General features: G+C 48.4%; 33 protein-coding genes. 16 read left to right on the top strand and 17 right to left on the bottom strand.

Going from position 1 to position 42,749, the window contains the following annotated elements; translation table 11 throughout:
• Positions 1-3,102, bottom strand: a 3,102-nt coding sequence (locus ACTHMC_RS27600) for a hypothetical protein (protein ID WP_440418306.1), incomplete at its 3' end; no start/stop codon positions are given.
• Positions 3,103-4,124: 1,022 nt separating this feature from the next.
• Between ACTHMC_RS27600 and ACTHMC_RS27595 the strand changes: the two genes are divergently transcribed.
• The 11 genes from ACTHMC_RS27595 to ACTHMC_RS27545 all read left to right on the top strand — a co-directional run bounded on the left by ACTHMC_RS27595 (position 4,125) and on the right by ACTHMC_RS27545 (position 14,349).
• Positions 4,125-5,396 (top strand): dihydroorotase, encoded by a 1,272-nt coding sequence (locus tag ACTHMC_RS27595; RefSeq protein ID WP_440418305.1) that lies wholly within the window; start codon positions 4,125-4,127, stop codon positions 5,394-5,396.
• 13 nt (positions 5,397-5,409) lie between these two features.
• On the top strand, positions 5,410-5,964 hold the full coding sequence (locus tag ACTHMC_RS27590; protein ID WP_440418304.1) for a DUF4199 domain-containing protein: 555 nt from the start codon (positions 5,410-5,412) through the stop codon (positions 5,962-5,964).
• Positions 5,965-5,971: 7 nt separating this feature from the next.
• Positions 5,972-6,916 carry a glycosyltransferase family 2 protein gene (locus tag ACTHMC_RS27585; RefSeq protein ID WP_440418303.1) on the top strand — a complete coding sequence of 315 codons (945 nt, stop codon included), beginning with the start codon at positions 5,972-5,974 and terminating at the stop codon, positions 6,914-6,916.
• Positions 6,916-8,055 carry a glycosyltransferase gene (locus tag ACTHMC_RS27580; RefSeq protein ID WP_440418302.1) on the top strand — a complete coding sequence of 380 codons (1,140 nt, stop codon included), beginning with the start codon at positions 6,916-6,918 and terminating at the stop codon, positions 8,053-8,055. The genes ACTHMC_RS27585 and ACTHMC_RS27580 overlap by 1 nt, the downstream gene beginning before the upstream one ends.
• Positions 8,056-8,067: 12 nt before the next feature.
• Positions 8,068-9,090 carry a GHMP family kinase ATP-binding protein gene (locus ACTHMC_RS27575; protein WP_440418301.1) on the top strand — a complete coding sequence of 341 codons (1,023 nt, stop codon included), beginning with the start codon at positions 8,068-8,070 and terminating at the stop codon, positions 9,088-9,090.
• Between the two features lie 26 nt (positions 9,091-9,116).
• The gene (locus tag ACTHMC_RS27570) at positions 9,117-9,692 is read left to right on the top strand and encodes a D-sedoheptulose-7-phosphate isomerase (RefSeq protein WP_440418300.1); all 576 of its coding nucleotides are present in this window, start codon (positions 9,117-9,119) and stop codon (positions 9,690-9,692) included.
• 1 nt (position 9,693) lies between these two features.
• Positions 9,694-10,398 carry a nucleotidyltransferase family protein gene (locus ACTHMC_RS27565; RefSeq protein WP_440418299.1) on the top strand — a complete coding sequence of 235 codons (705 nt, stop codon included), beginning with the start codon at positions 9,694-9,696 and terminating at the stop codon, positions 10,396-10,398.
• A gap of 4 nt (positions 10,399-10,402) precedes the next feature.
• The gene (locus tag ACTHMC_RS27560) at positions 10,403-10,957 is read left to right on the top strand and encodes a D-glycero-alpha-D-manno-heptose-1,7-bisphosphate 7-phosphatase (RefSeq protein ID WP_440418297.1); all 555 of its coding nucleotides are present in this window, start codon (positions 10,403-10,405) and stop codon (positions 10,955-10,957) included.
• Between the two features lie 76 nt (positions 10,958-11,033).
• The gene (locus ACTHMC_RS27555; RefSeq protein WP_440418296.1) at positions 11,034-12,056 is read left to right on the top strand and encodes a hypothetical protein; all 1,023 of its coding nucleotides are present in this window, start codon (positions 11,034-11,036) and stop codon (positions 12,054-12,056) included.
• Between the two features lie 176 nt (positions 12,057-12,232).
• The gene (locus tag ACTHMC_RS27550; RefSeq protein WP_440418294.1) at positions 12,233-13,537 is read left to right on the top strand and encodes a hypothetical protein; all 1,305 of its coding nucleotides are present in this window, start codon (positions 12,233-12,235) and stop codon (positions 13,535-13,537) included.
• Between the two features lie 158 nt (positions 13,538-13,695).
• Positions 13,696-14,349 (top strand): hypothetical protein, encoded by a 654-nt coding sequence (locus tag ACTHMC_RS27545; RefSeq protein ID WP_440418292.1) that lies wholly within the window; start codon positions 13,696-13,698, stop codon positions 14,347-14,349.
• Positions 14,350-14,414: 65 nt separating this feature from the next.
• Here ACTHMC_RS27545 and ACTHMC_RS27540 read toward each other — a convergent pair whose 3' ends face one another.
• The 4 genes from ACTHMC_RS27540 to lepA all read right to left on the bottom strand — a co-directional run bounded on the left by ACTHMC_RS27540 (position 14,415) and on the right by lepA (position 20,286).
• Complete coding sequence (locus ACTHMC_RS27540; RefSeq protein WP_440418290.1) at positions 14,415-16,214, bottom strand: cytochrome-c peroxidase; 1,800 nt, start codon at positions 16,212-16,214, stop codon at positions 14,415-14,417.
• Positions 16,215-16,290: 76 nt separating this feature from the next.
• Positions 16,291-17,766, bottom strand: coding sequence for a hypothetical protein (locus ACTHMC_RS27535; protein ID WP_440418288.1), 1,476 nt, complete (start codon positions 17,764-17,766; stop codon positions 16,291-16,293).
• Positions 17,767-17,908: 142 nt separating this feature from the next.
• The gene (locus tag ACTHMC_RS27530; RefSeq protein WP_440418286.1) at positions 17,909-18,415 is read right to left on the bottom strand and encodes a LemA family protein; all 507 of its coding nucleotides are present in this window, start codon (positions 18,413-18,415) and stop codon (positions 17,909-17,911) included.
• A 77-nt stretch (positions 18,416-18,492) separates the two neighbouring features.
• A complete protein-coding gene (gene lepA, locus ACTHMC_RS27525) occupies positions 18,493-20,286 on the bottom strand; it encodes a translation elongation factor 4 (protein WP_440418284.1) in 1,794 nt (597 codons plus the stop codon).
• Between the two features lie 167 nt (positions 20,287-20,453).
• Between lepA and ACTHMC_RS27520 the strand changes: the two genes are divergently transcribed.
• Positions 20,454-21,281, top strand: coding sequence for a glycosyltransferase family 2 protein (locus ACTHMC_RS27520; RefSeq protein WP_440418282.1), 828 nt, complete (start codon positions 20,454-20,456; stop codon positions 21,279-21,281).
• 4 nt (positions 21,282-21,285) lie between these two features.
• The gene (locus tag ACTHMC_RS27515; protein ID WP_440418280.1) at positions 21,286-22,077 is read left to right on the top strand and encodes a polysaccharide deacetylase family protein; all 792 of its coding nucleotides are present in this window, start codon (positions 21,286-21,288) and stop codon (positions 22,075-22,077) included.
• Positions 22,078-22,092: 15 nt separating this feature from the next.
• Here the strand turns inward: ACTHMC_RS27515 and trxA are convergent, their stop codons facing one another.
• From trxA to ACTHMC_RS27480, 7 genes are all read right to left on the bottom strand, one after another.
• Positions 22,093-22,389 carry a thioredoxin gene (trxA, locus tag ACTHMC_RS27510; RefSeq protein WP_440418278.1) on the bottom strand — a complete coding sequence of 99 codons (297 nt, stop codon included), beginning with the start codon at positions 22,387-22,389 and terminating at the stop codon, positions 22,093-22,095.
• Positions 22,390-22,398: 9 nt separating this feature from the next.
• A complete protein-coding gene (locus ACTHMC_RS27505) occupies positions 22,399-22,776 on the bottom strand; it encodes a hypothetical protein (protein ID WP_440418277.1) in 378 nt (125 codons plus the stop codon).
• Positions 22,777-22,812: 36 nt separating this feature from the next.
• Positions 22,813-23,730, bottom strand: coding sequence for a DnaJ C-terminal domain-containing protein (locus ACTHMC_RS27500; protein WP_440418275.1), 918 nt, complete (start codon positions 23,728-23,730; stop codon positions 22,813-22,815).
• Positions 23,731-23,873: 143 nt separating this feature from the next.
• On the bottom strand, positions 23,874-25,262 hold the full coding sequence (locus tag ACTHMC_RS27495; RefSeq protein ID WP_440418274.1) for a Gfo/Idh/MocA family protein: 1,389 nt from the start codon (positions 25,260-25,262) through the stop codon (positions 23,874-23,876).
• Positions 25,263-25,447: 185 nt separating this feature from the next.
• Complete coding sequence (locus tag ACTHMC_RS27490; protein WP_440418272.1) at positions 25,448-25,951, bottom strand: hypothetical protein; 504 nt, start codon at positions 25,949-25,951, stop codon at positions 25,448-25,450.
• A gap of 29 nt (positions 25,952-25,980) precedes the next feature.
• A complete protein-coding gene (locus ACTHMC_RS27485; RefSeq protein WP_440418270.1) occupies positions 25,981-27,456 on the bottom strand; it encodes a SusD/RagB family nutrient-binding outer membrane lipoprotein in 1,476 nt (491 codons plus the stop codon).
• Positions 27,457-27,479: 23 nt separating this feature from the next.
• Positions 27,480-30,632: a SusC/RagA family TonB-linked outer membrane protein gene (locus ACTHMC_RS27480; RefSeq protein WP_440418269.1), complete on the bottom strand. Its 3,153-nt coding sequence runs from the start codon at positions 30,630-30,632 to the stop codon at positions 27,480-27,482.
• 339 nt (positions 30,633-30,971) lie between these two features.
• Between ACTHMC_RS27480 and ACTHMC_RS27475 the strand changes: the two genes are divergently transcribed.
• Both ACTHMC_RS27475 and ACTHMC_RS27470 read left to right on the top strand, forming a co-directional pair.
• Positions 30,972-31,859, top strand: a complete 888-nt coding sequence (locus ACTHMC_RS27475) for a LytTR family DNA-binding domain-containing protein (protein ID WP_440418267.1) — start codon at positions 30,972-30,974, stop codon at positions 31,857-31,859.
• Positions 31,860-32,045: 186 nt separating this feature from the next.
• Entirely contained in the window at positions 32,046-34,265 is a 2,220-nt protein-coding gene (locus ACTHMC_RS27470) for a DUF5723 family protein (RefSeq protein WP_440418266.1), read from the top strand.
• 61 nt (positions 34,266-34,326) lie between these two features.
• Here the strand turns inward: ACTHMC_RS27470 and ACTHMC_RS27465 are convergent, their stop codons facing one another.
• Positions 34,327-34,767 carry a hypothetical protein gene (locus ACTHMC_RS27465; protein ID WP_440418264.1) on the bottom strand — a complete coding sequence of 147 codons (441 nt, stop codon included), beginning with the start codon at positions 34,765-34,767 and terminating at the stop codon, positions 34,327-34,329.
• Between the two features lie 149 nt (positions 34,768-34,916).
• Here ACTHMC_RS27465 and ACTHMC_RS27460 point away from each other — a divergent pair, with 149 nt between their 5' ends.
• The gene (locus tag ACTHMC_RS27460) at positions 34,917-37,901 is read left to right on the top strand and encodes an endopygalactorunase (RefSeq protein ID WP_440418263.1); all 2,985 of its coding nucleotides are present in this window, start codon (positions 34,917-34,919) and stop codon (positions 37,899-37,901) included.
• Between the two features lies 1 nt (position 37,902).
• On the opposite strand, the gene ACTHMC_RS27455 is transcribed toward ACTHMC_RS27460, so the two are convergent.
• From ACTHMC_RS27455 to ACTHMC_RS27440, 4 genes are all read right to left on the bottom strand, one after another.
• On the bottom strand, positions 37,903-39,102 hold the full coding sequence (locus ACTHMC_RS27455; RefSeq protein ID WP_440418262.1) for a copper amine oxidase: 1,200 nt from the start codon (positions 39,100-39,102) through the stop codon (positions 37,903-37,905).
• A 126-nt stretch (positions 39,103-39,228) separates the two neighbouring features.
• Positions 39,229-40,176, bottom strand: a complete 948-nt coding sequence (locus ACTHMC_RS27450) for a DUF4434 domain-containing protein (RefSeq protein ID WP_440418260.1) — start codon at positions 40,174-40,176, stop codon at positions 39,229-39,231.
• 21 nt (positions 40,177-40,197) lie between these two features.
• The gene (locus ACTHMC_RS27445) at positions 40,198-40,872 is read right to left on the bottom strand and encodes a GDSL-type esterase/lipase family protein (protein WP_440418258.1); all 675 of its coding nucleotides are present in this window, start codon (positions 40,870-40,872) and stop codon (positions 40,198-40,200) included.
• Positions 40,873-41,006: 134 nt separating this feature from the next.
• Positions 41,007-42,749 (bottom strand): sodium:solute symporter family protein (locus ACTHMC_RS27440; RefSeq protein WP_440418256.1); only part of this gene is annotated, 1,743 nt, incomplete at its 5' end.

Genomic DNA, 42,749 nt, shown 5'->3' with positions numbered 1-42,749 from the left:
CATACCTGGCTTCAGTCCGGTCCTGGTGACGGAACCGGTACCTTGCTGGTAACTTTTCTTACCGGTGAAGAATTGCAATGAATCCACCAACCCACCAGCAACCATCCAGTTGCCATGATTTCCCGTCTCAAAACTGGTGAAGGCTATATCGGCCCAGGCCCCGCCGGATACTTCACAGACCGGAAGCTCCTGCTGATAGTCCCGGAGCAGGGACCTGACAGGTTGTTGCGGTGATTGAAGCTGCAGGATATTCAATGCCTGGTTGTACAGATCAAAACTGGCTGAGAGGGCATAACGACTGTCTTTAAGGAACCGGCCACCAGCGAAAGAGCAGGATGTAAAACTGCTGAATGGCAGCGGCTCTGTCAGCATCAGTTCAAAGACCTTATCGGGCATAGGCAGGTCGGGTTTGTAGGTGAAAAGAATTGCAGCTGTAAGCTGATCTTTTCCATCGATGGTTTTCAGAAAAAGTTTTTCTACCGGCACCAGCATATTCTTCCGCTGCAAAAGCCGGATGCCCTTTGCTTCATCGGTATTGCACTGGCTGGTATCGAAATCAAAAGAATAACGGATCAGTTCTTTCTGCCAGTTCCCATCGCTCCCCTGCGTAAGGGTACTGGTAAGCTGGTTGTGACGATCAGCTGAATAGTTACTGGAAATAGTGGAACTGATAGTTCCACTGCTATCGATATATAGCTGCGACTGGCTTTTGAGCTGCAGTTTTTCTGTAAAATAAACAGGCAGTTGATAATTGAAAGTACGGAAGCCGGTACCGGTCAGCGGGCAATATTGCGCGTATTCCACTTTAATTCCCCTGGTAGCGCCTTTGTTTACCGGGGTACTTTCATAGTGATTGGAATCGATCCTTATCAGTTCCATTGTACCGTTATTGTTCCGGTATTCTTTCCTGTACCTGAGCAGCCCGGCCTTCCAGTTATATTTGAAGGGAGGCAAATATGGTGAGCCGGCAGCTCCGTTATGATCTGCATTGGGGGTATAGGCCCATGAAATACAGCCATTCTCCCCGTTTTTATCATCGTATTCCGTGATATAGAGATATTCTACCGGCTGGCCGCTGAGCGGGGCCATGCTTTCTTCTGTAATGGTAGTGCGGGTGCCGCAGGTCCTGCACCCCGCAAGATATTCCGCCGAGATGCCGGTGCGCGCTATATATTGCGGGTAATTGATGTACCCGACACTATCAAATCGGTCATTGTACTGGTACCTTTTCAGAGTGCTGCCACCCGTTCCATCAAAATGTTCTATGGTCAGGATCCTGCAACCTCCTGCTTCATACCGGGTAGGTGATGAGTAAGTGGAAGGCATTTTGCGGGAGATTGTAAGCTGCGCCCTGCCATCAGACCAGTTACCAGAGTCATCCATGTATTTTTTCAGCGTATAATAATAGGTACCGGGATAAAGATCGAGCGAGGCGGCATTGATGCCGCAGCCGTAAGAGGAGCATTCAAACCTGAGCGGAGCAGTGGTGAGCAGATTGCCGGTGGAGCTATTCCGGGTAAGGCTCACATAAGAATTGATCAGTGCTTTCGGCTGCCAGGCACGGTACGCGGAAATCTGAACAGGAGTAACCGTATCGATGGTAAATGAACCGTAGACCTCATCCGCTTCACCTGTTGAGGTATCCAGCAGGGGGGCCAGTTGATGACCGGTTACATTTTGCAGAAAGTACTGTCCCTGTAACTGGCCAGGCGCAGTTAGCCGGATGGAATTGGGCTCATAGGTAAAAATGGTATGGCCCCCTGTTGGGTAAACTATCTTTTGTAACATACCGGTTCTGCAGAACTTGAAATTACTCTCCTTGCTGACTGTAATGGCATTGTTCTTCCAACCAGGTACCAGCCGCTGGTAGTCTGCATGCGGAAGGCCTCTTGCCTGACCGTTGTAAAAGCCCCAGTGATCTTTCCCGCTGGAAAAGGGAGGCGGGATATCAGTGCTGTCGTAATAACTGAACTGCCATCGTTCCGGATTGCCTTCCTGGGTTGTTTTAATGACTGCCTTCAATTGCAATCGGTTGCTATCGGCATAATGAAAGCTGTATTCGCAGACCAGCCTGCCGTTTTCGTTCAACACCTTCATTTTTTTCAGGCAGGGTACAAACGCAAAGGGATCGAGTAAACTGATATCACGGCGAGTTGCTGTGCTCATTTCAAACAGTATTTTTCCGCCGGTGAAATTGATCTGCGTCAACAGGTGATTAGCGAGATTATACCGGGTATGACTGATACTGGTTTTACTGAGCGGGCATCCCGGATAAGCAGTTTCCGACATGATGTATGCAAAATGCTGTTTACCTGTATAGCTGAATGGGAATGGCGTATAGGCATAACTGATATACTGGTTCCCCGGAGTGATGATCCGGCTGAGGTAGTAAGTGGCATTGCCACTGAAATTCTGCTGGAGGGGAAATTCTGTGATTTCTGTGGCCTCATTGTAATCGGTGACACCAAAGGTGAAAATATTCCCTTTTATATCGGTGATGGTGAAAACATCACTACCCTGCCTGCTGATGCGCAGGTCTGTTACAGGCACCTGGATGATCTGTTGACCGGTATCATGAAAAAAGCTGCCTGAATAACCGGGAAGGGTGTAATTATAGAAATCGAATTCTCCATCCACTTCTCCATCTGCAAGTTGTTGCAGGTATTTGTAAGCGTTATAACTATTCATTTTGTTATGCAGGAACCTGTTCAGTGAATCCGGTGGGCTGTAACCCGCACGGGAACTGAACATACCGCGACTATTGCCTGTAATGAAGTCTGGCAATCCTCTCTGCTCATAATTGATCAGGCCACCTGCCTGAATAGTCCAGCCCAGTCCTGCGGAGCCGGGGATCTCATCCATTTTCAGGCCGTTGTTCTGGTAAGAAAGTACGACCGGGATTTCCAGTGTACCGGCTTTGATGGTGTACAGGGGAATATTCACCTGTGCCATTCCGCTGGTAAGCGATACAGGAATGGTTCCATATTTTTCAAAGGCTGCTGCGTCTGGTGATCTGGGTGAGACCTGTGGTAGTACATAGGATGATTGTGCCTGTATCAGCAGCGGGATGCAGGAGTAAAACAGCAATATAAACTTGTTCATACCTGAAATTTGAAGTGATGCAGGATGGCCCAGGTATGATAGTACTATAAGTAAACGGGAGAACTGTGCAATTGTCCTACGAATATCAGGAAAATATTTTTCGGTCATGGGTTTGCGTTATTGAGTATGCATATGCACGTAATTTCACAAGGTGTTTGGGGAATCTGCGTAAGCTGGCACTGGTGCTGCATTTCAGGTTTGCAGAAAGAAACTGGGCGCAACAGGGCGGGTATGATTCAACAGCACAAAAAAACTTTTCAAAAACCTACCAAAATGTTAAAATATATTTGGAATGCATATGAAAGTATCCGTATATTTGGTTAAGCATCGAACGCAATTATTCCCAATCTTCTTTAAGCCCTTATTCTAGTAATTATTCCGATTACAATACCCGTAGGTTACGTCATTCTGATTACGTTAGTCTTTAAATCTGTTTTTCAATTTTAGTTTACTTATTCCTGTTTGCAGGTAATAGTGATTTCCGTAGATCGCTTTTCATCCTGTGCCTGGTTATCACTACTTCAGCAATTTTCTCAGAACATTGCGCAGTTGATCTATGCAGTGACTGATCTGATAAATATATTTTTCGCTAGGACTTCAGGGCTAAATCGGGCCGGTAGTTTTTACTACCGGTCATTTTTTCCAACTCCCAGGCCCTCCTGCGATCTAAACTAGTTTCGTTAAGGTTTCAGAGCTAAAACAGGCCAGTGGTTTTTACTACCGGCCATTTTTTTGCCCGGAATTATCAGGGTCTGTTCAGTAGCCCGCGTCCCCGCGAATTACTTATAATCCGTCGCCTCTGGCGACACCGTGTTCGCCAGAGGCGAACTAATAGCACTAACCCGCCGGGAGGCGGGCGAGTGGGCACACCTCGCTTAACCCGGTACACTCCGCTTATGTCTGACCCCTCATTTACTCACATACCTACCGCTTAACCGGGCATCCACTGATTATCAGCGATTTTTTCCCCCGCTCCCGCCAATTCCCCCCAAAAACCTTAACTTCGCGCAACTTTTTCTGCAATGAAGTTTCTTATACAACAAGCCAAGATCATCAATCCAGGATCGCCTCTGGAAAGCAAGAAACAGGATATCCTCATCGAATCCGGTATTATCAGGGACATTCAGCCCTCTATCCAGGCCAGTGCTGACCGAATCATATCGGGTCATGACCTTCATATTTCCCCGGGCTGGGTGGATATTTTCGCTGAATTCGGCGATCCCGGCTACGAATACAAAGAGACCCTGGAAACAGGCGCAGCAGCAGCAGCAGCCGGTGGCTTCACGGATGTGTTCGTTGTTCCCAATACCAAACCCGTTATCGATAACAAAACCCAGGTCAGTTATATCACTGGCAGGAGCACTTCGCTTCCATCCAATATCCATCCCATCGGCGCCATTTCAAGAGGAGCCGAAGGCAAGGAACTGGCCGAAATGTATGATATGCGCAGCGCAGGCGCCCAGGCATTTTCCGATGGGCTCTATCCTGTTCAGTCTGCCGGCGTACTCCTCAAAGCCCTCCAGTATGTGAAGGCCTTTGACGGTATCGTGATCCAGATCCCTGACGACCGCAGCGTAGGCTCCAACGGCCTGGTGCACGAAGGCGTTGTCAGTACCCGACTCGGTCTGCCCGGTAAACCCATGATGGCCGAGGAACTGCTGGTGGCCCGCGATATCAAACTCGCCCGTTATGCAGAATCAAAACTGCACTTCACCGGTGTAACTTCTCCCCGCTCGCTGGATTATATCCGCCGCGCCAAAGACGCCGGACTGTCCGTTACCTGCTCCGTTACCCCCTATCACCTGCTCTTCACCGATGAAGACCTGATGAAAGGCTATGATACTAACCTGAAAGTGTATCCGCACCTTCGCCCCGAAAAAGAGCGTAACCTGCTGCGTGCCGCCGTAGCCGATGGAACCGTGGATTGCGTTACCTCCCACCACAGGCCGCACGAGAAAGACAGTAAGGTGCTGGAATTCGAATATGCCAAATACGGCATGTCAGGCCTTGAAACCTGTTATTCCGCCCTCAGACTGGCCATGCCTGAGATCCCCGAGGCTCGTTGGGTTGAACTGCTCAGCACCAACCCCAGGAAGATCTTCGGTTTGGGCGGCGCCGTTATTGAAAAAGAAGCGCAGGCCCATGTAACAATTTGGGATGCCGCAGCACATATTACTGTCAATGATGCCTTTTTCCGCTCCCGCTCCCACAACTCAGCTTATACCGGACTTACATTGCCTGGTAAAGTGCTGGGAGTGATCAACGGAACCAGGGCATCTCTCCATTCACTTTAAAACCTTCAGTGATATGACATCACCAAACCAGACTGGTTCCAAAGTAGGACTGACCTACGGCCTTATCGGCGGCATCGCCATGATCATTTATACGCTCTGCCTTTATATGGCAGGCATAGAAACCTTCATGAACTTTGCGCTGGCATTCCTCGTGTACGCCATTATCATTGCCATTGCTGTGATGGCCGGAATCAAGCAGAAAAAACTCAACGGCGGCTACCTCAGTTTTGGTGAAGCCCTCAAGACCGTATTCCTCACTTTTGTACTGGCCTTCCTGCTGTCCACCCTTTTTAATTATGTGTTATTGAACTATATTGACACCGGTTTCAGGGATGAGATGTCAAGGCTGACCCTCGAAAAAGTGGAATCTTTCATGAGAAAGCTGGGCGCCCCCGAAAGTGATATTGAAAAAGCCATGGAAAATGCCGGCAGCGCAGACAACTACAGCTTCAGCAAAACACTGCTTGGCTATGGTATGATGTGTATCATTTTCTGTATCATTTCCCTGATCATTGCGGCTATCATCAAAAAGAACAAGCCGCCATTCGATAATGCATTTAAAGAATAACCACCATATGGATGTTTCCATCGTAGTTCCCCTGTATAATGAAGAAGAGTCCCTGCCTGAATTATGTGCATGGATAGAACGGGTGGTGAACACCAATAACCTCACTTACGAGATCATTTTAATAGACGATGGCAGCACGGACGAATCCTGGTCTGTGATCGAGCAGCTCCGTGCCGCCAATCTCAATATCAAAGGCATCCGCTTCCAACGCAACTACGGCAAATCCGCCGCCCTCAATGAAGGCTTCAAGGCCGCACAGGGCGATGTGGTAATCACCATGGATGCCGACATGCAGGACAGTCCGGACGAAATTCCCGAGCTCCGCCGCATGATCGTGGAAGATGGGTTTGACATGGTAAGCGGATGGAAGCAGAAACGCTTCGACAACACCCTTACCAAGAATATCCCCTCCAAATTCTTCAACTGGGCTACCCGCAAGGCCAGCAAGATCAACCTGCACGATTTCAACTGCGGTCTCAAATCCTACAAACGCAAAGTGATCAAGAGCGTGGAAGTGTATGGAGAGATGCACCGCTATATTCCTGTACTGGCCAAATGGTCTGGCTTCCGCAAGATCGGGGAGAAAGTGGTGGAGCACCGCGCCCGCAAATACGGCACCACCAAATTCGGTTGGGAAAGGTTCGTGAACGGCTTCCTGGACCTCGCCAGTATCATGTTCGTAAGCAAGTACGGCAAACGCCCCATGCACTTCTTCGGACTGATCGGCTCCCTGTTCTTCTTTGCCGGTTTCCTGATCTCCATCTACCTGCTGGTAGCCAAGATCATCGACCCCGTGAACAGCCTTACCAACCGCGTATTTTTCTATGTAGGCCTCACTGCCATGATCATCGGAACCCAGCTTTTCATGGCCGGCTTCCTCGGTGAACTGATCGCCCGCAATGCACCCGGCCGGAACTCTTATCTGATTGAAAAGAAACTGGGGGTTGAATAATGGCAAAGCAAGTAGTGATCATCGGTCCAGCGCACCCGCTCCGTGGCGGCCTGAGTACATTTGACCATCGCCTTTGCAGACAATTCAAAGAAGAAGGATACGATTGCTGTATCTACTCCTTCTCTTTACAATACCCTTCATTCCTGTTCCCCGGCACCTCCCAATACACCACGGAACCGGCGCCTGAAGGCATCGAGATCTATTCAGTGATCAATTCCATCCATCCCTTCAACTGGATCCAGGTGGGCAATACACTGAAAAATCTCAAACCCGATCTGATCATTGTCCGTTTCTGGCTTCCTTTCATGGGACCTGCACTCGGTACCATCCTCAGAAGGGTAAGAAAGAACAAACATACCCGCATCATAGCGATCACAGACAATGTGATCCCGCATGAAAAAAGACCCGGCGATACGCCCTTCACCCGCTACTTCCTCAAAGCCTGCGACGGTTTTGTAACAATGAGTGAAAAAGTGATGGCTGACCTCCGGACCTTTGAAGCCAGTAAGCCCGCAAAACAGGCCGCACATCCCCTTTACGATAATTTCGGTGAACCCATCAGCAAAGCTGCTGCAAGGGCACATCTCGGCCTGAAACCTGATGAGAAGATCGCATTGTTCTTCGGTTTTATCCGTAAATACAAGGGGCTCGACCTCCTGCTGGAAGCCATGCAGGAAATCAAAAAGGATCCCCGCAATATCAAACTGATGGTGGCCGGCGAGTATTATGAAGATGAGAAGGAATACAATGACCTGATCGCCCGCCTGAACATCGGCGATTCACTGATCATGCGCACGCAGTTCATCCCTGATAGTGAAGTGAAATTCTATCTTTGCGCAGCGGATCTGGTGGTGCAGCCTTACAGGAATGCCACGCAGAGCGGCGTTACCCCCCTCGCCTATCATTTTGAAGTGCCGATGGTGGTGACCAATGTAGGAGGACTGCCATCGCTGGTGCCGCATGATAAAGTGGGACTGGTCTGCGAGCCCACCCCCGCCGCCATCGCCACTGCCGTGAAAGAATATTTCGATAAAGGCGAACAATATTTTCTGCCGGCCCTGCGTATGGAAAAGCAGAAATACAGCTGGCATACGCTGGTGAATACGATCGAAACCATTGCTACCAATATAAAAAGGTAATCCAGTAAACTCATGATCTACAGAAGTAAAGCACCACTTCGTATAGGCCTTGCCGGTGGCGGCACAGATGTAAGCCCGTATTGCGACCTGTACAATGGCGCTATTCTCAATGCCACTGTATCACTGTACGCTTACGCCAATATCGAGCCGCTGACCGAAAAGAAACTTGTATTCGAAGCGCTCGACCGTAAAGAATCCATCAGCTTCGACTATGCGAAGCAGTTACCCCTGCAAGGCAAGTTGGACCTGCTCACCGGTGTATACAACCGTATACAACGTGATTTCGGGATCCCAGAATGTGGCTTCCGCCTCAGTACCTATGTAGACGCACCTGCCGGTTCCGGACTGGGCACTTCTTCTACCCTTGTGGTGGCCATCATCGGCGCTTTTGCCGAATTCCTCAGATTGCCCCTGGGGGAATATGATATCGCGCACCTGGCTTATGAAATAGAGCGTAAGGATCTCAACATGGCCGGTGGCCGCCAGGATCAGTACGCAGCCACTTTCGGAGGTGTGAACTACATGGAATTCTATGCAGAAGAGAAAGTGATCGTGAACCCGCTTCGCATCAAACAGCAATACCTCTTTGAACTGGAGAACAATCTCCTCCTGTACTATACCAGCACCAGCCGCGAATCAGCCAGGATCATCGAAAAGCAGAGCCAGAACGTGGTGAATAAACAAGAGAAATCCATCGAAGCCATGCACCAGCTCAAGGCGCAGGCCCAGATGATGAAGGAAGCCCTGCTGAAAGGCAAAGTGCATGAGGTGGGCAATATCCTGGACTTCGGTTTCCAGCAAAAAAAACAAATGGCCGAGGGCATCAGCAACAGCCTGATGGACGATATTTACAGCACCGCAAAGAACGCAGGCGCTACGGGAGGCAAGATCTCCGGCGCAGGTGGCGGCGGTTTCATGACCTTCTATTGCCCCGGCACCACCAAATACGCTGTGGAAGCGGCATTGTCGCAGTTCGGCGGCTACGTGAAAAATTACCAGTTTGTTAAGCACGGATTGACAACCTGGACCATTTAAAGAACATCTATTCTAAAAACCAAGATATGCAAGACCAGATTAAGAATATCATTTCAGCATCCATCGAAGTAAAGAACAAAGTACTGCAGGATCAGGCGATACTGAAAGCCATTGAAGACATCACCACTATCACCGTTGAAGCACTGAAGAACGGCAATCGCGTGTATTTCTGCGGCAATGGCGGAAGCGCTGCCGATGCACAGCACCTGGCTGCTGAATTCTCCGGCCGTTTCTATAAAGACCGTGACGCTCTCCCCGCTGAGGCGCTGCACGTGAACACCAGCTACATGACCGCTGTAGCCAATGATTACAGCTATGATGTGGTGTATTCCCGCCTGGTAAAAGGCATCTGTAACAAAGGCGACGTGCTGATCGGCCTCTCTACCTCCGGCAATTCCGGCAATATTGTGAAAGCCTTTGAAACAGCCCGCGAAAGAGGTGTGATCACTGTTGGCTTCACTGGCGAGACCGGTGGAAAAATGAAAGAACTCAGCGACTACCTGGTGAATGTGCCTTCCAAAGACACACCACGCATCCAGGAAAGTCATATCCTCCTCGGACATATCTACTGCCAGCTGGTGGAAGAAAAATATTTCGCTTAGTATGATCCGCGAATGCATCATACTGGCAGGCGGATTGGGCACGAGGCTTCGCAGCGCCGTGCCCGATCTTCCCAAATGCATGGCCCCGGTGGCCGGCAAGCCCTTCCTGGGCTGGGTGATCGATTATTACCGGGTTCAGGGCATCGAGCGCATCGTACTGGCGTTGGGCTATATGCATGAAGCCATCGAAACCTATGTGGCGGAACAGTATCCCGACCTGGAAGTGGCCATCAGCGTGGAAAAAGAACCGCTCGGTACCGGCGGCGCTATCAAAATGGCCTGCTCGCTGGCGAAAAGCAATGACGTACTGGTGCTCAACGGTGATACCATTTTCACGGTGAAACTGGAAGACCTCTCCGCCTTCCACCAGATCAATGAATCGGATTGCACACTGGCTTTGAAGCCGATGAAGGATTTCGACCGCTACGGTGTGGTAAGCCTGCATCCCGATCATCGCATTGAAAGCTTCAAAGAGAAACAACATTATACAGAAGGGCTGATCAATGGCGGCGTATATGCCTTGCATGTGCCGGCCTTCATGCAGCTGCCCTTCCCGGAAAAGTTCTCCTTCGAGATCGATTACCTGCAGCAGTACTACAACCAGCAAAGGATGTATGGAATGGTGCAGGATGAATATTTCATCGATATCGGGATTCCATCAGACTACGAACTCGCCAACCGCGAATTCATCAACAAGGTATTTTAAGATTATGCTGGACCTGCAACGCATCGACAAAACATGGACACTGTTCCTGGACCGTGACGGAGTGATCAATCACGAGAAGAAAGAAGATTATATCTACAACTGGGAGGAGTTCAGGTTTTACGATGGTGTGCTGGAAGCAATGAAAATGCTCAATGACCGTTTCGGAAGAATTGTGATGGTGACCAACCAGCGTGGCATCGGCCGCGGTCTGATGACCGATGCTGATCTTAAGCATATACACGACAATATGCTGGCAGCCATGCAGCAGGCTGGTGGCCGCATAGATAAGATCTATTACTGTCCTGCCAAAGACAAAGAAGATCCCTGCCGCAAGCCCAATCCGGGTATGGCCTTCAGCGCCAAACGCGATTATCCTGAGATCGATTTCAACCGCTCCCTCATTGTAGGCAATAAGCTCAGCGATATGAACTTCGGCAGGAATGCCGGCATGCACACTGTATATGTGCGCTGCACCCATCCTGAACAGGGCCCAGATCCCGCGATCGACCTGGCTTTCAATGACCTCGCGGATTTTGCAAAAACTTTGCAATTGGCATAAAATTTTCCCAAAGGTTTGCCGTTTGCATGCTTTGGTAAAGGGATCGTACCTTTGCCCTCACCGGAAAAGTATAATTATGAATCGAGCCCTTTGTTACAGGTTGTTTACGGCCGTTTTGCTGACCGTTGCCCTGCCTGCTTCACAGCTGCATGCGCAGAAATTAACTGCCGCAGGTAAAGCCACGCTGAAGCTGAAGGAAGACAGTCTGAAAGAATTCAGCAGGCAGATGGTGATGGCCCAGGAAGCAGCTGCCCGCCTGCGCTTCGATAGTCTTTTTGTACGCAGCTTTGTGCGTTCACTGCAAGTTCCCAACTCCTTCTACTACCCTTTCGATTCTGTGAATATTTCCAAAGTATATGCACCTGACAGTGCTTTCAGGATCTTCACCTGGCAATGGAAGAAAGATGAGTATGTGATCATGCAGAAAGGCGCTATCCAGATGCGCACACCTGATGGCAAACTGAAACTGATCCCGCTGTATGATCGCAGCATGTTCACCAAAAATCCGATGGATTCTGTGCGCAACAACGAAAACTGGATCGGCGCTATTTACTATAAGATCATCCTGAAAGAATACAAAGGCAGGAAATATTATACCCTACTTGGCTTTGATGAATACAGTGTGGCCAGTTCCAAAAAATGGATGGAAGTTTTGTCGTTTGACAATGGAAATCCTGTTTTTGGCGGCAACCTGATCTCTTTTGAAGAAGACTCGGCCAAACGCGCTCCACAGCATCGTTTCAGCATCGAGTATAAAAAAGAAGCGAAAGCATTTTTCAATTATGATCCGGAGTTAGATTTGATCGTGGTGGATCACCTGATCTCGGAAACAGATGAACCGGACAGGAAAGCCACCTATGTGCCTGATGGCGATTACGAGGCGTTTAAATGGAAGAACGGAAAGTGGGTGCATATTACCAAGTTCTTCAATCAGAAATTGAAAGACGGACAATTCCCGATGGATGCGAAGATGCTGGATGATGCAGGAAACAGGGATGAGCAGAAGCTGGAAGAGCAAAGCCGGAAGAATTATGAGAAAGAAAGGAAGAAAAATGGAAGCAGCGGTGCTCCGCCAAGTCCGATAAAAAGAAAACCCTGATATAAGAATAGCGTCCTCCGGGACGCTTTTTTTATGCGTTCATCTTCGTAAAACGTCCTTTTAGCAGATCAGGCATCACGGTTTTCATGCGAATCAGCAGGCTTACTATGCACTTGAGCAGGCACAGGTCAACGGCTTTGCGGCAGCGGACTATTTTCGCAGGCAAACGACAATATATGAGCGTGAAGCAACTGATGACGGTAATTAGCACTTTGGCCTGCCTGTTATCCGTGGCCTGTAAGAAATCAGCAAGTAACGGACCGGAAATACCCGCTGAGCCAATTGTTACAGCCAAAGGAATTGCCAGGGGTGCTTCCGTATCAAAGCAGATCGGAATAATTGGCGGCGAGCTGGAGAGCGGTGATGGGAAGATAAGGATAGTGGTGCCGCAGGGTTCAGTACAGCAGAATACAACCTTTACTATCCAACCCATTACCAACACACTTCATGAAGGCGATGATAAGCGCAGTGCTTACAGATTGCTGCCCGAAGGCACAACGTTTGCCAAACCGGTGCAGCTGGTATTCAATTACGATGAAGATGATCTTAACGGCACAGCAGAGGATCTGATGACCGTTGCCTGGCAGACACCAGAAGGCAGTTGGAAAGTTGAACCCTGCCGCCTTGACAAACAAAACCAGACCCTCACGGTGGAAACCACACATTTCAGCGACTGGGTCAAAACCGGTGGCTTTGAGATAACTACTCCCAAAACCCTTCTCCGGACCAAAGAGAAGATCCTGCTTACCGTTCTGGCAGTTACAGAAGACGAAATGCTGGCTCCATTACCGTTAACGGATGCAGAGCTGTCGAAACTAACGTCAATGGGCAACTGGGAAAAACTGAAAGGCCCAGGTACGCTGATAGCAATCAAGGGTGGCAGAGGTTTTGAAACCAGTGCCGAGTATACAGCACCGGAAACGGTAACCACGGTTGAATTCGTTGAAATAGCAATGGAGGTGGAAGGCTTCAATCATATCAAAGATCCATCTGCGCCGGGTGGTATAAGACGGACGGGGAAGATGATATTGTTCATCAACCTGGTAGTATCGGATAATATGCTCACAGGTACATTTGATGGTATTCCTTTCGGGTTCTTTGGAGAAAAAGTGGTGATTACCGGTATCAATGGCAATATTGGCATCAGGGCCAGTGATGCCAGTGGCGAGATCACGCTGGTGATTTCAGCCAATGCCAAAGGAGCTTATCCCTGTGGACAGATCTTTTTTCCCAATAAAGCTTCGGTAAATGTACTGGCCCCTCCGGGTGAGGATGGCCCTAATTATTCCACCTCTTACTTTGAATGCGGCCAGGCAGGAGAATTGAAATTTTCTCCTTCCAATGTATATCTTGACGTATGGCCGGCCATTGGGGAGGTGGCGGAAGGCACCTATTCAGGTAATGTGTATCTGTCAGACGGAGAATGTGGAGCGAGGGCAAAGGATCTGACCTTGACGTTTAAGGTGGTGAGATCAATGTAAGAGGTGCAATCTGCCTATAGGTTTATTGTAACATATTTCCAATGGCTCATGGACCTGGTTATATTCAAGGCATATCTTTGCAACATTCACTTCATTGGCCGCTGACAAGGTGCTGAGAACAGTTTTTTAATGATATTTGAGGATAAACTACCGTTTCAATGCGCCTAATCAGATTTATGCTGCCCGTACTTATCTTGCTCTGCTGCACCTCCGTTTCTGCCCAGTTCGGCAAGCCACCAAAGGATACCACCAAAAGCACGCTGAGAAAAATACTGGACTTCCAGGTATTACCGGTTAACCTGCAACGTGAGATCAGGAACGCAAAGCATAACTATCATGTATTATTCATTGACAGCACCCGGCTGGAAGTTAACTCAAAGATCCATCTGGATACCACAGTTAACAAAACATATCTGCTGTATACTGATAAAAGCAGATCCAAATCAGATCCGGCCCGCGAGCAGCGGATCTATGCAGACTCTACGCTTTCGCTTATGCGCAAAGGACCGGATATCGGCGTGATCTCAGGGTTTTCTCATGGCGGCTACTGGTTCTTCAAAATTATAGATGGGCGGATAAAACTGTACTCTCCTTTCTCCGAAAAAGACCAGGCAACCAATGATGCTACCATTATAGCCATCCTGGCCATGCAGGTGGAAGACGGGCCATTGGAAGCCTGGGACCCGAAGAAATTATTCCCGTTATTTAAGAATATTGAGAAATGCCATGTGATGTATCTGGAGAAGAGATATGTGGCAGCGGTAAAGAGATATAATAAGGTGGATGGGAAGGAGACGAGGAGGAGTTTTTAAGCCCAGGTCTGGCAGTTCCTGGAAACAGGATAAATACATTGCCTAAACTAAGAAAACAGTCGCACTTACTGATCCGACAAAGTCTCCATGAACTGAATGATCAGTTCCATCTCCCTTTTCGTCAGGTTCAGCTTATCTGCCGGCAGCGTTTGATTGGACACCCTGAACCCCAGTCCTGCCCCGCCTCCTTCGTTATAAAACTCCATGACCTGTTGAAGTGTCGTGTAACCGCCGTTATGCATATACGGAGCTGTCTTTGAAATATTTCGTAATGTGGGCGTTTTGAATGCATATTGCAACTGCTCAACAGTTCCATGAAACCTGCCACGGCCGGGATCTGTATCTGGCTGTTGATTGCGGAAGTCTTTAGCAATGCCAAGCACTTCAGATTCCGTTTTGGTAAACTCCGGAGGCACCGTTCCGTTGAACAAAGGAATAAAATGACAGGTGGCACATTTCCCTTTTCCAACAAATACATTGAAACCAGCTTGCTGGTCTGCATTCATGGCTGAAGCATCACCACGCATGTATCTGTCGAAGTTTGATTGAAAGCCCGAAAGTGATCGGATATACGCTGCCAGTACATTCTGTACCTGCCAGTTTGCAATGGAATCTGTATTGTAAATAGTCCTGAACTGAGCCCGGTAGCTGCTGTCCGTATTCAATTTGGCAACGATTTTCTTCAGCGAGCCATGCATCTCATCTTTGTTGCTGATCACATCCTCCGCCTGTGTTTCCAGATCCGGGCGGCGCATATCCCAGAACTGACCATGCTGGAAATTGGAATAGCTTAAGGAAGGCGTATTCCGCAGCAATGGAGCGCCTTTCAGAGCAGTAGCGGCCTTCAGTCCGTCAGAGAATGCCAGGGATGCCTGATGGCAGGATGCACAGGAACGGGAACCATCACCCGATAATATATTGTCGGAGAACAAGGTTTTGCCAAGCCGGGCCCTGGCTGCTGTTTGTTTATATTCTGCTCCCGGTACAAATGCATCAGGGTTGAAACTGTTTTCTTCAAAAAGTGTGGTGGCGTCATCCCGAATGGCCTTGGTGACTGCCACCGGTTGAATACCCGCTGCTACCCTGAGTTGCAGTACATCCTTGGAGATCCTGTTCAGATGAGTTTGTATGAATGCCAGGTAATTGAACTCATTCCTGTCTGTGGCCGTTGCCAGCACATGCGCTGCCGCTGCAATATGGCTGCAGACCGTATCCACCATCGCGGATTGCTTCAGCAAATCCTTTGATCTCACCAGCACGTCTGAAAGCGATTCCAGCGACCATTGCGCTTCAGTCAGAGCTGTTCCCGAAACCGGGGTATCAAAACCAGTGATGCCAAGTGTAGTGATCCTGAAAACCTGATTGCGCAGGGCATCCATGAGTTGTGAGGATGTGATCTCATTCACTTCGAAATAAGCATCGATACTCTGGGATTTGTTGGAGAGCTTTTTTATCATTCTCTGCATTTCAGTTCTCTCCGTTGTATCAACAGTAGGATATATCTTTTCTTCCAACACCTGTAACCCTTCCGCTTCCAGTACGGTATTTTCTTCCATTTCAATTTCATCCAGGGCAGGCCCGTTGGTGAACCTGGCCGTTCCGGGCATGAAGTAGGCCACGGCCCATTCCATTTTTTTGTAAAGGCGTCGCAGCTCCTGGAACGATTGCTGAACAGCCGCATCCGGCGCAGTTTGCGAAACCGCCTGGGATAGTTCCAGCAACTGTTTACCGAAGGCCAGATTGGTGGCAAGAACAGATTGCCTGATAGCATCAGTTGCTGAAACTTTGTTCTCATCATTGCCTGTACAATGTGCCAGTATGATCACGGCTGTTACCAGCGAAGCTAGAATGCTGAAGGATTTCAAGAGCTGCAGTTTTGTGGAATGATAAATATAAAAGCACCGGCAATGCATGTTACCGGTGCTGGATTGATTGCGTATTTTATTTCTGAACGTTCCTGATAATTACTACCTGACCGCCTTCTTTGTTGGTGTTCACACCAGCGCCATCGGCGTTCATGAATTTATTATCCTGCCAGGTATGTGAGTGGATGTTTACCGCAAATGTGTTGGGCACACCGATCAGATCGGAAATATCCACCATGGCTCCGAATTCCCATGAGCCGAATTTCTGCAGGTTACCACTCTGGTTGTAAGAGGTCTGCCAGGCTGCATCTGTTCTGTTGTGCTTCATATTGAGCCAGGGTTTGTATTGTTTGGTCTCTATATTCAGCTGCCATATATAGCTGTCGTGCTCCGCTGCAGGATAGTAAGAGTCCCCGTCTTCCTGGATGTACACGTAGTTATCGGTTACACAGATATTGTCAGGGTTGATGAGGTCCTTTCCGGGTTTGGAATCTCCTTCTGCCACCACTTCCAGCTTGCCTGTGAGCATGTTGTTGGAATTAAGCACCAGTTTGTAGATACGTCCCCACATGGTGAGACCAGCCTTCGGGTTTACTCCATCGGAAGATTCTCCGGTAGCCGTGAAATAGATCTCTCTGCCCTTGCCTGCACCTTTGCGATAATCCACATCTTCAACACGGGAGAAACGGATCGCTTTGTTATCGATATTGGCCTGGTTGATCTCTTTGCCGGTCTTGTTTTTGGCATCGGGAATTTCCACGAATTGTACATCGTAAGAATTTCCCTTTGTCATATCCGTTTCGGTATAATTATCATTGGTCCTTTTAAGGGTGTAAAGTTTGCCATTATCCAGGTCACCAACTTTATCGGACACATACATGATCAGTTGTCCGGCCGACTGATGGCTGGAGCTGTACGACTGGTCTTCGCCGATGATGATATACGTTTTACCTGAAGACACATCGGAAGGCAGGGCAACGGCATTCTCCATGCTGGCTTTGCCCAGTGCTGGTTTCACACGCGTTTTACTTGATTTGGAGCTTACCGGTCCAAGCGGATCGATAGCATGCACCATGCTTTCTTCACCTGATTCACCGGCAGTAAGGAATGCTGAGAAGCCATGTGTTTTTGTATCGGTAAGAGTGGCTGAGCAAAGCCTGGTGATGCCGCCGATACCGTCAACGATATATTCCCCTTTTACGGGTTTGAAGGTTTTGTCGAGATACACCCTTGAAACGGATTGTGTGATCTCATGATTGGTGATCATCAGGTAGCCGTCAGAAGCAGGGTCTTTCATGTAACCGGCGCCATCAGGCTGGCCGGCGAATACGAAACCTGGTGTTCCGCTCAGCACATCTGAGCTGGAAATGAGAGTGTTGATGGTGAGATTTTCAAAGCCGGGCATGCCAAATACGAATGCAGGCTCTTTGGAATGGTTGGCGAATACGATGTTTGGGTTGACTGCCAGGTCAGGATTCCCGTCTTTGTCGTTACAGTTTGAAAAACTTACAATGAGGCCACAGGCCATCAGGCAGGAGATAGTTTTGTTCATGGTTGCCGGTTATGATTTGCGGCAAAACTATCGGTGACTTGTTAGGCCAATATTAGTGGATTGTTATGTAAGTATTAAATGAATTAAGAAATTAAAGGAATCGGCCATTCAGCAGGAAGATTTCATAGCATTGATCAGCAGTTCAGAACTTCACATTCGGGGACGGCTGACTTACTTCCGGATACACCAGGTCAGCTTTGTCATAATTCTTACAATACTCATTGTAATTATGTACTGAAGCTTTAATCCTGTTCTCTGTACCCTCAAGTTGTTTCATGAGGTCCTGGAACTTTTGCCTGGCTCTGATTTTCGGGAATTTTTCTACCCTCACCAGAACCTCACCCATTGAGCTTGTGAGCTTATCCGAGTACTTTTTGGACTTTATTACAACATCTTTGTTATATAGAAGTGAATGCAGAAATTTACGGAAGGATGTTGCATTTGCCTTCATCGTTTTCAATTTTCCTTTACCATCCAATCTGTCTTTTTTCAGCTCTTCAGCCATTGCTATTACAATTTTATTACGGCGGTTCAGATCACTGGCCAGTTTCATCCATTCCAATTTCAGTTCTGCCGGAACGGACTGGGCCACCGCTGGCCGGGGAGCCAGGATCAGCGTCATCAATATTACGGAGAGTACTTTTATCATAGCGATAAGGTTTTATTTAAAACGCAAATCGCCCGCTTGTTATGCGGGCGATCTACAAATATTTGCGTTCTGAAATATCAATCATTCAGCTTTAACACCGCCAAAAACGCCTCCTGCGGAACTTCTACGTTTCCGATCTGCCTCATCCTCTTCTTACCCTCTTTCTGCTTCTCCAAAAGTTTACGCTTACGGCTGATATCACCACCATAACACTTGGCGGTTACGTCTTTCCGTAATGCGGAGATGGTCTCACGGGCCACGATCTTGGCGCCAATAGCAGCCTGGATCGCGATCTGGAACTGGTGACGGGTCAGCAGCTCTTTCAGCTTTTCGCAGAGCTTGCGACCAAAGTCTTCCGCGCGGCCGCGGTGGATCAGGGCGCTCAGGGCATCCACTTTATCTCCGTTCAGCAGGATATCCATTTTCACGATATCGCTCTCCCGGTGACCGATCGGATGGTAATCGAAGCTGGCATAACCACGGGTCTGGCTCTTCAGTTTATCATAGAAGTCGAACACGATCTCAGTCATCGGCATCTCAAAGATCAGCTCCACACGGGTTTGCGTGAGGTAGCTCTGGTTGATAAGGATACCGCGCTTGCCGAGGCAGAGCGTCATGATATTTCCGATGTATTCGGGCTTGGTGATGATCTGTGCTTTGATGAAAGGCTCCTCACAACGGTCGAGCTGCGTTGGCTCCGGCATTTCACTGGGGTTGTTGATGATGATCTTTTCACCGCGGGTAGTGTAGCCGATAAAGCCTACGTTCGGTACGGTGGTGATCACAGTCTGGTTGAATTCGCGCTCCAGCCTTTCCTGGATGATCTCCATGTGCAGCATTCCAAGGAATCCGCAACGGAAACCGAAACCGAGGGCCTGTGAGGTCTCGAGTTCGTATGTAAGAGAGGCATCGTTGAGCTGGAGCTTGTCCATGCAATCGCGGAGCTCTTCAAAATCGTCTGTTTCTACCGGGAAGATACCGGCGAATACCATCGGTTTCACTTCTTCAAAACCTTTGATGGCAACGGTATTGCTGTTGTTGGCAAGCGTAAGCGTATCACCCACTTTCACCTCTTTGGCATTTTTGATACCGGTGATGATATATCCTACATCTCCTGCGCGCACTTCTTTACGGGGGCTGAGGCTGAGCTTGAGCACCCCTACCTCATCGGCTTCGTATTCCGTTTCTGTAGAAACGAATTTCACCTTGTCGCCTTTCTTCAATACCCCGTTCAGGATCCTGTAATAAACGATGATACCACGGAAAGAGTTATAAACAGAGTCGAAGATCAGTGCCTGGAGGGGTGCTTCGGGATCTCCTTCCGGTGCGGGGATCTTGTCTACGATAGCGGCCAGGATACCGTCGATACCGATACCGGCGCGGCCGGAGGCCAGGAGGATATCCTCCACTTTGCAGCCGATCAGGTCGATGATCTGGTCCTGTACTTCCTCGATCATGGCTCCGTCCATATCGATCTTGTTGATCACGGGGATGATCTCGAGATCGTTGTCGATGGCCAGGTAAAGATTGGAGATGGTCTGTGCCTGGATGCCCTGGGTGGCATCAACCAGCAGCAGGGCGCCTTCGCAGGCGGCCAGGGCGCGGCTCACTTCATAGCTGAAGTCAACGTGGCCCGGAGTATCGATAAGGTTCAGGATGTATTCCTGCCCATCAGTGTGTTTGTAATTGATCTGGATGGCCTTGCTCTTGATGGTAATGCCCTTTTCCCTTTCGAGATCCATATCGTCCAGTACCTGGTCCATCATCTCCCTTTCGGAGATGGTATTGGTGGCTTGCAATAAACGGTCAGCCAGGGTACTTTTACCGTGGTCGATATGCGCGATGATGCAGAAATTTCTGATATTCTTCATTGTTTCCTTATGCCTTCATTTTCAGGGGCAGCCGTCGGCTGCCATTACTCTAGCGAGGGCGGACGCAAAGGTAACTGATTTTGGCGGTTTTTCCCGGAGGGGTTCCGGGCAAAAAACAGGGCTCCCGGCATAGGGGTATACCCACATCCGCCTGTTTTTAGGGTAATATGAACAGGATAACGGATCAGCAAAACCCCAGGTTTGGAAAGGTAAGTGCCGTGATAATCACCTATAATGAAGAGGCGAATATCAGAAGGACCCTGCAAAAGCTGCACTGGTGCGATGAAATTGTGATCGTAGACAGCTACAGTACCGACAATACCGTGAATATCTGCCGGGAATTCAATTGCGCTGTTTATTTCAAGGAATTTGAAGGATATGGCTCCCAGAAACGCTTTGCGGTGGCGCAGGCTACACACGACTGGGTACTTTGCATCGACGCGGATGAAGTGCTCAGCGATGAGCTGGTACAGGAGATCATGGAGCTTCCTGCCGGGGAAGCCCGCTCCCATAGCGGGTTCAGCTTCCGCATGAACCTGGTATTCCTTGGAAAGGAGTTCAAACACGGAAAAGAGAGCGGCCGGTATTTCACCCGGCTGTTCAATAAACAGCAGGGCGGTTTCAACAATGATAAAGTGCATGAGGCCATCAAAGTGACCGGCCCCGTGAAGAAACTGAACCATATCATCCTTCATTACAGTTACACCAGCCTCCACCAGTGCCTGGAAAAGAACAACCGCTACAGCACCCTTTCTGCGGAAATGGCCTTCAGTAAGGGAAAAGATAAACCGATGGCCGTGATCCTGCTGGGGTTGCCCTTCAATTTTATCAAGTATTATTTCCTGGAGCGGAATATGCTGAACGGTGTGAAAGGATTCTACTGGTCCGTTTTTTCCACCTATTACCATTTTTCCAAACACGTCAAGTTAAAAGAACTGCGTCAGACCTGCCGTCAGCACGCAACCATTGCAACCCCTTCCCTTTCCAAAGCCTGATATGATGTACTGGTATATTCTGATGGTAGCTATCCTCGGACTGGTTACTTTTCTTTTTCTTAAAATGAGCCGCCCCGCCGGCCCCTGTCTCCGTGTTCTCATGTACCACAAAGTTTCCGGGTACGGAGAGAAAGATTTTCTAACTGTCACCTCAGATCAGCTGAGTGCACAATGGAAATATCTGAAGAAAGAAGGCTATACCCCCATCCTGTTGAGTGACCTGGTTAATTATGTGAAAGAAGGAACAGCACTTCCCCCCCGCCCTGTTCTCATCACTTTCGATGATGGATACAAAGACAATTTCGAAGTGATGTACCCCATCCTGCAACACCTGGGCATGAAAGCGAATATCTTCCTGGTTCCCGGATACCTGCAGCAGCAACAGCAGCAGGCTGATAATGTATACCTGGATCTGCAGGAATTGAAAAGAATGAACCCGGCACTGGTGGAGTACGGGCTGCATTCGTATGACCATCAGAGTTATAAAAAATTATCTCCTGCGGAAGTGAGTGAAGATATCCGGAAAACCGGCGACTGGCTTCAATCACAAGGAATCCCTTATCAACCCTGCCTGGCCTTTCCTTACGGCGCTTATCCCAAAAAGAATCCTGTAAAACTGAGGTCCTTCCTTGAAATGCTCAACCAGAGCGGTGTGGTACTCGCTTTCCGCATCGGCAACCGCCTGAATCCGATGCCACTGAAAAAGCCGTTGCTGGTAGAAAGACTTGATATCAGGGGCGACAATAGCTTTGAAGATTTTGTAAAGCTGGTGAAAAGAGGAAAGGCTTTGATGTAATAGAAACCGGAATGATCAGGAATTCTTTTCAATGATTCCCACCAGTGAAGTCTTATCGATCATCCCCGGATGCCTCCACAATACCTTTCCGTTCTTGAACAAAATAAAAGTAGGCACCGCCTGTACCTGGAACTGCTGAGCTGCTGCCTGATTCTTATCGATATTCACTTTCACTACCCTGGCTTTACCTCTCACGGCATCTGCCACTTCTTTTACCACCGGTGCCATTGCCTTGCAGGGACCGCACCAGTCCGCATAAAAATCCACCAGTACCGGGCTACCGGATTGTATCAGTTGATTGAATGTTTCCATCTCACAAATTTAATGAACGGTTCTTGTAAGCACTTCTATCTTCAGCCGGGCCGCTAAAGGGCTTGTCACTTCTTTATTCAGGATCACCAGGTGGAAACCAAGATCAGACACCAGCCAGTCGCGGCGCAGATTGCCGCCAACACTGATATAGATCATCCGGAAATGATTGCTCAGCGGCATACCTGCGGCCGTGCAGGTTTCCATGGCCTTTTGCAATGCCAGTTCCAGTTCATCTTCCTCAAACAGATCCTGTCCCAGCAGCGAACTCGCATAATGTGTGAGATGGCTGCAGATGATCCTGTCCGCCACCGCGTCCATTACAGATTCATAATCGTCATTCGTAAAGAAATGCGGGATGATGCTTTGTGTAATTGTGTTGGTTTCCATCTGACTCAGTTTAATTCAATAAATCCGTTTATCGTTTCAGGAGCTAAAAGCCTTCGATGGATCGAAGCTGGCCTGCAACTGTTTGAATAATTTTTTTTGCTCTTCAGTCAGTTGTTGGGGAATGTTCACATGGATCTCCAGCAGCAGGTCCCCAAACTGGTCTGTCTGACCATACACCGGCATCCCCTTGCTTTTGATCCGCAGTATTTTTCCATTCTGCGTGCCGGCAGGAATGGTGATGCTGATCTTTCCCGTGAGCGTTTCCACTTCCTGCTTTCCACCGAGCACGGCCGTGAACAGATCTATATTCACAGTTTGCGCCAGGTTATTGCCATCCCTTCTGAACTGTGCATTGGGCATCACATGGATGGTGATAAACAAATCACCTGCGGGGCCACCATTCCGGCCCGGAGCGCCTTTGCCCGCGAGTTTGATCACAAGGCCTTCATAACTGCCGGGCTTGAGTTTGATCCGCAGTTTCTGGCCTTCCAGCTGCAACAAGCGGGATGTTCCGTGGAATGCTTCTTCCAGTGTGATAGTGGTCTCACTCTGGAAATCCCCCCCTTTCATCTTTCCATTTCTTCTTCCACCGCCGAAACCACCGCTTCCTCCGAAAAAGGATTCGAAGATATCATTGGGATCACCTTCAAAGTTAAAGCCACCACCACCGGCATCACCACCATAATACTGGTACTGTCCGCCACCGCCCGGTGGTGGCCCCTGTTCATTCACACGGTTCCAGTTCTCCCCGAACTGATCGTATTTCTTTCTTTTATCGGGATCGGATATTACTTCATATGCTTCATTGATCTCTTTGAATCTGTTCTCCGCTTCTTTGTTATCTGGGTTCTTGTCAGGATGATATTTCACCGCCAGTTTTCGATAGGCTTTCTTGATATCCGCTTCGGAAGCATCCTTGCTGACTCCCAGTATGGCATAATAATCTCTGGCCACCTTGCTTGGTATTTTATGAGAGAATAGAACTCCGGGTAGAGCTACGAGTGGGTTTGTGAAAGGGTTCTTTCAGTTGTATCTCCAATTTACAAAAATACCGGCATATTCCAATGAACATGCCGGTACGCACTATGATGATTTTATTACATTTTAATGGACATCACCTTGTCGGTCTTACGGCTGGCTTCCGCCATAAAGGCCATGATATGGCTCTCGATGCTGTCATCGATGGTGCTGGTAAGCAGGCTGGGATTCTGTTGTGACACGGCCTGCACAAAGTCGCGCGCGAGCCCCCAGTCGCCGCCCCCATGGCCGCTGTTCTTGTAATCATCCACATCTTCTGCCTTGGGAACCAGTTTGGTGGCTTTACCTGTCCGGAAGTCCGTTACTACCAGTTCTTCCATATCCCCTACCATATCTCCCATGGAGCCCATGATGCGGGTTCTTCTTCCATGGTAAGATGTGAAGGCTTCCATGCTGAAACCGGCGGTCACATTATCCGCAAACCTTATATTTGTGATATAGTGATCCGGCTGATCATTGTCCATTCGATACACACAACGCCCGTAATTGGTGGTCTTCAGCTGCTCCATGATGAATGCAGGTTGTTTCTCTTTTTCATCCGGCAGATCGAAAACATACAAACGCTGACGTTTTTCGTAGTACTGGCGGATAGCGGAATACGGACAGGTCTTCTCCACCGCGCAGCCATCGGTACAGCGGGCAGTGCTGCCTTCAGGAGCATTTTCTTTACGGAACCATTTGAGATCGCCCATGGCGGAGATCTGCCTGCTTTGTTTGCCGATCACCCATTTGATGATATCGAGATCATGGCATGACTTTGCCAGCAGTATCGGCGTGGTGGCTTTGGAATTATGCCAGTTGCCGCGCACATAGGAATGTGCCATATGTGTATGTTCGATGGGCTCAAAATGGTCTACACTGATCACTTCCCCGATGGCGCCCTGACCGATCAGTTCCTTCATTTTTACAAAATAAGGTGCATAGCGAAGCACATGACATACGGCAACGATGCGGCCGGTCTTTTTAGCAAGCGCCAGGATATCCCTGCATTCCTTCTCTGTAGGTGCAATGGGTTTTTCCAGCAGGATATCGTATCCCATCTGCAGGGCTTTCATACAGGGTCCGTAATGCAGGTTATCCGGAGTGGTAATGATGATGGCATCTGCAAACTTCGGACGTTTGAACACATCTTCCCAGGTATTGAAACGGTTGCTGTCGGGGATATTATGCTTTTCGGCATAGCGTTGGTTGCGGAGTGGTATAGGCTCGGCCACGCCAACGATATCCAGCTGGTCTGGATATTTGGCCCCGAAATTTCCATATACATTTCCCCGGCTTCCTGCACCGAGGGTGATAGCAGTAACCGGCTTTGCGAGTGGCTTGTGAAGCGGATTCAGTGGTAGTGAATACTCGTACTTGTTATTACCGAGGTCTGCGAGGGCGTCTTTACTTAATACAACTGCGCCAACGCCAATACCCAATGATTTGATAAGATTTCTCCTGTTCATGGTATGAGTTGTAATGTGGAATTACCAACAATAATACCATAATAATCAATAAACGGAACAGAAAAAAGAAAGTAAATGAAAAGAAAAGGAAGTATCCGGAAGTGATGATGCGGATTTATGCGTGGGACCGTTTACAACTGCCATGCCGGGCGTACCCGGCATGGCAGAGAAACGCGTTGTTACTATCAAGGAACAACGAGAACCCTTACAGGTTCGGAAACTAAAGTTGAATTATCATCCAGTGTTATTAAGAAGAAGAACTGCAGTGGCAGTTCTACTGCATTGGCAGCATTGTTGGCTGGTACCACCCTTCCTGTTTTAGCAGTGAACTGGGTAAGCGTTGTAGAGAAACTTACCTTATTGCCGCTGCCTGCTATCGGGGTGGTGATATACACAAAATCCGTAGAGGGTGTTCTTCCAAAGAACCTTCCGGCTGTAGTTCCTGCAACAATATTGGTGATCTCTTTAATGGACCTGTTGCTGGAAGCGGGAATTTCCAGGTCGAATTTGATATCGCCGGTAGCGCGTGAAGCCCTTACCGTAAAACCAGGGCGGAATTCCATACCATTGGTTACAACAATCGGAATTTCCGGTCTGACGTCTGACAGGGGAACGAATCCATCCTTTTCGCAGGATGAAAAGCCCGCTAACAGCACAAAGCAAATCAAGCTATATTGTAAGATTTTCATTTCTGTTCATTTAAATTGATGGATCAGATTTATTTACCCCACCAAACCTTCTGGTTAGTAAGCGGGCGTGGCTTGGGAATATTCGGATTGGCCGATGTTTCATTTGGAGGATATGTATAACGTTTAGGTATAACCGAAGGATCATCGCCTGAAGCATTCAGAGCAACCTGCAATACAGGATAGCCTGTTCTGCGGTAATCATTATAAGCTTCCAGCGGATCAACAACATTGGAAATATATTTCCAGGTGATGATCTGCTTCCGCTGGTTTTCCGTACTGCCGCTGAGGTTTACAATAGTAGGATTGGCAGTAAAATAATCGTCCACCTGTGTGCTTGTCAGCCCGGATTTCAGCATTGCAGCCCTGATACCTTCCTGGAACAATGCATTTTCATCACCTGCAGTATTGAGTATCAGTGCTGCTTCTGCAAGAATGAAGGCGCGTTGTGAATTGCTGAGCAATGTAACTACGGAACCATCGTTCTCATTTCCTACAACAAACTCATTGTATTTTGAGCGGTTGGCCAGTGGCGGAGGCGTGGTACCTGCTCCGTTATCGAAGGAAACAAAGGCTCCTGTTGGCTGTGTGTACAGCTGGCCAAGGTATTCCTCTGCATTCAGGCTTGTCATCAGATTCAGGAAACGTGTGCTCAGCATCAGATCGGTAGGCCTGTTCACCTCATTGAAACTATACAGAGGGCTCTGGCTTCCTTCTGCAGATCCGAAAGGCACATCAAGGTCCTGTGCATTTGAGCTGATAAACATATTGTCAGCAATCACAGCATCGATAGTGCTTTTGGCCAGTGTTGGATTCACATTGGAAATTGTGATAGCCAGTTTCAGCAGCAGGGTATTTCCTGCCCTGATCCAGTTATTGAGCACACCATTGTATACCAGGTCATCGGAGCCAACAACGAATCCACCTTGCGGAGTGGTCTTTTTAAGATCGGCAATTCCTTCTTTCACCAGGTCGAACAGGCTTTGAATGCCCAGGCCGGCATTGCCCTGGTAAATATCTTCCTGTTTGTCGAACCTTGGCTGAGGGAATGTAAGTCCCTGCCCCGCCTGGGAATAAGGAACATCTCCCCAGATATCCGTGGCCCTTGAAATCAGGTATGCTTTCTGGATCTTACCGATACCTGCATAATTGGGGCCGAGGCCTGTTGTATCTGTTTTGTCGATCAGCGCCTGGATAACAGGCAATGCACCGGCAAACACTTCAAAGTTCCATGAATTGTCGAAGCTGCCATCCAGGTTGTAGATATCAAAACCTACTGCCTGGTTGGCTACGCCTGCATTATGTTGTATCAATGTACTGGCCACGCGCGACAGTTCATTGGCATTGGCGAATGCGAGGGTGATGGTAGAGGATGGTAACAATACTTTGGGTGGTACATCTGAAGGATTGTTCGGGTCCGTGTTTATATCCAGAAATGCACTTTTACTACACCCTGCTGATACGATCGTGAGAGCGCACAGCAACCATAGGAAAATCTTATTATTCATAACAATAGAATTAGTCTTTTCAATTATTTAAAAGAAACCTTCAAGCTCAGCCCCATTGTTTTGGCATTGGGTGCGCCCATGAGGTCCAGGCCACGAAGGTTACCGGCACCCTGGGTGTTCACTTCAGGATCCATTGCGTAGTTAGGTGCATAGAACCAGAGGTTCCTGGCAAACGCAGTGAAGCGAACCATACTTAACGGAGTCTTTTGGAGTACGGATGATGGGAGCTCATAACCCAGAGCGAGCTCGCGCAACCTGAGAACGGATGCATCGAATACGCTCAGGTCAGAAGCAAGACCACCAGCTCTCCAATATACCTGCGCAGGGATCTGGATAGTATTGGGAACATATTTTCCGGATCCTGCAGGATCTTCGATCACCCCGGGAATGATCATTGGCATATCCCTGTTCTTACCGGTTTCTTTCAGAGCACCGGAGCTGCGCAAGGCAGGTACAGTGAAGGAGAAGATATCACCGCCGGCTGTGTAATCCCAGAGGAATTGCAGGGTTATTCCACGGAAGCGGAATGTATTGGTAATACCTGCTGACCAGTCAGGGTTAGGATCGGAAAGAATAGAATTACCTACACCTGCTGCATAAGTGCCTGTAAGCGGGTTGATGATGAACTGACCGTCTGGTGTTCTTGGGAATTTGTTACCGATGATCACACCATAAGCATATCCTTTGGCAATGGATGGAACCACACCACCAAAGCTCTGACCGGAAGAGATGGCAAAATTCTCGACACCTTCGAAGATGTCAACCACCTTGTTCCTGATCCTGGTATAGTTGGCGCTCACATCCCACTGGAAGTTCTTTCCATTTACAGGTGAACCGGTCAATGCCAGTTCAATACCCTTATTGGTCATTTTACCCACGTTGGCTACACGGGCTGAATACCCGGTAGATGCTGGTAATGCCACCTGGATGATCTGATCTTTACTTACTGTATTGAAGTAGGCCGCGTCGATAGAGATCCTGTTTTTGAACAGGCCTACGTTCAGACCAACTTCATAGGAAGTAGTGAACTCGGGTTTGATCTGGTCGCTGCGGATGATATTGCTGGGAGAGAAACCGGCAACGGAACTACCACCCACGGAAATGGGAAAGTTCACACCTGCAACGTTGTTACCCAGTGAATTCTTAACAAATACATTTGTCAGTTGGTAAGGATCGGCATCGCGGCCCACCTGGGCAGCGCTGAAGCGTACTTTACCATAAGAAAGGATATCATTTGAAATGTCGAAGGCATCAGTGAATACAAAGCTGAGGGCGCCGCCCGGATACAGGTAGGTGTTCTTGTTCTTCGGCAGTGTAGAGCTCTGGTCCACACGGGCTGTCAGTTCAAGGAAGAGGTAATTGTTCCAGTCGAAAGACAACTGACCATAATAACCAACCAGTCTTCTGAGCGAATTGGTTTCACCGGTACCGTTAGTGAAAACGGTGGCGTTGCTCAGGTTATAGAAACCGGGGATCACAAGATCATCGCCCTGTGCGGAAACGTTCTGGTATTTACGTTGGTTAACGCCCCAGCCTAACATGGCAGTGGCATTCAGACCTTCAGTAAAGATATCGCGTTTCTTGGCTGTCAGGAAGAGATCGCTGTTCAGCTCCTGACGGAAGAACTGATCTTCCAGGATCATACCGTTAGGTTTAACGCGGGAAGTAACTGCGTAGATCTGTTTGCGGCGGTCAGAGTAAACGTCTGCACCGAAACGGTAGGTGGCATTCAGCCAGCTGGTGATCTCGTAGTTTAAAGTGGCGGATCCAAGGAACCTGCTGAGGTTACCTGTAACCGGGTTTTCATGTGCAGTGAAATATGGGTTCTCGATACCATTGGTGAGCAATGCGAACTTCTGGGAACCATCTGCGTTCTTCCAGTCGTTCTCATAAGCCTGCAGATCAAAGCTTCTGGGGATATTCACCAGGTATCCGAAGCCTGTACCGCCACCGGCGCTGTTTCCGCCAAGAGCACCGCGGTTACCCGTATTTACATAAGTAACGGTAGCTCCCAGTTTCATTTTTCCGATTGTGGTATTTCCACCGAACTGGATATTGGTCCTTTTCAGTGAAGTACCCGGAATGATACCATGCTGCGCCAGGTGTCCGATATTGAGTGTGGCATTCTGGTTGGCATCACCGAAGTTGATATTCAGGTTATTCTCATTGAGATTTCCTGTTTCAAAGAAATCCCTGATATTATCCTTATAAAGTTGAAAGGGAACAGTGTTTCCCTGTGCATCGATCAGACCATTGGCCCTGGTTGGCGTGGTGCCGAACTTGGGGCCATAGGAGTTACCGCTGATGGGGTTGTATACACCATTGAGGCCCTGGCCGTATTCATCCTGGAAATCAGGGAGGCCACTCACCTTCTGGATGGAATAGGAACTACTCAGTGAAATATCCAGTCTGCCTCTGGCGCCTGCCCCTTTCTTGGTAGTGATGATGATGGCGCCATTGGAAGCACGTGAACCATACAGTACGGCCGCTGCTGGTCCTTTCAGTACGTTCACAGACTCGATATTGCTGAGGTTAAGGTCAGCAATACGGTTGGATGGCTGTGCATCACCCAGAGAAGAGATCGGACCACCGCTGGTACGGTCGAGGTCGTTACTAACGGGAACACCATCTACCACAAACAGCGGTTGGTTGCTACCGAGGAAAGACGTGATACCGCGGATATTTATGTTTGAAGAGGCACCCGGGCTACCGGAAGCACCGGTGATATTTACACCGGCAACCTTGCCCTGCAGTGAATTCACCAGGTTTACTTCGCCTTTGTTGGCGATCTGGTCAGCCTTAAGTGTTTGAGTGGCATAGCCAAGTGACCGTCGGTCGCGACTAATACCCTGGGCTGTAACCACCACTTCGCTCAGTTCCTGTCCAGCGCTTTTAATGAGGGTTACATCATAAGTTAAAGAGGGTGTAAGCGATACCTCCTGCTCTGTGTAACCTACTGAAGAGATCACAAGTGTCTGAGCATTCTGAGGGATCGTCAGCGAAAATGTACCATCGCCTTTTGTAGTTGTTCCGGATCTTGCTCCTTTGGCCCGTACTGATGCCGCTGCTACCGGATCACCTTTCTCGTCTTTGACGATACCAGTGACTGTTCTGGTTTGTGCAATGGCAAACAATACAGACAGGAGACATGTAAAAACAAGTAATAAGCGTTTCATTGCCTGCGATTTTTGTTTGGAATAATTCCAGTAAGGCAATAATTAGCCTGCATGCGCTTCTATTTAACAGCGTTTTGTTCCCGAAGCATGAATTTTAAATATTGAAGCAGCATTTTTATGCGCGAAGTACTCTATCTTTATAGTAGCATAACTCTCCCGAAGCCCCCAATCGTAGCAAACAGACCACTGTACCTTCAGCAAAGCTGAGTACCCGATTATCAAACTTGACTGGAACTTATCATGAGCTTGTAGCATGGCTTGGGATAAGCGTCTGTTATCAGTTTGTCACATGAGAAATATTCCGAATTGCACAATTCACATTTGAAAAATTGTAGTTGTATGAATCGGACTAATTACATCCGCGTGTCTTTTACTTTATTGTTAGGCATCATGATTCCATTTCTTTCAGGTCTCATCATCCCTGGCAATTTCACCCCGGAAGGGCTAACTATCACCTGTATCTTTTTCATCGCTCTTACTTTCCTGATCAACACTATTGCACGTATTTTTCATCTTTATCTGCGTGAGCAACCCTGGCTGAACACTGAACTGTTTAAAAAAGTGAGCGTGATCTGTGCGGTCAATACCTTACTTAGTGTGTTCCTCTCAGGTATGCTGGTATTTTTGTGGATCACCCTTACGGGTTACCGCACCAGCATGGCTCCCGTTTTACAATTCCTGGGCAATATGGTGCTGGCCACGCTCATACTTACTTTGGCAGAAGAACTGATACTGCTGAACCGGGATAAGAAAACACTCGCTCCTACACCACAGCAAATTGTTGTAGATACAATGCCCCCTGTTGAGGCGATGCCGCAACAAGACGACGGTCATTTATTATCACAGAATATTCATCTGGGCATTGAAACCGCTGTACACCGGCGCAGGAGCAGGCTATTATTAAGAAAAGGACTCGAAAACATTCCCGTGAAGATGGAGGACATCGCGCTTTTTTATACGGAGAACAAGATCGTATATGCGCTGGACCGGCTCGGCAAAAAATATATAGCCGATAAAAAACTGGGTGAACTGGAAACAGAACTCAATACAGACATGTTTTTCAGGGCTAACAGGCAATATATCATAGGACTCAATTTCATCAAGGGTTTCAAACCGTTTGAGAAAGTGAAATTGCAGGTAGACCTTACCGTGTCAGAAGCCCAGCACCTGGTGATCATCAGCCAGGAAACCGCTCCGGCATTCCGCAAATGGATGAGCGAAGCCTGAGCCGTTCCTGTATCATTTACCAACTGGCAAAGAATTTGTATGCCTTTGAGCAGTAATTGCTAAAGCGATTCTCCCCTATCTCTGCTTATATAGATTTATCCCCTGTCGAACAAAAGTATCCCCTTTGCTCCTTACGTAGAAAGTGAGCATGAATTGTTATGTTTTGCACTCATTAAATCTATTAGTATGAGAAAATTTTCCCTGTGCGCTTTAATGATGGCGGCTACCGGTATTGCCTATGCGCAAAGCTATCCCGGCTACCGAACGAGTAATTACTCTGGTGTGAACGGTGTTTTTTTCAATCCGGCCAATGCTGCAGACAGCCGTTCCAGATGGGATATCAATCTTTTTTCCATCGACGGCTTTGCCGGTAATAACCAGAACAGTCTTAGCTTCAAAGACATCACCAAATCTTCTTTCAACGCAGACTCTCTAAAATCCAAACTCCTTTCCGGAAATGGCAGTAACCTGAATACGATGGCACGGATCGATATCCTCGGTCCTTCCGTATTGTTCAATGCAGGCGCCAGAACGGGAGTGGCGCTCACCACCCGTGCACGTATCTTTGGCAATGCCCGTGATATCAACGGGCCCTTCGCCAGGGCGGTGATAGATGCGGGAGAAGCCAATGCCACCTATCCGATCAATTTCTCAGAAGGGAAATCCATTATCAACTCAGCCGCCTGGACGGAGATCGGTGGTTCCGTAGGGCAGATCCTTACGCGCAACAAAAGCCACCACTTTGTAAAAGCAGGTCTTACCCTGAAATACCTTGCAGGTGTAGCCGACGCCTACCTGCGTCGTGAGAACTTCAGTGGCACCGTGAACACGGGTGTCAGCGGCACTTATCTCACCAATGCATCGGGCCGCGTGATCCTCAACACCACCGAAGCCAATTTCAATGATTATGATTTCGGGGATTTCTTCAAATTCAATGGTCATGGTTTCGGCGGTGATATCGGCCTCGTGTACGAGTACCGGCCCAACCTGGATTATTCAAAATTCGAGGACGACCGCTTCGCGAACAAGTACAAAGTGAAAGTAGGCGTTGCATTGCTGGATGTGGGCGAAATCCGGTTCAATAAGAACAGTAACCAGTCCGGTTCCTATACCATGAATATCCCCAACGGACAGCAGTTCCTGCTGAGCCAGTTCAAAGACAAATCCGTGAGCGAGTACAAGAGCATCCTGGATAATAGCCCTTATTTCACGCCGGATGCCAATGTGGATGAGAAGTACAAAGTGTCACTGCCCACTTCTGTTCAGATCAATGTGGATTACCTGATCGCGAAAGGATTTTACGCCAACGCGAATGCGCAGATCACCACCAGCAAAACCGGCAATCTGAACCTTTTTGCCTGGAACAGTTACACCGTTACGCCCCGCTGGGAGGTTTCCAAATTCGGCATTGCGTTGCCCGTCAATTACAGTGAGCTTACGCAATGGAATGCAGGTATCTCCTTACGTGCAGGCCCCGTATTCCTGGGATCCGGAAGTTTATGGACAGCGATATTCGATAAATCCAAACAGGCCGATCTGCATGTAGGCATCCGCTTCGGCCTGCAGAACAAAAAGAAAATCCGCAAGGATACAGATATGGATGGAGTGTATGACGATGAAGACAGCTGCGTCACCGTTCCGGGTGTTGCCCGTTACAAGGGCTGCCCGGTTCCCGATACCGATGGTGATGGAGTTAATGATGAACAAGACAGTTGCAGAACGGTGCCCGGACTGGCCAAATACAATGGTTGTCCGATCCCCGACCGCGACGGTGATGGCGTGAATGATGAGATCGATGAATGTCCTGATCAGCCAGGCTCCGGTCAGTTCAAGGGTTGCCCGGATACAGATGGCGATGGCATTCCGGATAAGGATGATAAATGTCCAACCGTTGCCGGTGTTGCCAAATATAACGGCTGTCCGATCCCCGACCGTGATGGCGATGGCGTAAATGATGAAGAGGATCTTTGTCCGGATAAACCCGGCCCTGCTTCCTCCAAAGGTTGTCCGGTTGAAGATGTGGTGGTGCAGATCACTGCCGACTTCAAGAACATCCTGTTCGATTTCAACAAAGCAACCATCAAAGCTGAATCCAGGGGTATCATAGAAACTGCTGCAAGAACCATGAACGAAGTGATCCCGAATTCAAACTTCTATGTGGATGGTTATACCGATAATATCGGTTCCGTGGCGGCAAACAAGAAGATCTCTAAATTACGTGCGCAGGCAGTGGCCGATGCATTAACGGCTGCCGGCGTTGATAAGAGCAGATTGATTGCACGTGGATTTGGAAAGGACAATCCGAAATGTGGTAATAAAACGGAAGAAGGAAGGGCTTGTAACAGAAGAGTGGAAGTGATTATCAGGAATGTGGACCAGCAGAAAGTGAAATCGGTGAATCCGTAAATTGAAATGAATATTTTGAAGAGACTGTCTGTACCAGGCAGTCTCTTTTCTTTTTTTTAAATCATGGATACAGAATTGAATCAACTGGCTTAATTACAGTCTTTGCTGCCAGGCTATCAACAAAATTTTTAATTACTTTATCCAGGCGTTCTGTCTTTCTTGCCAATGTATCAATGGTAATGGTATCTTTTATGCTAATATGGTCGCCGAATCCTTTATTCCTGACTCTCAGATAAGGGTCACCGCTCATCAAACCGTAATCCAGCACTAACCTTGAATGTTTTTTTAACCCAAGGCTGCGCTGCAGCTTTGCTGTGTAGATGACTTCCCCTTTCACTGTCTGGATATCCTGAATATAACCCACTGAATCCAGATCGGAGAATACCGGGTCCCCAACATAAAGGCCAAGATCAGATTTGCTTTTCAGGATAACTGTATCTGTGGAATTGCAACTGGTCAGAAAGATCAGAATTCCACTGTATAAAATAATTCTCAGATTCATGGATCAGTTTAAATTTATATCCTTACCAAGATAGGTTATTCCACTGATTGTTTTATTGAATGCTATGCCAATTCAAATTACTTTCGTCAGCGTCAAAGCGACTATTTTCATTTCGTAAATTCCGGCATCTCTTACAATAAACTCTTGCAATGGTATTCCTGTTCAATAATTCCCGCATCCTGCTCCTTTTTACAATGGTAATGCCTTTGACACTGATGGCGCAAGATAAAGCAACAACTGCATACCATACAAGACCGCAGATCTTTTACAATCCCTATGGCGGCCGGGATTCTGCCAATTTCGTGCTGATCAGCAGCACCACTTACGCCTTCACGCCGGATACGCATCCCGACAGCGGTCTGGTTCATATCCGCCCCACCGTCAAATCCATGCCTGGCAACTGGAACCATACGATCCCCTCTTATATCACGGACAGTTCCGGAAAATTGAAAACTGAAGGAGAAATTGTTCCCGGAGATTTTATCGTTTTAAAAAAACAGGATATCAAAATAAGGCTGGAGCCCCGGCTTCACGCACTGAATGGCAGGCTGCAAATCATTCAACCCGATAAAACAGCCGGCACCAACACTGACATTACATTACTATATACAGCAGGCCAGCGTTCCCCTGATGCCACCGTCCGCATCATGATCCCTGCCGGAATAAGCGTTGACACCAGCAGCATCACAGTGAATGTGATCGGCCGCGGAGCCGTTCTGCTGAAAGATCTCAGCAAGCAGTCCATCGGTCGCACAGGAAATAAATATAGCCATCGTAAGGTGGGCACAGCCAAACTGAAAAAGGATAAAAACGGTAATACCTGGATAATCCTGTCCGGCCTGGATCTCCGCCCTTCCAACGGCGCCGATATAACGCTGACCATGAAAACCAGGCTCCAACACTCACCAGGTCAGTTTATTTTTAAAAGCAATTATTCGGTCACGGAGCCCGTTGCCCTGAACAGTTTTGGTGGACAGGAAGAAGAAGCCAGTCTTTATACTCACAAGAACATTGCAGACTTTCAGCGTATCCCCGATTTTGCCACAACTTATTCCGGTGATGCAAATACCTGGTCCCGTGTTGATTTCCGATGGTCAGTTAAGCCGGGCATGCTGGCGCCGCAAGTGCAGTTTTCCACCGATAAAGGAAAAACATGGAAGCAAGCTACCGCCAGCATGGATGCCAATAAAGGAAGCGCACAGATAACCCATCTGAAACCTGATAAGCATTATAGTTTCCGGCTTGCTTATTCATACGGCAAAGTCCGATCCAATTCAAATACTGTCGATTATTATTCAGGGAAAATTGCCGTATCCGGAATAGGCATTGATGGAGATCCCGCAAAGGATTATACCAACCTGATCAACTCAGCTATCGATTCTATCCACCGCAAAGGCGGTGGAACTTTATACTTCGATAAAGGCTGGTTCAACGTGCGCACTATCCATCTCAAAAGCAATGTTCATCTCTTCATTGGTAAACAAGCCACCATCGCAGCATTGAAAGGCGGAGATGCTCCTGAGACCACCTGGTTCTCAGATAAAAAATACCGTTCCGGCCTCTCTTCTACTGATTCCGGTCCTTACGATGATCCGGATAATTACATGACCAAACAGGATGTGGGGCATCACTATTTCCGCAACTGCATGTTCTTTGCCGAGCGGGAAGATAATATCAAAATCACCGGCAACGGCCGCATCACCGGCAACGGCAACCTGGTAACAGGAGACAAAGTGATGAACAATGCACCCGATAACCGGTCAGACAAGATGTTCACTTTCAAACTCTGCACCAATATCGAGATCGGCGGATTGAACAGGAACGAAGATCTCTGGTATGACGAAATACGCGACGAGCCCTATTATATCCTCTCTGCCAATAAACAGGATACCGTACTTGCCAATATGCTGCACATCGATCAGGGCGGGCATTTCGTGTTACTGGCTACAGGCACTGACAATATCGATGTACACGATACTTATTTCGGAAAAGCAAACGGCAAGAATGCCCGTGACATCTATGATTTCATGGCATGTAATAATGTTCGTGTAAAGAATATCTATTCGAAGGTAAGCTCCGATGATATCGTCAAGCCCGGCTCCGATTGCTCCCTCGGATTTACCAGGCCTGCCAGGACGTACAGTGTTCGTAATGTGATCGGTGATACCAATTGCAATCTCTTCCAGATCGGTTCTGAAACTGCCGATGATATCCAGGATATCTGTGTTGATAATATCTATGTGCTCGGCGCCAACAAAGCAGGCTTTTCCATTTCCACCAACGATGGTGGACATATCAAAAATATCCATCTCAATTGCGGACATACAGGCAGCCTGCATTCCCGGTCTAAAATGCTTAGAACCTTTACGCCCTTCTTCATTTCCATCTCCAACCGCGCGCGGATCCTGGGAGCCGAAGCTGGCAGATATTCGTTTACAGAGAACGGGGAAAAGCACAATGAACTGCTGATCAAAAACGTGAATATCGGGAAAGTGGAAAATATCCTGATCAACGGGATCGATATCAGTGAAGTGTATGCAGGAAGCTCGTACAGTGGCAACCGCTGGAAGGAGTATGACGGAAAACAACGCAGGGCCACCGCCATCATCGCCGGATACGCCCTGCCTGCCTCTTCAGTAGTGGAAGGCGGGCTTGATTTTACACTCCCCGACGGATCATATACCGGCTATATCAAAAACGTTCAGTTCAACGACGTTCATATCCTCGTCAAAGGAAGCAACCCGATTTCCGATACCAGCGCCAATCCGCCCGAACTGGGCGTCGGGCAATACAATGCCAGCAACCTTAATACACAGCCTGCATACGGCCTCTGGGCCAGGCATGCCAAAGATTTACAGGTAAAGAACAGCAGCTTCAACTTTGAAGAAACGGATCAGCGTTATGCTGTATTCCTGGATGATGTACTGAACGCAGACATAATTAATAACGAAATGGTGCTTGGCAAAGAGAATGCAACAGCCATTGCGCAACGCGGTTCAACCGGCATAAAAACCGGGAACAATAAAGTGTATGGAGAAGAGTGGAAGAAGAAAGTATTGCCTTTGTCCGGTAACCGGCCTAAACAACCAGCAGCATTAAAGCCACCACCGGAAACCGGACAAAAGCAGCAATGATTTATTTGTTCATGTCAACAGGAATGAACACGAGCGGAGTTGGCAGACAGCTGGCTCCGGGAGGAGAATAGGTCATGCGGATGGTTTGTTCTTCACCATTCTTCGATGGCTGAAAGATCTGCACCAGTACTGCTTCCGGAGCAGCCTTGGTTATCAGACGATCTTCCGGCAGTTTGATAACGCCGCCTTTGAACTTGCCTTCGCTCACCACCATGGTATTGGCCATACCACCGCACCATTGGTTATCGGCGGAACGGGCATTCCAGGTGACCAGGGCAAGCCCCTTTCCATCGGTGCTTTTCCATTTCATTTCGATATTGTAGATCACGCCATAGTTGCCTGCCAGTGTAGCGATCTTACCGGTAGCCGCATCTTTGCCCAGCACCCAGGGATCCTGGTTACCATCGGCAATGGTGATCACCGCAGGGCCGTTCTTCGTATCAAACACCTCCGTTGTATTTACCTGGTAATTGCTTACGCCGAAAATACCGCGGCCCGCATTGGAATGCCTTGAGCTTAACACCGTATCGATCTGCTCACTGGCCTTCACAGTTCCTTTCTCCGGTGAAGTCTGCACCACACTGACCACGCCAGGCTGATCGATCACAAATTCATAAAAGCCGTGCGCCAGCTCATCGTATTTAGCGATGCGTTTTTCCATCGCTTCGTCCAGTACCACTGTTTGTCCGGGTTTGACAGTGCGTGTCTTCGACGCGGGTTTTGCATTGAAATAATCAGCCAGTCCGTTCTTGCCTGCACCAAAATAATTGGTGGTTGGTTTCTGGGAAGAATATTTCAGCATACGCAGGGTCATCTTCTGATCCCCGGTATTCTTGATCACCGTATTGATCCTGCGATCCATTTCGGGTTCTTTCACTCCATTCACATTATACATGTATACTCGTACAGACCCGGGTTGTACGGCTTCGCGAAGCGCCACTGCTTCAGGAACGCGTATATATTCGGGATCATCGGAAATGATATACTGTGGTCCAGGCAACACCATCTTCTCGTAAGCGATCTCCTGGAATTTCCCTGAAAAGAAGCCAGGCAATTCTACAATGCTACCCTGTTTGGCCTGCAGCAAAGCCTGTTCTGAAGCAGGTTGCAGCGTTTGTGCCGAAGTGCTTCCCATGGCTCCTGCCAATAGCAGGGATAATGCCATCCTGTTACTGTATTGCTGAATATTTGTCTTTTTCATGTGCTCTTGAATTGTGCGGATTATAAAAATGATGCAGTTATAGAAAACTTCATCTGTATTTGCAGTAACAGTATGCAAGGATTCAGCATAATCAGTTTAATTGTGCTGTGCCCTGGCATACCCTGTTCAGCCTGTTGATTCACCAAGTTGAGAGAGATATTCCCTGTACCGGTTGTACAGGTGGCCTGCCTGCAGGTAAGCTGATTGCGGGCTCATGAAATGCGAGAACTCGAACGTGATGGCTTTATCGTAGCCCGCTCTGCGTGCAGCTTCCAGCTTCAGCCTCAGTTTCTCGAACTTGATGGGCAAAAACTTGATGGGCATATCCCTGTCGAAGCTCTCTGCGTTGGTCCAACATTGCAGTCCATACTTATCAGCCATCTTTTTGTTCACTTCAAAGAAGGCATCCAGTTCATTGTAATCGATATGTCCATCCTGGAAAGCAACTGCATCAACAGCGCCGCGGATTCCATCAAATATCTCACTCCATTCGGTTTCATGTTCTTTGATGCTTACAGCATCTTCTTTGCTGAGAGATGAAGAGGCGGCCATCACGGCTTTCTTTCCATCGATCCAGGGAGAGATGAGTGTGGGCAGTCCATTGCTCACCTCTTTACACTGCATGCCGAGTGTTCTGAATGCATGAGCCGCGCCTTTCGTTTTCCTGCTGATCTCCATACTCAGGTACCAGCCTTTGAAACTCCTGTAATGTCCATAACGTTGCCATACTTCGTCGATCACAAAACGGTTGGCATCAAGTTCATGCTGCATATCACCGGTATCCCAGTATTTGCCGCTATCATACAGACCGAAGTAAAAGTTCATACCCAGTTCATCCGCCAGCCTCAGGAACATATCCACCAGGTCAACGGGTGGTTCATAACAACCGTGATTGTTGAGCAGGTAAGCAGACGGATAGGTGATGAATTTCCGATAGCCGCTGCGGATCAGGATCACGGTGTCGATGCCTACGGCCTTCATATACTGGAAGTCGCGGCGCCATTCAGCTTCCCCCCAGTTCTGGTGTGGGATATCATGACTGATCTCGTCCAGGAAAGTGCCAGTTATCTGCATAAAAATTCTGTTCAGGTTCAGTTAAAGATAATGTAAGGCTTTCAGGAACTCCACCCATTTTGCGTAAGCAGATGGGTGGAGGTGAATGCCATCGATGGTCATTTCAGCGTGCAGTTCTCCTTCCGGATCTGCAAACACCTCATGAAGATCGATATAGATGAGCTTGCGTTCGGCAGCGATCTTCCTGATCTCCTGGTTGAGCGCAATCACCCTGTCTTTCTTGTTTTTTAAGTATGCCGCTGTCAGGATTTTTTCGTTCATAGGCAGGATGCTCTGGATATACAGAGTAGTCTTTGGACAAACGGTACGTATCCTGTCCACGATCCTCCGGTAATTATTGGCACTCATTTCTGTGGGTATTCCTGTTCCGATATCATTGATACCGATCAGCAGGAAGATAACCTTCGGCTTCATTACCAGGTGTGAATCCAGCCGGGCCAGCAGTCCGAAAGTATTATCACCACCAATGCCCCTGTTCACCACAGGTTTGCCCGGCAGCAGTTCCTGCCATGGTCCGCGCTCTGTAATGCTATTGCCCAGGAACAGGATGGCATTCTTCTGTACCGGCGATTTCCGGAACAGTTCCATCCGCTGCTGATAATATGTGTTATTGTAACTACTATCTACAGCCACCTGCGCGCTTGCTCCCAAAGAACAAACCGCCATCATGGCCCCCAATGAAAACTTCTTCATCATACATCTTTTCAATTTCATTTGCACTTATAACTCAAATCCTCCGTCCATCAATCTTCCAGGTTGTCAGGCAGATTTTGCAGCCGGGTTTCAAGAAACCCGGAGCGGAGGAAAAATAAAGAGCACTACATCATTGATCAGTCTGCTGCAGTGATCTTCAGCCTGTCGTACCACGTGAATTTAAGGATGATCATCGTCACCAGCCATACAGACATTGCAATAAATCCTTTTTCGAAGAACCCAAACACAAACTGTATCGGCATAATGATCATGCTCATCTGCCAGGCAATTCCAATCACCACATTGAACATATCCCATTTGAACTGTTGGTTCGGCTGAAATGCCGGGTTCACCTTACGCACCATATTCAGTACGGGTTTCCACCAGCCCCATGGTTTTGTATTAGTATAAAAACTGGTAAGCACTTCCTGTGAAGGTGCCGGTGTGAGCAGGCAACCGATGATGCTTCCGCTCATGCTCAGTAGCAGGATCAGGAAGAACGACACGAGCGTACCTATACCGCTGCCGAACACATCTTTATATTCGGTATTATCGGCTAACCATGCGGTTAAGGAAGGTACAAAAGTAGCGGCAATCAGGCCGGTGAGCATTCCCGCAAAATAGCCGTATCCATTGAAGCGCCACCAGATCCACTTGAGCACGTTGGCGGCGGCATAACCACCGTAGAGTGCGGAAGTGATCCAGATGGTGAGACTGCTCAGAGAAGTGGCAAAGAGACCGAATACGCAGCCAACCAGCACAATGGAAACGCTCACGATATAGCTCCATTTCACATAGTGTGCGGGAGGTGCGTCCGGCTTGAAATATTTTTTATAGAAATCGTTCACGAGGTATGCGGGTGCCGCATTCACAAAGGCAGAGAAAGTGCTCATGAAAGAGGCGAGCAGGCCGGCGAGCACGATGCCACGGATACCGGCGGGCAGGTAGCCGCCTACAACGCGACTAAGAATAATTTCGAAATCCGGTTTCTGTTGTCCCTGCAGTTCGGGCATCAGGTAGTGAATGCCTACGAGTGTGAGGGCGCTTACCATCATGAAGAGCGGAATGAAAAGCACCAGGTTGGTGAAACCGGTGAGCATGGCGGCTTCTTTGGGTTTCTTGGCGCTGAGGATCCTTTGCATATCGAAGCCGGGTACAGGGCCTGCGAGACTGGCGAAGATGCCTTTGGCCACCATCATCATCAGCAGTGCGCCGAACCAGGTGAAACCATCTTCCGATACTTTTTGTGAGGCTTGCGGAAAGCCGGCGCCCCAGTCCACATCCAGCTTCCATTGGGGCCAGAAATTGCTCCAGCCATTGGGAAGTTGCTGATGGAGGGCATTATAGTCAACATCGCGGACAGCATAAGTTACTACAAGCAGACAGCTCACCAGGAGGATGCCGTATTGTAATACTTCAGTGGCTACCACGCTGTACATGCCACCTTTCACGGTGTAGAAAGTAGTGAGCGCAATGATGATGAAAGCATAGGTCTGCTGACTGGTGAGCAGCGGATTGCTCAGGTCCCAGGGCAGGATATTGGAGGCGAACTTGCCGATCCCTACAAATACGTATCCGATGAAACCGATCACGCTGACAATAGCGAAGACCACAACGATCATGTGAGCGAGCCTGCCGCCTCTGCTGTCACCAAAACGTTTGATGATCCAGTCGGCGCCGGTCATGGCATTACTTCTCCTGATCCAGATAGCGAGGAACACCATCACGAAGATCTGGTTCCATACTGGCCAGAGCCATGGCAGCCAGGCGGCTTTGAAGCCGTACACGAAGAGAAGGGCCACGTAGAAGGCGGTGCCGCTTACGTCGAACATGCCGGAGCTGTTGCTGAATCCGAGCCAGTACCATTTGATATTGTTATC

The sequence above is a fragment of the Pseudobacter sp. genome, from assembly GCF_051955275.1.
In the GTDB taxonomy this organism is placed as follows: Bacteria; Bacteroidota; Bacteroidia; order Chitinophagales; family Chitinophagaceae; genus Pseudobacter.
The sequence above is the reverse complement of the archived record's forward strand: the minus strand, read 5'-3'. Positions and strand labels throughout refer to the sequence as shown.

Coding starts and splice junctions, on each gene's coding strand:
- ACTHMC_RS27595 (WP_440418305.1), top strand. CDS start 4,125: ATGAAGTTTCTTATACAACAAGCCAAGATCATCAATCCAGGATCGCCT.
- ACTHMC_RS27590 (WP_440418304.1), top strand. CDS start 5,410: ATGACATCACCAAACCAGACTGGTTCCAAAGTAGGACTGACCTACGGC.
- ACTHMC_RS27585 (WP_440418303.1), top strand. CDS start 5,972: ATGGATGTTTCCATCGTAGTTCCCCTGTATAATGAAGAAGAGTCCCTG.
- ACTHMC_RS27580 (WP_440418302.1), top strand. CDS start 6,916: ATGGCAAAGCAAGTAGTGATCATCGGTCCAGCGCACCCGCTCCGTGGC.
- ACTHMC_RS27575 (WP_440418301.1), top strand. CDS start 8,068: ATGATCTACAGAAGTAAAGCACCACTTCGTATAGGCCTTGCCGGTGGC.
- ACTHMC_RS27570 (WP_440418300.1), top strand. CDS start 9,117: ATGCAAGACCAGATTAAGAATATCATTTCAGCATCCATCGAAGTAAAG.
- ACTHMC_RS27565 (WP_440418299.1), top strand. CDS start 9,694: ATGATCCGCGAATGCATCATACTGGCAGGCGGATTGGGCACGAGGCTT.
- ACTHMC_RS27560 (WP_440418297.1), top strand. CDS start 10,403: ATGCTGGACCTGCAACGCATCGACAAAACATGGACACTGTTCCTGGAC.
- ACTHMC_RS27555 (WP_440418296.1), top strand. CDS start 11,034: ATGAATCGAGCCCTTTGTTACAGGTTGTTTACGGCCGTTTTGCTGACC.
- ACTHMC_RS27550 (WP_440418294.1), top strand. CDS start 12,233: ATGAGCGTGAAGCAACTGATGACGGTAATTAGCACTTTGGCCTGCCTG.
- ACTHMC_RS27545 (WP_440418292.1), top strand. CDS start 13,696: ATGCGCCTAATCAGATTTATGCTGCCCGTACTTATCTTGCTCTGCTGC.
- ACTHMC_RS27535 (WP_440418288.1), bottom strand. CDS start 17,766: ATGAACAAAACTATCTCCTGCCTGATGGCCTGTGGCCTCATTGTAAGT.
- ACTHMC_RS27530 (WP_440418286.1), bottom strand. CDS start 18,415: ATGATAAAAGTACTCTCCGTAATATTGATGACGCTGATCCTGGCTCCC.
- lepA (WP_440418284.1), bottom strand. CDS start 20,286: ATGAAGAATATCAGAAATTTCTGCATCATCGCGCATATCGACCACGGT.
- ACTHMC_RS27520 (WP_440418282.1), top strand. CDS start 20,454: ATGAACAGGATAACGGATCAGCAAAACCCCAGGTTTGGAAAGGTAAGT.
- ACTHMC_RS27515 (WP_440418280.1), top strand. CDS start 21,286: ATGTACTGGTATATTCTGATGGTAGCTATCCTCGGACTGGTTACTTTT.
- trxA (WP_440418278.1), bottom strand. CDS start 22,389: ATGGAAACATTCAATCAACTGATACAATCCGGTAGCCCGGTACTGGTG.
- ACTHMC_RS27505 (WP_440418277.1), bottom strand. CDS start 22,776: ATGGAAACCAACACAATTACACAAAGCATCATCCCGCATTTCTTTACG.
- ACTHMC_RS27495 (WP_440418274.1), bottom strand. CDS start 25,262: ATGAACAGGAGAAATCTTATCAAATCATTGGGTATTGGCGTTGGCGCA.
- ACTHMC_RS27490 (WP_440418272.1), bottom strand. CDS start 25,951: ATGAAAATCTTACAATATAGCTTGATTTGCTTTGTGCTGTTAGCGGGC.
- ACTHMC_RS27485 (WP_440418270.1), bottom strand. CDS start 27,456: ATGAATAATAAGATTTTCCTATGGTTGCTGTGCGCTCTCACGATCGTA.
- ACTHMC_RS27480 (WP_440418269.1), bottom strand. CDS start 30,632: ATGAAACGCTTATTACTTGTTTTTACATGTCTCCTGTCTGTATTGTTT.
- ACTHMC_RS27475 (WP_440418267.1), top strand. CDS start 30,972: ATGAATCGGACTAATTACATCCGCGTGTCTTTTACTTTATTGTTAGGC.
- ACTHMC_RS27470 (WP_440418266.1), top strand. CDS start 32,046: ATGAGAAAATTTTCCCTGTGCGCTTTAATGATGGCGGCTACCGGTATT.
- ACTHMC_RS27465 (WP_440418264.1), bottom strand. CDS start 34,767: ATGAATCTGAGAATTATTTTATACAGTGGAATTCTGATCTTTCTGACC.
- ACTHMC_RS27460 (WP_440418263.1), top strand. CDS start 34,917: ATGGTATTCCTGTTCAATAATTCCCGCATCCTGCTCCTTTTTACAATG.
- ACTHMC_RS27455 (WP_440418262.1), bottom strand. CDS start 39,102: ATGAAAAAGACAAATATTCAGCAATACAGTAACAGGATGGCATTATCC.
- ACTHMC_RS27450 (WP_440418260.1), bottom strand. CDS start 40,176: ATGCAGATAACTGGCACTTTCCTGGACGAGATCAGTCATGATATCCCA.
- ACTHMC_RS27445 (WP_440418258.1), bottom strand. CDS start 40,872: ATGATGAAGAAGTTTTCATTGGGGGCCATGATGGCGGTTTGTTCTTTG.